We start from the raw sequence: 42606 nt of genomic DNA, 5'->3' as shown, positions 1-42606 counted from the left end.
CATTATCGCTGATATAGGGTAGCCCATCTACTCCCTTTTCAACTACCAAGTCCAAAAAGCCGTTGGCTTGACTCATATAGTAGTGAAGTACGTAGCTGCTTGGCAGCGTGGTACTACCACCACCGCCCCCACTGATTGGCTCGGCTACGATTGTACTCCAAGGAGAAGCAACGCTGTTTTGCCAGCTCCGGGCGCGCGCCTCGATGCGGCCTTGGGTGAAGTAGGCGTTTTGGAGCAGAAACGAAAAGTTTGCTTGTCCATTGGTGGGGCCGCTCAGCAGCGCAGGAGTCGCGGGAGCAGCCAACAAACCCGTGTTAGTGTAGACCCGCCAAGCCTCCGTGCCGACAACTCGGTAATTTATTTCAAACAATCTCAAAGGATTATGAGGCAGTTCCAACGGAATCGTCACATTGATCTGGTTAGCCGCGTTGCGGGCTACTATGATAGGATTAGGAGCTGTAGGAGGCGTATCCCCTTCTGGCTCCGGTGCCACTGTTTCGCTCCACCAGCGACCAGAATAGGCCACCCGCTCGTACTGCGTTTCTTCCACCACGGCCCCTTGACTCCACCAGCGACCCGAAAAGGCCACCCGCTCATAGAGCGTTTCGGTTATTACTGGCGCATTTGAATTGAAGGTAGTTTCGGCCAATTTCCATTCAGAGGGGACATTCTCTTTGTCAAGATAGCGTACCCGAACCCCTACGTGTGTTACCCCCGTAGGAATATAGGTACGTTGCCACAGATGTTCTTTCACCGAAAAGTCCGGTTGATTAAGCAGCACGTATTCAGTCCAATCCCCGGACTGAATACGGTGACGCATTTCCACCTGATAATAACCTGCTTTGCGGGTGATGTCTGTCCAAGTGACGTTAATATCATCTACCTGCTGCACGATAGAAAGACTCGTGATCGGTGCCACTACCCCACTGAGAACCGACGAAAGAGCCGGAAAAAAGGGCGTAAGCAGTTCGCCCAAGGGCATAATCTGTAGGCTGTCGCCATCTTGCCCAATTACTACGACGTGTCCAGGCGTCAGGCTATCACGCGAGAAGTTAGAAGCGAACCATGCAAGGGCTTCTTTTTGCTCTTCAGTAATACTTTTTACATATGCTGGAACTGTCGGGTCGGCTTCTTCGAGAAGAAAATCAGGGAAGCCACTAACAGTATCCCAAGTGATGGTAGTGAGTCCTTGCTGAACTGCATTATCAATCAAGTGATTTATCCAAGTACGTAAATTGCGCCATGTTTTATTCCCGATATAGACATAATCAGTGCTATCATCTCCAGATTGAGGATTGATGATTGGTTCAAAGTCCTGCAATGCTTGATGTACCCCGTTTGAACTTACCGCGTTTCCACTTCCCTGGGTAGGAGCAGCATCAATCACGATAGGTATAGGAGCTTCTTTTCCTAACTCTAGGGGTCCCTCTGGTTGAAAACGAGGAGGTGGAAAAGTGTTGCCGTTAAAATCATTATTCATTGTAACAATGCGTTGGATTTGAATGCGTACCTATAATTGAATGAGACAAAGAGTCGGTTATCTTCGTCCGCATTTTCTGAGTGGCGTTCATCGGTCACAATGACCGGGGCTACCGTTCCGTTGAAAAAACGATATTTGTAAGGGGACAAAACAAAATCACGGAAACGCTTCTGTTCGTCTCGGCTTTGATAGCCTGTATTGCAGGTGAAAGATTGCGTATAATCGCCGTGGTACTGAAATTCTTCAGCATCCCCTGTTACGTTTGGGTAACTTAGGCGTTTCGTAGCTTTGAGTAAATTGTACTCTACTCGTCTTTCTTCGATGCCCTTGGCTACCAACACCTCCCAAGCTCCAAGAGAATTTAGATACACAAAATATTTTCTGCGGTCGCGTAGGTTGGCATCCACAATATACCGGTAGCGTCTACTAATCTCGGTTGCTCCTTCCACGATGTACAGAGTATATTCTTTAACCCTTTTCTGGGTGCTTGTGTAAGAGGGAAGATTCAATTGATTATGGCCAGCGGTGAAAATGACTTTTTGGCCATATTGCCAAACCGCGACAGTTTGTAAAGTGTGGGTAGTGACGCTGTTGTCGTGCCAGGTGATTTCAATACGATATAGCGCATTCGACGCACCCAAAGCACCATAAAAAGTAAGCCACTGAGGTTCATCAGTCATGACAAATCTTATGTCAGGGCCATTTTTCAGGGCAATCATTTTGCTGTTACCATATATTAGGTAGCTCATCTCATGGGGCTTACTATACCCACTTCCTCCCCAAAATACCCTTTTGGTAGGGAGCGTATTAGAGGTCTGTAGTTGTAGGGGAGTGCCGTAAGCTTCAGCTACTTCCACTTGATAGCGCCTTGTACTCTTGCGGCTTACTACTGGATCCCTCTCGCCCCAAATAGGCCGTTCAACAGATAACTGTAAATGACTGTTGAGAATGTCTGCTACATCTATTTCAGCTTTTCCGCTAACAGTAGTGGGCAAATATGTTTCATAGATTTTGTCAAAAGTGCTCCCGTCTTCTTGTTCAAGCTTCAGTTGAAAAAGGATACAGTGATTAGAGCGAAGCGCAAAGTCCGTAGCAGCGGTTTGGACTTGGAGTTTCCCCCAAGCAAAAGTTACCTCCACAAACTCGTAAGCTTTCCCTTTTTGTTTAGCAGTAAATACGACTGATGGAAAATCAAGGTTGTTGGGCGCCGACATCGTAAAGTACTTGCTCAAAAATGTATTGGCATTGAAATAAGGCAAGAGAGATTGTGCATAAGTCAAAGAACCATTTCCGGCAATCAGATTAGTCCCATTACTAGGATTGCCAGCCGACACGACTGTAAAGGTTTGTGTTTGCCCATTGAAGCGAATCTGAATCGTAATATTGGAGGGTACAGCTGCCGTGAAATAAAGTCGATTTACCGCATAGCTTCCAGGAGACTGGATGTAGTCATCCGCCTGAAACCGATAAACTAATCGGTCTTTGCTGAAGCCATTTTCGGGGGGTGAGATTTGTGCCGCTACCATTCCCCAAAAGTGCTTTTACAAGTCACAAAAAAGAAGGAAACTAAGCGAAAGCGTCAGTACCGAAATTGATATTTTCTTCAAACTTCCATTCGAACTCACACTCCCAACCCGTAATGATATTATCAATGACGGGAGTAGCGTTGCCGTTTGAGTTCGATAAATTTTTAATGTGATTTTGAAACAAGCTTCCGGGCTCATTTGCTTCAGGGAAACATACGTTTGATTCCCGTTTCATGCGCATCAAAATAGCCCTTACCTCATTTCTGCACTCTTTTTGTTTCTTAACAATGTTTGAAGGGTTGCCTTGTTCAAAAATATCAACGATAGCGAAGCTTCCTCTAATAACACCACGGGGGTTGTCCATTGAGAGCTGTATTTCATCGTCTGGTACAAATAAAATCATATGTTTCCCTTTGACGATGCGCCGTAAGGCGGCGGTGAATTCACTATAGTTCATATCCTTGGACGCCAGAAAAAAACGAGGCGATGTACTTGCATGACTATACAAAACCGTGGCAAGGTCTTGAAAATAGTCAATATAAAAATCAAGAATAGTATCAGCAATCATATCAGTGTTTTGGGGTGTTTTTGAGCTTCTTTTGAAGTTCCTTCGCTTTGACTATTTTACTTTCAAGCATTTGCAGGGCTACGAGCAGATTTTGTCGCTTCAGGCTTTCAAACTCTAAGGACTTATCTTCGGCCATACCGATAGCAATCTGAAGCCAGGAGCTGGAAGAGTTGCTCTTCTTTTTCTGGGCCTCTGTTTGGGTTTTAAATACGTTAGGAAAAGGAGTACGGAAACTCAATCTACAGCCTTCGTAGTTGAATGCAATCATCTGTTTTTCGAGAGTACTTAAAGACTTTGCAAACTTTTCAGACTGTATTACTCTCTTTTCAGAAAAAGGAGCTCGTATCTTTTTACCATTTGCACAGTACAAAATAGAGACTAGCTCATCGTAGTTGCCAGACTCATAAGCTGCTTCAGTAAACCAAAACTCTTCAAAGTCAAGGTTCGCTAAGCGATCTTGTGGACCCCAAAAGGTAGCTTCTTTGTGTTTAAAGCAGTCTAAAAACCATTTGTCAGGGGCTTGGCTTCGGGCTACATTTTGACAGAGTTCTAATAAACTATTTCCTAGTTGAATCGTAGCATCTTGATCATCCTCCCCAATGATTCCTATGCTTGACATGGCATCCTTGTCAAAAAGATAATTAAGCATAGTAGGCGGAATTTTGAAGAGTATTTCTGGAAGGGCAAACAAAGAATGGGGTTTGTCAGTCAAAACATTACCTACTTTAAAAAGCTTTTCATACTGTTTTTTGCTTAAATCATTCCAGCATCGTGGCCCGGTGTATCGATGTAGATTGTTGTTTATGTTGAGTTCGATGACGTGAGGTTTCATTTTGATTTATTTAAAATCCGACAATCTTATCTGTGCTTACAATCCATACCACGGGAGCAGCTTCGACTACTCCGTTTATTTCATTGAGGAGGGTGGTTATTTGTGTCCAATACATGGCGGCTCGGCGCTGGGCAGCTTGCATCGATACGAGCCGTTGAGCCTCTGAAGGAGGCATAAAGTATTTGGCATTGATGTATTGTGAGCCATAATATACCCTCAAACCATTAGCATTGAGTTGGATACTTTGTTCTAGTTCAATAACCTCCGCCACGGTTTGAAAAGCAATGTAGTATTTAACCGTTTCTCGCAATTTTATTTGAAGCGGCTCCGAAATTTGCCCCTTCAGTGTTTCGTACATATCTCCCAAAAGAGGCATCACCATTTGTGTTTCAATCCGGGAAATAGTGGGTTTAAGAGCGTGAAAGGTGAGAGCATTATCCAAGATTGAATAGTACGCTGAGAACTCTACGGCACTTTTGATGTAAAGCTTATTGTTAGCGATACGCTGAGGAGCGTTTGTGTATTCTGTAAGGGCTGTCAGTGAGTTAGTGGTTTCAAGCCAACTTAAGAGCCGCTCTAGGCTACTGGCCGCTAGTTCCAATAGTGAAAAAGCTATTCTTTCAATTTGCTGATCATAAGCGGCGGTTCTACTTTCGGATTTCCCTACGGTGGTGATACCATCTCTCCCAAACTGTACTTGTCCCATTGGTAGCCATTTGACCGTAGCTAACCTAGACACATATCGACGCATTAAATCAAGGCATTTTTGTTCAATTTCTGAGAGCGAGGGGTTGTCAGATGCAAGTTTATTGTTAATTCTATCGTACAATCCAATCCCCACGAATTGTATAAGTTCGCCTGCCTCCACATCCTCTAAATAAGGCGCAATGTCCGTGAACTCAAAAGAGAGATTAAAGCCCACATGTTTATATACATCATCAATATTTTTGAAGAGAGCCATTAGGATACGATTGATTCGGTTGATTTTCCAGTATTTAAAGTAGTCAGAATGGTATCTTTGAAGATAAACTTCAAATCAGGGTAGCGCCGTAGCCAACCATTATATTTAGCTACAAAATGCAAAGGTTCGAGTAGCGCATCTCGGTAGGGCTTCAAAAGGGCAATGGCAATCAACCATGCTTCACGCTTGTTGCTTCCTCCCGAACTTTGTGAGCCTTTGGTAGTTCCCATAAATCCGGCGGTAGTAGGATCCTCGCCCAAGGCATAAAAGATATTGGCGGCGGCCTCTACATTGTCCTCCAGATATTTGCCATCGAGTTTAGGATCTGGTACAAAATCAAGTTCAATGTATTCTTGGTACTGTCCCTTTACCTCATCCCAAAATTTAGGAGTGGTGATTGAATTACCCGTTTTGGTAATGTTGGCTAGTTTAGTGTCCATTTCCTTCAACCATTCTAAACGAATACTTTGCCGCTCCTCCTTAGATCCTTTCTCCCAGCGGTCGCCGTATCGATGCTCCCAATATCTTTCGTCTACCTTCCAGTGGTACTTGATAGTCATTTGGTTTTCCATTAAGTACTTTTTGAACTTAGGAATGGCCAAATGCACTTCAAGCCATCCACTCGTACGTATACTGTCGTGGTGCGCTAACTGATAGAAGGTTTTGCCCGGAGTGGGATAACTCACTGGATAGATGTAGTTATACCTACTGTCATTGGCGATGACTTCAGGATTATTGAACCAATAAGGGTCAATGGCTTTCAGTTTTTTGGTATAAGGATCCTTAAAATGTACATCGGGCCAATTGGCGTTTAACAACACAAACTCGCAGCGTCCCGATTTTATGTCTTGTTTAGACCATCGGCCATAAGCAGCTTCTTGATGAATAATGGACGTGATACGTTTTCGGTTTTCTGAAAGAATCAATTCGCTCCAACCGTTGAAAAACCAAGATAAATCTACCGCAGTCTCGCGCAGGTACTTGGCAAAACTTGGGTCATTCAAGAAATCTTTAATCTCACGGTCAGCGATAGATTTGTAGACTTCGGTACCGTCAGTATTTGTATTGATTACTTCTACGGCCATTAGCCCATTGCCGATTATTTTGGTCGCCAACCGATCTAAGGTCTTTGGGATGATAGGATCCTTGGAATACAACTCAATAACCCGCTGGGGAAAATCGTTAGCCTCTCCCCAGTGTTCTACATCATCCATAATTCGAGGATAATATGGATCTACAATGGGCATCGTGGGAGTGGTGCCGGGGCGCGTACTAGGAGACGAATTTTTGAAAAATACACTAACCCCACTTTCTTTGAGAATGGCCACATCATAATCTTGCCCAGGGAAATATTCTATATTACTCATGTAGTAGGTGTTTCGTTAAGATATAAGATAAGGTCATAATGAACGGAGGTAATAGCATTTAGGCCGTAAGGAGTGATTTTGATGATACGCTCCTTGGTATAATGACTCACCAATACCGCTCTGTCCATTTTCATCACTCGTCCGGCGGTATCTCGCTGTTTGTCGTAACTGAGCCAAAGAATAGAAAAAGGTTTGGGTCTGCCTGATGCCAATTTTTCTTTGATAAGTTGTTCAACATCTTTGCTTTTTAGCATCATTTTTTTGTTCGCAAAAAGCAAGGATTTTTACCCAGCTGAAAGGAAAACAAGGCATTTTTTGTATCTTTGTATATGGCTTCAATGACTACAGAAGAAGCGTTTCGTTCGCTCGTAAGAAGTAGGTACAGGTGGGTAAAGATGGGAGGAAATGATAGTACGCGTCTTTCTCTCAAAGCACGGTTGGAGAAAGGTACACTGAAGCTAGACACCATGACGAAATATCTCAAGATGGCCGGCTATCGATTGGTAACTAATCCACGATGGCAGCCTCCTAAAAATCTTTAAATTTGTTAAGTAATTTGGAAAAGCCCGTTGGTATTACCTTCGGGCTTTTTTGTTTTTGCGAAGCAGTTCAAAACGTACAAAAGTGCTGGTTTGTACTTTGGCGGAATGAAGACAAGCCAGAGCGAAGCCGGATTGATCGAAATGACAGAAAAGTACAAATGGGCACCCGTGCTGAAGATTTGTTGGTTTTTTCTGCCAACTTATCTCAGCACACCATATTAGCGAGTGGGGCTGTGAGTTGCGCCCTTTCTTTGCTTCTTTCTTTGGGCGACCAAAGAAAGAAGTCGCTACAAAAAAAGCCCTACCATTTACAGCGGGCTGCAAACGGAAGGGCTAAAAGAAAAAGAAGCAGGATTTACCTAGATTTTGGGTAGCTCAAAAGCGGCTATTTCATCTTTAAGATGCTGTATTTTTTGGTTTACGACTTCCCCAATAAAAGTAATGACCTCTTTAATGATTATCGAGTTTGAGGTTTTAAACTCGATAGAACTGTATCCCGAATCCTTAATGGTTAAATGGGGTTGGGCGTGGGTATTGTTTAATTCTTCTAGTTTAAAGCTTTCCAAAAGGGTTTTGGTGATTTCCATGCGGTGCAAGTTATCATGTAATTGCTCGGCCCGTTTGATAGCGTTCAATTTCATAGAAAAATCCATCGGTAATTCAGGCGTAGTTTTGAGGGTGCTTTTTACCTCTTCGTTGTTATGTGGGGTTTTTGGTTGTACTGCCATTGCTTTAAAATTTGTTAAGTGTAAAGAATAATATTTGTTATACTTCCCAAGGGAAAATCACGGCTCTTACTCGGCCTATCCATCCGGGCGGAGCTTGCCATTCTTGCCCAACGCGGATAGAGGTAACTTCTATAATTTGGTAGGAGTATTGGATTCTACTGGTGCGTTCTTGCTCCAGTTCGTAGACTACGGCCATCATATAGTTGCGTTTACGCAGTTCTTTGATGGCCTCTTGTTTTTGGCCTTCGACCGAAAACAAGGGGATTAAATGGATGCTCATTGCTTTAAAATTTGTTAAGTAAATTAATATATGACCACTAAAATTAGTGCGCGGTTAGGTATTCAAAAGCACGTTGGGCTAATACGGCAGCCTCCCAAACAAATTTGGGGTCATCGTGCAATTTGCCAAGCCATCCTTTGATATAGGCTTGAGAGTTGGTTTGGAGTTGTGGGGTATCTATTCCTAGATAGTTACAGGCAAAACAAGTCGTAATTTCGGCGCAAAGCTCCTCTTTACTGTAGGTTTGTGAGCCAAAAGGGGCATATTCTACCAAGGTAGAACGGTTTAAGCGGTCAGGGTGTCCCGTGGAGTGGGCAAGCTCATGAATCAAAATGGAGTAATAAAATTCAGGGCTTTCAAATTGTTGAATAAGGGGGATTTGGATAGTATCTAAAAGCGGTGCATAAAAAGCCCGTGAGTGTAAACTCTCTTTAATGGTAGGAGGTTTAGGGACTCCCTTTATAAACTGTTCGCATTGCGCTATACGTTCATGAGGGGTAAACTCTCCTTCTAAAACAGAAGGTTTGACGGGGATACCTTCGACGCATCCCATATTAAAAACAGGCCATTGGCGGATAAACTTAATCCTTCGACATTCTTCGCGTTGCGTTTTGGTCATTTGTTTAAACGTTTCCTCTTTTACCCTTTTGCCGTTTTTGTCATAGATAAGTAGGTCATTAAAGTAAACGTTAAAGGCTTTACTGCCTTTTTTGATTCGCCCTCCTGCCTTGGTGATTTGTTCAAACGTCCCAAAATAAGGGGTTTGCAAATCTTCCATGTTGAATAAAAGTGAATTAATTCCCCTGTAGACGTGGCCGCTAAAATGGTTCTGGGGCGGAATGCCTGTGAACTTCCAAGTTTTGCGCCAAGGGGCATGACCTTGTTCAAGTGAAGCAATAACCTTTCTGGTTATCTCTTCAAAGATAACTGTGCTTTTCATTGTTCTTTAAATTTGTTAAGTGGTTGATTACCAATACTAAAATAGTGATTTTCTCTATATTTTGCAACCATTTGCACAAAAAAAGATGCAATTTTTTTGTGCAAAAACAGGTCATTTTCAACCATTTATAAAGATTTTTTCATCTTTATAAATGCTCTTTAGGACGAAGTCCCCCCCAACGCACTGAGAAAAAGTGCAATTGCAGGGGGGGGATTGTCGGCGGTATGTGATAGGGGGGGACAAAAAAACAGGTCAGGCGGCCACGTCAAAATCCAAACCTTTACTTTTCCGCTTAAAAAACTTCGTACCTAGTAGTAGGGTGTCGGCGGCGTCGGGAAAGTGGGTAGTTTCTAGCTGGTCAACGTTGGGGTTTCTTTCGTCGGTCTTATCCTTTTGATAATTTTTAGAACCTTCTTTCAAAGACGTCAACCGCATCGCAGTCAATAAATATTCGCAGTTGTCCCTATTAAATAGCACAGGGTAAACGCTTGGGTCAGTCCCTTTAAATGATTTTCCCCAATCTTCATAGCGTGTTTCAGGTGAGGGCGTGTGCCCAATGTAATTCTTGATAACGTTCCAGTGGGCAGCCTTCAGTAGTCCGATTACTTCATCAGCGTATTTAATATCAATCAGTGCATTACTCCCTTGGAATGCGGTGTGGTCATAATGAAAGATAACGGTCTTGGTAGGGTGGAATCGGTAATAGTTGACGAAATTGGTTATTAAATGGGCTAGTCTTTGGGGGTGTTTGACATACATGGCATTGACAAACAAAAGACGGTTCTTTTGAATCTGCCCTACACATAGGGCGTTGAAACTAGAGCCATAATCAAGGGCAATATGAAGGGGTAAGTTAGTATCTAAATCAGCATCCTTGCGACAATCATCTAACTTCATATCCCTGTCTAAGATAGCATCTAAGTTCCTATCAATGTAGCCCTCATCGGTGGCGTCATAACAGTGCAAGCGGTCTTTGAGGTCAGGATAAAAAGCATTTTCAGACAGGTATGGCCTTTTGTTAAGAATAGAAGTTCTAAAGATAAAGGTCGGTAGGGTACGCTTGAGGTCAAGGATTTGTTTCTTGCCAAAACCATCGATGTTGTCATGGCCTTGGGGTTCGTGGTACCAAAACGTATGCGCTCTGATTGCATCCCAATACTTATCCAACTGGGCAATTTTATCAAGAATCCCTTTGCGACGTGAAACATCCGCGAGCATGAGTTTTTCTACAAGTTCATAACGCTCCACCTGTATATCAAGCAGCAATTGCACCCTATCAGGTTGCATTTTCTTTTCTTGCTCCAGTATCCACATACCCTCCCTAGAAGTAGGCATATCGGTTGTCCATAACCAACTGTGGAATTCGGGGAGATGAGAGAACTCAAGGTGGGTGTCGCCACGGTTGGCTTGCCTCAACTCGGTATCGATGCTATTACGGTCGAGAAACTTAAGCTCATCGCCTTGAACCCAATGCAAAGTCATCGAATTGGCACTTCCCTTGCGGTCTTGACTAATCATGCTCATGGCCGCTCCAGTGTAGCAAAATATGCTGTGGCTAGAGTCTAGTGATTCGCCGTAGGGTGCAGGTATTTCGAGGCTTTTAGGGGGCTTTTCTTTTACCCAGTAATGTTCGTTGCGACGCCATCCCAATGCTTTCCAACCCTTGATAAGACCAGGCAAGATATTTTCCATCAGCTTGGCATACGAGCGCCCTACAAACCCGCCCCTTGCTCCTGGCATTCGGGTCATGCACTTAAACGAGCGATAGGCGTGAATGTACTCCGTTTTGCCCGTTCCACGAGGCATGACCAAGGTGGATTCATTGGCATCTACAAAGGCCATTTTGATTTGGGATTCGGTTCTGTGCTGAACTTGGAAATTTACTTCTGAAGGGACGAATACATCATCCGTCAATTGTCCTAAGGTAATGGATGATTGTTTATTCCAGTGAATAATTTCTTCAAAATCCTTGTTTTCAATCCTCATCGTCAATCATTTCAAAGTCGGTAAAATCAGTTTCTTGCTGCTTCTCAATCTTACGGAGTTCTTTGGCAATGTCTTGTAACAAATTAGGCCGTTTTTGTCCTCCTAGTAGGCTTGGGTCGTGATTGATGATGATGACGTGGAGACCAGCGGAATTTTGTTCCGGTTGCTCTTTGTCCAAACCCAACAGTTTGATTAGGTTTTTGTGTTCGGCACTGATTACTTGCCTATCCTTAGCAGTGTTGGCAACTGAGGATTTCATGGCATTGGTTTTGATAGAATCAATCAGCCGGATTTTTTCAAGCTCTTGATTGACGGGGTTTAGAAAAACCAGTAATTGTTTGGCAAACCGAAGTGACTTTCGGGCTTTTTTTTCGTCACATAAACACCGAATCATCATCTCTTTGATGATGCGTTTATCCTGCCAGTACAAAGCTCTTTTTTCTCCCATGATGTTCATGGCGGCACTGACGAGCCGGGCTTCGTCGGCTAATTTACTAGGCAGTTGGTAGCCTTCCTCAAGTTCAGCTCGCTTGAGTTCTTCAAAGGTTTCTTCAAGTTCAAATTTTTCCAGACTCATGCTTCTTCCGTCTTGATTTCATTCAAAAATTTGATGGCCATGCCCTGAGCGGGGCTGCTTCCTTGTTTGGCTAATTTTACAATGGCCTGTCTCAGTTCAGCTTCGCTTTTGTACTTACCTCGGTAATAGTGAATGTAAATGGGGGATTCGGTATCATAGAGTTCTTCCCAAAAGTCTTCACTACTTATGCCGATGATGACGGCAATGGCTTCTGGTTGCATAAACAGCCCCGCAAGCCTTTCAATTTCGTTGAGTGTTTCCTGATTCATCGAAGTAGTCTTGATTGTTTAATACTGCAAGAATCCAATTAATGTGAAGTTCGGCTTTCTGTTGATCAACTACCAATGTCCCTACCTCGATGCGTGGATTGTTCGTGAAATTGGAGGAACCAAGAATCCTAACTGCCCATTTGTCATTGACAATCACGGTTACTTTGGCGTGAGAGTTATCAATGCCGGTTCGTTCGAAGTGTTGTTTGACAAAATCATTGACATCGGGGTATCTGACTTTGATGCGGTAATCAAAAAGGCAAAATATTTTTCGAATTACGCCCTTTTGCTTGGCGTCTATTAGCATACGAGCGGCGTTTTCGGTCATGCTCCAAGTGGCAATGTATAAATCAGCGGGCCCGGTTTGACTCAAGATCCAGAATACCAGCTCGTGCGTACTCCAGTCCCCTTTGCTTACAAAATCGATGTAGATTTTTTGCTCAAGCAAAGGAAACACCTCCTCAATTTTATCTCTCACCCCAGCACGAACGAAATGATCAAAGTAATCTCGGCCACTGATAGAGGCGGATTGAATCGTATGATTCGGTTGCTCCAATTCTGAAACGGTAAAAAGCATTACTCAAGGCTTTTGATTTTGTTTTCAATCTCGAATAATTCGGCTCTCCAAAGCTCCAATTTGGAACTGTTCCCCTTGGTTCGACTGAGGTAAGTCCGCAGCGTATTACGTCTTTTCACCAGACTGGCCACAGTTTGAATGGCGACTTCAGCCGATTGAGGCAAATAGCCATTGGCGTCGTAAAAATCCCGCAAACCAAAGATTTCGTCCAAACGAGGTTTGATCTCCCCCATGATACGTTTAGCGATGCGTTGTAATTCTTGGCTGGCATCGTGTCCCTGCTCTATATATAATCTTGCTCTTTCTTTTAAGGCGGAACGTTCGTCCATGAGGCTTTGAGCTTCTTTGAGCAAGGTCGTGATTTCAGCGGGTCGAGCGTTGACCTTGGCTTTCTCTGCTGCTTCAAAAGCTTGCAATAACTCAGTAAGTTCACTGGTTAGCAACGCCCTTAGCCAACTTTCAGAACTTTCCTGAAATTGTTCTTTGAGATAAGCATTAGTGCCGTGCGTGCAGTAGAGCTGCACGCCCTCCCAATAGGTGGGTTCTTCTAACCAAGCTTTGATATCATCAATGGCGCTCATGTTTTTCAAAAAAAGCCAAGCAACATGCCTGGCTTTTTATTTTTACAACGATATGATTACAAGACTTTTAAAAACGGCATTTGCTCAGGAGGAAATTGGGCCAAAAACTCTAATTCTTTCTGGGATACCGTTTTAGGGTTGTAGTCTTTCCCTTGAAAATTTATGGGGTAAACAAGTTCATACTTATGGGCGACGGTGGGCGTTTCTTGTGCCTCACCTGGCTTATTGTTGTTTGCCATGTTATGTTGCAGGTTTTAGGGGGATTGCTGCGGTATACAAGTACTTATGGGGTACTTTAGCGGTGATTTCACCTTCGTACCCTTTGCCGTGTTCCGCATCTTCAGTATCGGTTTTGTAGCCAAGTTTGAGATGACAGAAATGAGAAGCATCCCCAATCTGGTTGATGGTGGTGCCGTCGTTGTCAGGAATCAGGGCGATAAATACGTCCGATTGTGCTACGTTGGCAATGTAGTTAAGATAGACATCATTGCCAGGAATAAAGATTTTGACGCTAGCATCAAAACCTCCACCGTCACGCCCGCCAATAGCCGGCATAGAGAGCTCTCCCGTGGTAGGGGTTACGTAGGCTTTAAGAAAGCCTTTATCTGTTTTGGGGACGAAAGGAACTGAGTGAACAAACTTGGCCTCACCAGCAGCGTTCACGGCGGGACTCGCCCAAGTTTCGATGTCGCCCACCGGAATCAAATAAATGGTTTGGGCAATGCCCCCCATGCGGCTTTTTTCGTTGCCCCAATCTGGGAATAAATTCTTGTAAGAAGCAGGCATTAGATTAAAGTTTAAAGATCTTCAGTGATTGAACTAGGATTTTTTCACCAACACGCCGGAGCCTTCTTTTACCAAAGCAGCTGCCAATTTTTCGTCTTTTGCTACGTCGGCAGCGGTGTACGTTTCACCGTCATAGCTGAAACGCCCAATGACGATTTCATAAGTATCCTTCCCCACTTTTACGGTCGGTGTGGCACTGGTGGCTTGCTGAGGAGCCTTCGCTTCTTTGAGCTCTACTTTCAACGCCTCAATGATTTTGTCCTTACCCTCAATCTGAGCCTTCAGCGCTTGGTTTTCTTTTTCCAAATCTGCTACTTCCGCAGATTTGGAATCATTTGTAGTTTCTGCCATTATGTATGGATTAAGCTTGGTCGTTGACGATTAAATAACGGAGGTCATCAAACTGGAAGGCCAGTGTAAACTTCATGATTGTTTTGTATCCATGAAGCATCGGTACGCGGTTGCCCCAAACGCCAAGGTTATCCAAGCTATTGGTTCCCATTACTAAGTTATTGTCGAGGGTGACAATCACGCGTTGACTTGCACCCATCCAATTACAAGGGATGATTTGGGCACGGCGGCTCGAATCAATGATGTAATCTTTGTAAAGTGCCAGCTCTGTTTCGGAGTAGGTTGCTCCAGCGTCTTTTTTGGCCCGCATATGCGCCAAACGTTTATCGTACACGTTCCAAGAAACGTAAAACTTAACGCCTTTCTGACGCATCAGCTCGGGTACTGCGGCCCACATTGTGCCATCAATTTTGTCCAAGGCATTCGCATTGGTAATGGCTCCTGTCACGACAGGGGTGATTTTGCTACCCGCGATTTCAGTGGCTAAGACCGTACCCCAACCATCGCAAATGTATTTGTTGCTGGCCCATTTCCATTTGGCAGGGTGGGTAACAGGGGTTTCACCCGCACTGGTGTTGGTGACACACTGATAGTACTGGGCTAGAGTTCCAAAAATGACAACTTGCCCAGCTGTATAGGCAGTGCCAGCGTTGAAATTGACGGCTACAGACTTATCTTTCATCAAGTAAGCATTCACTTCCACTTCCTGAGCGACCTTCTGCATTTGGTTTTGCCAATAGGTCGCCGCAAAAAGTGGAGGGTGCTCCTGAGTTAAGTCTGCCTGCCCTTCATACAAAAAAGTATCTTCAAACTCCTCGGCATTGATTTTGAGGATTTTCATGGCCTTTTTAGGCGTAATACTTCTAATGAGAAGGGTGCCATCCTGACGGTCGGTATCCTCAATTTGAGGATTGTTAGGTTGTAAGCCGTCTTCAGCTGAATAGCCCCACAAAGGTTTTTCAACGGTGAGGTTATTCATTGTCCTAATACCGGGGGTCTTAGGGATAGAGAGGCTATCGTACAACGTCTTCAATATCTTAGGCGTGTAAGCACTTTGATAGTTTTGAATCGCTGCAATATTTGTTACTGCCATTGTTGTGAAATAATTTAAGGTGGGTTAAAAACTTTAATTAGGTTTTTGCTGCTTTAAGAGCTGCCGATATTTGATGTCAGCTTCGCTCAAGAACTGATCTTCCTCTTCGCTACCCGTATCTTCAATTTTCTCGGCCTTTTTAGATAAGCGAGTTGGCTCCCCTCCAGGTTGCTTGTAGCCCGCTAGCTCCGTAGTCAGGTTTTGTAGATTGTTATTGGCCGTAGCAAGTTGTGCCTCCAATGCCTTGTATTCGGCGCTGAGTTTTACATCGATAGGAGGTGGGGTGGTGGTATTGTCTTTGGCGAGCGATTGCAGCAATTCAACAAACCCACTTAAATTGGCATTCTGAAGTTCGGTCAGCGCCTCATTGAGCTGGTCTTCGGTGATATCTGCTGCCAATACTCCTTTCAAAGCCTTGAGCTTTGGCGCGTTTAAATATCCGAACATATCTATATTGGTTTGATTGGAAAAAGATTGATTTGCGAGCTTAATGGTCTTTTTCATGGCACCTTCAAACGGAGCAATGAAATCAATAAGACCTAAAGAGAGGGCTTCAGAGGCGTCAAATTCGCCCCCATCCAAAGGAACATCCGAAGTAAGTTTGGCACCTCTGGCCTTAATCACCCGCTCCTGAAACTGAAGCGCGATGGTTTCGGCTTGTTCTTCGAGCAGTTTAAAATTACCCTCCTTGGCTTCTCTGGTAGCCTTGTTTTTGTCGGGGGAAGATTTGGCGTAAATGTCTTTACGAACTACGCCCCATTTGGCTTCTTCTGAAGAATAATCAACGTAACTAATATAGGCACCGATGCCACCCACACTATCGGTCGGGTTGGAACATATGATGAGGTCGCAGGAGCAGACTACCAAGTAATGCCCCGAATAAGCGCACCCATACTCAATATAGGCAGAGACGGGTTTGTTGCGGCGGCTTATGGTATCGGCCAACATGTAGCTGGCTTTACGTTCGCCGCCCATTCCATTGCCCAGACGTAGTATTACCCCTTTGCATTGAGGATCCTTATAAGCCCGCTCAAGGGTATCAGCGTAGAAGCTCACCCCATAGTTACGGGTGTAGCTGCTCCGCCACATATAGGACTCAATATCGATTATCCAAATAGAATCACCTTCCGTGAGCTGTAGCGTAGAATCATCGTCGTCATCGTCCAGCCAGCGATCTTTGCCAAGCCCTAATTTTTCAATCGTTTTAGGCTCAGGTTCTTTTTGAAGGGAGATGATATACTCCCCAAGGGCAGGTTCAAGGTGTTTGGGAACCAGCCAATTTGAGTTAAGAAGTTCGGTTACATGCGTAGTCAGTGTTTCCATTAAAAGAAGTATCCCAGATTAGAGATACAAGGATACACCACCCCCCGCGAAAAGGTTAGGAAAACAAGCAAAATGTGGGTTGTCAAAAAAAATAAATAAGTAATTTGAGCCTATTTCTCTATACTAGAAGCCCCTTGACTCAAGCATAATGTATATAAAACATTGAAAAACGTATGAACGACTATCTATCAATTTGCTCAATCAGGACAGGGTGGAAATAGCCTCTGAATATGTGGGAGTTAGAAGATGTCGATTCCTATTTAGGTTTATGCTGAATCTCAAAGGTAAGAAAACGGCTATATCTCTAATGGGGGATGATTCATGTTTGTACGATAAGATTTTTTGTAAGATGTTCGCCTATGTTGTATCTTTCAAGCCTTATAATAATAGCCTTGATTGTCAAGGCATATCCATTTCAACCCAACAAAATTGTACTTTCTCATGAAATCTTTTTTTAAAATTACCACACTCATTTTAATAGTATTATGTAATGTTACAGCTATCTGTCAGACTAAAAAGCCAGTAGCCCCAATCAATTCCAAAAGCAAAATAGGCCCTTTGCGAACCAAGGATTATCCCTATTATATTTTGGTGAAAAGAGGTGCAGCAGGACCAGAGTATAAAAGTTTTTATACTTTACCAAGCTATAATAGCGGGAAACAAGGGGATTTTGCGGGAGGTCCTATCGTTTTGGACGTGAGAACAGGAAAAGAGGTGAGTTGGTGGACGTTGGGAGGTGAAAACTATTATTTTTCATCGTATAATATGCTAGTAAATCACGTAGATGCTAATTTTAAAAGAATCATCAAATTTGATACCACAGGTCTATATAAAGGAGAGTTTTTTATAGAATCTAGTGAAGAAACCCCTGTGCTAGGTAGACAAAAGTTGACTTTATCGACTGACTGGAAAAAGGCCATCGCCCAATTCAATAATGATTTATGGATGTGGGATTTTGACTTGGAAAGAGGAATATTTTCAAACCCTAGCCAAGTTACAAGTAATGGAGTTATGGGTACTGGGGATATTTATTTGAAAGGCAATAATGCTGTTGTTAATGCTGGTCCTTTTACTAAGAGCAAAAGCCATATCGTAAATCTTTCAACAGGCAAATATACAAATATTGGAAATGGAGTATGGGATATTTATAATAACGAATATATTGATGATGTTTTTTTTGTTGATCATAGGGAAGCGCTCTCTTCTAGAGAGATTAGAGGATATTGGAGTATCTCTTCACAAAAATTTGCGCAGTCTGATGAGAATTCACGTCATCACATGTGGATGGATAGAAAGAATACAGTAGCACTCGCTATTACAACTCTTAATAATGGATTTGCTAAATTGACCAGAATGGATATTTCAAATAACATGAATAATACAGCTGACACTCCTTTTTTTAGTAAACATTATAAATTAAGTGCAGCTAATAAGGGTCATATTCCAACTCTTCCAGGACTCAATTACTTTCCAGTATCACCAAGTACAAAAAAGATATACTACAATTACGAGGAATTTCCTACTCGCACATCGGGGAACACAGAACGGGCTAGAAAACTTGGAGTAGTTGATTTTGATAAAGGTATTGAAAAAATATATGATATTTCTCTTGCTACTTCTAAGGGAAGTATATTAGGTTATAAATTTGCTTGGACTGACGATGACCATCTTTTGTTTAATGCTGCTCTTGGAAGTAAGATAAATGGCCTGGAGATAACAGAAGCCAATCAAGGTACCTACATACTTGATCTTCAAACAGGAGAATCTAAAAGGCTAACCCCTTATCTAATAGAGCCATTTAAGGAACTGGGTAAATTTAAACCTAATCAGGACTTGAAGGTCTTTCCACTTAAAAACACTGAATTTATTATATTCGTTGCTAACAACTATTTATTCAGATGTAAAAAAGACGGGTCTGAATTAGTCCAAATGATCAAATTCCCAGGCGTTTATACATTTGAAAAAACTTTTTTGTCTGAGCATATGGAAATACCTTGAGTTTGATATTTAATCAGATATAAGTTATCCCGAATTTTGACAAGTACTTTGGGGAGTTTATAGTGACTCCAAAAGTTAAAAACGAAGTTTTTTACTTTCCAAAATTCGGGATTGCTTATAATTCAAAAATCATAAACTCCTCCCATACTGGTAGTTTCTCCTTCAAAGCTTACTGTGAATCCCCGTTGACCTGCCATCATCCGATCACTGTCGTAATCTACCATCAGGCTCAGGCCCTCCCAGGGTTTTCCATAGAGTTTCCAATCGCCTTGATGCTCACGGACCCGCACAATGAATTTACGTTCGTCAGCCCATTCCCATACGTCTCTGTACTCTTTAGAGTCGCCGGGTACAAAGCATTTCACAGCCGTGTTGAAATACCTTCCAGCAGCATCCTTCTTTTGGTTTTCGGAAGCCTGTATCATTTCGGGCGTAGAGTAGATTTTAAACCACCTCCACCCCTCAAAAAACTCTAAGGGAGATTGATAGCGTCCGGCGGTTTGTACACTCCATACCTTGATTGAGTTCACGGGAGCAAACTCCACTAGCATTCCCCCTGCGGGGTTAGGTTCTTCAAATCTTATGATGTCTCTCATTTGTTAAATCTTAAATTGTTGCCATTTGAGGAGCTCGCCACTACGTCGGTGATTGTTGTAGGTTCTTACTTCACGTTCGTAATCAACTTCATCCTCATACTGATACGTTTCTATAAAATCATGGTAGCCCTTGGTGATACCTTCGCGTGCCATCCTGCCGTACAGGTCTTGCCTGATGAGGGTTTCTACGAATATCATCCAAAGCCTGGTCTCGGTATAGTTGAAAAGCTTGAGGTCATTTTTGACCGAAAATTTGTTCCACCTTGAGCCATGAAATGCCTCAAGCTCTAAGCTCATGGATTGGGTATATTTCATATGAGGTCGTCGGTCTGATACCGACATCGAAAGTTTCTCACACTGTGCCATCCAATACAGCTTCTCAGTTACTAGGTCGTTGGGAGTAAGGAGCAATTTATCCTGATACCGCGCCATGAGCCACGGTTTTGAGAAGGCACTAACATCAATTTTCAACTCCAAATACCCCGGGTTTTTCATAGTCAAATCTCTAATGCCAAAGCTAAAAATACGTTTAATTGATTGTCGTTGTTGAGGGGCATTCTTTGGGCTCCCAATTTTCCATAGTACCTAGTTGTGCCCTTGTGTTCAAGGGTTTCCACGCAGATTTCGAGATTAGAACTAAGAAAACTGCTATGCTCAGGCAAACAATACCGGCCCGACCAAATTGTTTTGCCCTGTTGTTGTCGAGTGTATATCTCTGCGGGGCGTTTGTAATGCTTTACAAATCCTGCCTCCAAGATTTTGTCTTCGTTCATTTTTCACCTCCTTTCGATTTGATGCCGATTTTTTTCTCTTCCGCTGCGGTCAAAGGCTCGCCTTTGTTGATTTTTTCTACAATCCCCATCAGGTAGTTTGATTTGGGAGAAGAGCGTTTCAGTATCCAGTGGGTTGTAACTAGGCACTGTTGGCCTTTGTGGGCTTGCAAAAGTGCCAACAAATCCACCTTAAATTCTTCGGTAAACCCGTAGGGAGACACTCTCATTGCTTCAGTAAGCTTCATGAAATCATCATCAATATGCTGTACACTGTTGATTTTGTCGGTGCCTCCAGCTTCTATGAAAGAAGCCAGGCCATTGGCTCCGAGGGTAATGAAATTATCTTGAATAATTATCGAAAGCCTTATCATACCTCACCTCCTTCCTGACTTACACACATGATTTGGGCAAGCACTGTGATACGCTCCTTATTGTCCCAAATCAGATTGACAAATCTTCGATTGGGCGTGGTTGGGTGAGCTTGGGGAGCTGTGACAGATAGCTGCTTCTTTAGGTCGTTCTCTGAGAGCAATATTCTTACGGTGGCTTTTACTTCGTCTTGTATTTGCTCCACGGTTTCAAACCCTCCCGCAGGAGCGTTACAAATATGTGCCATAGATTCCATGATAGCATGGAATATCAGATTAGGCGCTTTGCTTAAAGCTTCATAGGTCGTTATTATTTTTGTCATGGTTTAAATCCCTCGTTTTTTAGAGCTTGATCGATTACACCCAATGCCGATTGGGTAGCAGCTGTTATCTGATTGGCTTGGGCTTCTTGCCAAAAGGCAACCGTCACAGTATAAGGCAAGTATTCTTTGTAGGTTTTGGAGCCATTGCGTTTTTGCCATTTCCAAAGAGTGTTTGGCCGGATGCCATTGACCCACTCAGCCAATACAAGTTGATTGATATGGGAGTTGACAGTAGCCAACTCATAGCCTTGGCAAAACAAGTACATCGCGCCCCACTGCATGGGTGTAATCTCAACAAGCAGTTTCATAGTTTAGAAATTTCGATCTTCGTCCTCTTCTTCTAAAGCTTCGTCAATGAGCATTGAAGCCGCCGTATTTGCCTCCAGAGCCACTCTATTGGCTTGGGTGTGCTTCTCTATCATCTTGTCCATTTCCCACGCCGTGATAGGCGCTTTGTTGAGATTCTCGGCTCGGCGTTTGGCGGTGGTTTCGTCTACGGGGTTGATGGCATAGACTGCCGTCGGATTGATCAGCTTCGTGTAGGTGGGTTGTTGGCGGGTTTCGGGGACATTGACCGACAAAAACGTAACGGCACCGTAATTGATCTCGGTTACTTGCCCGGCAATGGTTGTGTGGCCAAATAGCTCTAGAATAGCCCAGTAGGTACTTTTTTGTTCTTCTTGCATCGTCAATCGTTGTTTATAGTTTGAGAAAAATTAAACTCTGCTTGGATTTGCTTCGCCATCTTCTTCAGGAGGCGTTTGCCTAGTTTGGGGGCAGGCTCTACGCCTTGGAGTATTTCTACGTATTTGCAGTGGAAGTACTGCCCGCCACGGCTGCCGTTGATGAGGTGGCCACGGAGCTTGACGGTCGCTCCCTGACGCATGGTGCTCCACCGAAGCCCCGCCCGTACTCGGTACCGACACGGTAGTGATTTGCGCTCAGAATCGGTAATGTAGGGCAACAGAATGCTATGGACGGGCACCGCAAAGCGGATTCCCCTTTGTTTTTTTTCAGCATCTAGGTACGTGGCCTTGGCATCGTAGCTGATGGTAGTCTCAAATTCAAATGTTTGTTCCATCTGGTTTCAGGTGTTTGGGGATTAAGTCAGCCACTGGTTTGGGGTCAATACGCTTGCGCTTGGGAGCAGGGGCGGGGGGTGGTGGACTAGGAGGGTCGATGGCAGTACTGAAAACTGGCTGTGGGAAGTAGCGTTTTTTGACCTCAAAGAAAAACTTCTCTACTTGCCCTCTTGGATAAAACTCCAATAAACTCCGGCATTTTTCTTTGAGATCTTCGAGGGTCTTGCCTTGGGGATCAAACGAAAAATCGTGGACGGCTCCTACTCCCTTCTTGATTGCCTGGAGCGCGGCGGGGCCATTGCCCGACGCATAAAATTCCTTCAGGAAATGATTGATGATTGTGTCTTTTTGATAAGCTCCGTAGAGCTCCCAGTCGGCCCCCCAAAATCTCCCTACCATTTCCTCATTGTAAAATGCCCTGCTGCCGGTTTGTGGTTTTACGCGCCGATATACCTCCACTTGCCATACTTCTTTCTGAAAATACAGGGGGAGTAGCCTCGATAGCGAACTACAGAGCAGCCTTCGCTTGTCGCCCGTCTCGTTCATGTTTACTTTTTTCGACCACCCATGTTCTTGCCTTCCATTCAGATAGTAGGCTATGTGATGATAAGTGGCATTGTCTCGGTCGGGAGGTAGCTTTGAAAAATTTTGCATTTTTTGTAAGTGATTGATAATCAATGATTTTTGATTTTTTGCAGTACTGAATAAAGTACTATTAAATCTTTTAGAGACGTACAGAAGTACGAAAGTTCTAAAGTACTGATTTCAGTACTGACAGTACCATTAGTACTTAACAGTACTAAAGTACTGCAAAATCGGCCAAAAAAATGCATAAAAACCCCTACCCACACTCGGTGGGGATTAAAATGCAAATGTATCGAAATGATTTATATCTTTCAACACACTTTTATGACCAATTTACCTAGGCAATATTAGTAACGATATACTATGTACGTCATAACCCTAAGGGCATTTGCCCAGGACTGAATAGGCAGTCCTCACCCGTTCATTTTACCCTTTTATGAAAAACTCAACTCTTTGGCCATTTTTCTACGGCGTCTTTGGCTTCCAAAAGCGTCTTAAACGAACCAATGGGTAGCTGTTGTAAGATTCTTTTGTCGTGAAAAATATAGGCTTCAAATGCAAAAAATGACTGCAACACATACCCAATCAGCTCTGGAGGCTCCTTGTGGGGAAGGCCGTCAGCGTATTCGATTTCCACAGCCTCGGTATAGACCAAGACCTTGGGGTTGAATATGGATTGTACCCATTTTTTCATGGCTTCTTGTTGTAATTGTCGTACTTCCTGTGTGATTCGCGCATGAGCCAAAAGGCCATGATGGTAAGCCCTCCTGTGAGGACCAGGGTCAGTATCTCAATGGCCTCCCTCATGGCTTGCTTCAGCTTTCATTTCAGCTACAAAATCTCCGTCACTGAGCAAATCCATAGTTTCAGTAAGTGCCGTAGCAAAAAACTCATGCTTAATGCTCAAAGCAAAGAGCGCCTTTACAAGCGCATTTTTACTTCCTTCTATCTTATAGGAAGTAATATGTATGTTGCTCGAAACCGAAAACTCTAGATGTAAATCATCCTGCTCGTCGAGTACATGTGTACCAAGTATTTCAGTGCTTGCCATTTGTTAGGTATTTTTAAGGTGTTTGAGTAGTCCAAAGTGCGTTTCGCTCCCGAAGCGTTTTTTGTAGGCGTATAGCAAAGCCTCCTTTTCAAACTTGATAAGTTTGCCTTCGCAGAAATAGGGGAGCCAATTGGCCTTGCGCCAATTGCGTAGGGTAGGGACACTCACCTTGAGGAGCTTGGCGGCTTCTTCTTCGGTAAGTATCTCCTGGTGATTGAGAGTTGCCCTCATTTGCTCTACAGCCGTGATGACCTGCTGCATAAGATCCACCTGCTCGGCGGGTATGGTGAGTTGAGCGCTAATCTGAGTCATGGCATTTCGACAGAAACTTGTTTTACAAACCATTCTGGTTTTTCGTCTTGGATTCGGGGAATCCACTCCTCCAGTGCCGCGAGCAAGTCGGGGTCATCGGTGGAGCCATTGGTAGCACGACTTAAAAGGTAGGCACCCTGAGCAGTATCAAAATCAGGATAAGCCTGTAAAAAAGCTTTGCGCCATCCAGTATTGCCTACCACTGTTCTGATGAGGCTGTGAATACGCTGACGACGGTAAGTCCGGGCTTCTCTTCCTGCCCTAGGTGGGCGCTCAATAGCTCCCTGCCGTTCGCTCAATTCTTCTTGGTTCATATCGCTGTAGGTTTTATATTTGCTTATCAAACTTGATTAATGAGTTTGTTAATTACATATACAGTGCAAATATTTCATATGTGGTGAATAAAAGCAAGTTTTTTCACACCAAATGTGAAATATTTTTTCTATTTATAAAAACGCGTAAATATAAATGTCTGTAGGTCAAAGACTTAGATGGTTAAGGGGTACAAAAACTTTACAGGAATTTGCAGAACCCTTGGGGATTGTACTTTCGGGAATTTCTAATATAGAGAGTGGTAGATCAAAGATGTCACTTGATCTAGCAGAAAAAATATCTGAAGTATATGGGTGTACACTGGATTGGTTGATAAAGGGAGTAGGTACATGGAATGGGCAGCCAGAGAACGATGCTCCCGCAAAACAAAGCATTGACGTAGTCACCATTCCCAAAGATGAGCTTTTGGATTTGTACCGGAGGCTTGATAGGAAAAACACTGAGGAGATTCAGAAGAAAGAGGCCAAGATAGAAGAGCTGGAACAAAACCTAGAGAAAGCAAAAAATGTGTGAGTGGTATCAACAGAGCACAAATTGGCGTCAACTCTATAAAGTCATAAATAATAATTGTATAATCCTATAAATTTATCAAACGGTAAGTTTTCTTAAACGTTATGAAAAAAATATACTATAAAGAATATGTAGATAGGAAATATTGTAATTCCTGATAGGAAATACCCTCAACTACTTTGAAATTTTTAGATTAACTCATAATCCGTGTAATGTTTAATTTCTTCAACAAATCAAAGGGAACCTCCAGTGGTATATTTATTCCAGACGGCTCAAAATTTAAAGAGGTAGTAGGAGATAATATTGATAATGAGTCATTTAATGGCGTTGCTAAATATTTAGGATTGAACCCTGATATATTACATGGATATTTTACAGAAGGAGACAATGGTATTTACAGTGTTGCTTTTGAAATTTTTACAAAAAATGTAAAGTTTATACAAACGTCTAAGGATGTAGTAGAAGTTTCAGAAAGCCTTGTAAAGAAGCATATTAAGGGTTATGATTTAGATTATGATATGCTGCTATCAACTGCTCACGATGTTTTACAAGAGGCTATTGAGAATGAATCCTTTGATATTAATTTTTTGCAAAGAGCTTTAAATCTAAATGATAATAGCCCCAACGGTATTTTGTACTCCGATAAACTGGGTCTTTATTTATACTTCAGTGAAGGTATCTTGTATGACTTTCAACCAGCTGATGGATTGAATCAGTGGGCAAAAGATTGGAAAAAATTGAACCCAAAAATGCTTGAAAATTACCAAAAAGAAGCTTTACACTATTGGGGAAAATCACAGATACAAAAAGTCCAATATGAAATAAACAAGCAAGCAGATGCATGGGCAAGTATGAAAAATCCTATTGGAAGTCCCTTTATACATTTACATAAGACTCCTTTTGGCAATATCAATTATTTCAATTTACTGATAGCTCATCAAGGTGAAAAAGCAACTTTAGATGAGTTTGTAACAGTTAATCATGGGCGGTTCATATCAATTGATACTGGAGATAAAACCATAAAGCTTCAGGTAGGTAATTTTGTTTACCACTTTGATGAAACAGGGGAAATTTTAGGAGTTAGGGGAATTGGATAGACTATCTTGGTAAGCTTTTTCAGCTACTATAAGTCTTTGTTTAATCTCCTGAAGTTTGTGAAATTGATGTGTATATTCTTCAGAAGATACAGGAATAGTTTGAAGATGTTTGTTTTGATTGTTGTATTCAGTTCTTATGTCTACGAGCTTATTCTTAATATCCTTTGCCGTCATCGCCTCTTTAGTGGTTAGTATTTCAGTGAACAAAATAATATAAATGAAACATATTGCACCGGTATTTAAAAAAAAATCATTTCATTGTCCTAATTGCGGCGTTTTATCTGAGCAAACTTGGTCAAAAGAGATAAGGACTTATTATCAGTATGTGAAACCGAATGGAGACCTTGTAGGAGGTAACTACGATTTAACAAATTACCAATCTGCAAAATGTAGCCATTGTGAGGAGATTTCAATTTGGTTAGGAGGTAAAATGGTTTACCCATTATCTGGGTTGGTTGAAATGCCAAATCCAGACTTGCCGGATGATATAAAGAACGATTATAATGAAGCAAAGGACATTGTAAGTATTTCCCCTCGTGGAGCAGCTGCACTCTTACGTCTTGCGGTTCAAAAACTATGTATTCATTTAGGTGAAAAAGGAGCAAACATAAATGATGATATAAAAAGTTTGGTCAAGAAAGGCTTACCACCAACAATGCAACAAGCTCTTGATAGTGTTCGTGTTATAGGTAATAACGCAGTTCATCCAGGGAAAATAGATTTGAATGATAATGCTGAAATCGCCTATGCTTTATTTGGGTTTGTAAATATCATTTGTGAAATGCTTATTAGTCAACCTAAAAAAGTTAAAGAATATTATGAAAAATATATCCCTGAAAATATTAGGAGTGGTATTGAAAAACGAGATAGTTAACCTTTCCATTCCTTAAATATCTTTTCAATTGGCAAATTACTCTTTGACATACATAGCTTACCAAACGCGATTAAATCTTCAACAGAATAATTGCCCTGGCTATCATGTTGAGCTAATAAAGTACCTTCTTTGGTGTAAACTTCAAAGAGAGACCTTACTGGACTTAACTCATGCAGACCAGTGCCTTTCTTTGACAAATCGGTTACGATCAGCTCCATTGTCTTAATCATAGGTGGGGTAGTTTTAAGTGTACAAAAAAAATAAAGTTTCAGTAAAGTATCAGTTAACAGGGTTTAAATATATAGTATTTGCTTGATATACAAGAGTTTGAGGGAGTATGGGCGGAATTCCAGCGGGATCACAAAAAGTTAAAAACCCTCAAAACACGCTGTTTTGAGGGTTTTTTTGTTGTGGAATTAGAAATTTCAGCGGAGGAACAATATTCATTTTAATAAATTTCTTTATATTACATCTACAACTTTGATTAAAAACTCTTGATTTATGGCTTTGTAGATAAGCACTTTAAATTTTTGTGCGATGCCGAAAGATATTAGTACGGTCTGGGTTTATAGAATGATTCATTACCAAAACTTGGATTATATCCTTCGAAATGGTATTTACTATAGAAATTCTGCCAATTTCGACCCTAATTATGTAAATATTGGAAGTACTGAGATTATAACTCATAGAGACACAGTACAGGTAAAGTGTTATCCAGATACAATAGTAAATGATTATGTCCCATTCTATTTTGGCACAAGGACTCCGATGCTATATAAAATAAAAACTGGTAACGGAGTTCTTAGAAGACCACAAGAGGAAATCATATATCTGGCATGTAATCTTAAAGAACTTATTGAGGCTGGGTTGCAATGGTGCTTCACAGATGGTAACGCTGCAAGAACTATAACTGAATTCTATAATAGCATTGATGACCTTGATAAGCTTGATTGGCATTCAATTCAATCTAACGAATGGACAGACAATAATTCGGATGGGGACCATGATAGAATGAGAAAAAAACACTCCGAATTTCTTGTTAAATACTATGTTCCTGTAGAGCTTATAAAATGGATTATAGTATTAACAAACGAAAGAAAACAATATATAGAAGCTCTTGTGCGACAATATGGATTGAGTATTAGGGTTTATATTGATAACAGTTTTAAATTTTACTACCGATGATAAAATACATAAAAGGTAATTTGTTGCAGGCTAAGACTCACGCCTTAGTGAATACTGTAAACACAGTCGGTGTAATGGGAAAAGGGATTGCTTTACAATTTAAGGAGCAATTCCCGGCGAATTTTAAAGCATATTCATATGCTTGTAAAAATGGGAAGATAGGAATTGGCAAGTTGTTTGTGTTTGAAGAGAATACTTTGGAAGGGAAAAAAATCATTATTAATTTTCCAACAAAAACCGAATGGTATAAAAAGTCTCAATATTCTTATATAGAAGAAGGTCTCAAGGATTTAGTCAAAATAATTGAAGAATATAAGCTTGAAAGCATTGCGCTACCTCCTTTAGGATGTGGAAATGGTGGCCTGGACTGGGGCAAAGTGAAAGCTTTAATTGAAAATTATTTAGCAAATCTTTCAATTGAAATTATTGTTTATGAGCCTAATGACGCCGTTAAAGAAGCTCTTCAAAAGGAAGGACAAAAAAAGGAAATAAACCTTACACCAGCTAGGGCTATGCTATTATATGCTTTGGCTAAATATGAAGAACGAGGTGAAAATCCTAGTGTCTTTGCAGCAAATAAATTAGCTTATTTCCTCCAGGAAAGCGGAGAACCTTTAAAATTACAATTTGTAGCCTATACTTTTGGCCCTTATGCACAAGCTGTAGAGAAGGTTTTATATGCTCTAAATGGTAAGTATCTAACTGGACTTGAACAAATGAATGCAAAACCTTTTGAGCCTTTAAATTTAGAATATAGCAAATTTAATGAAGTTGAAGACTTTGTAAAACAAAAACTAACAACTGCTCAGAAAGAAAGGCTTAAAAGTGTTTTAAGTATAATTGAAGGATTCGAGTCAACTTTATCTTTAGAAATACTTTCTTCTATTCATTTTCTTCTTAAGCAGGACAAAACTTTGACTCAAACTGATTTGCTTGAGAAAATTCATTCTTGGAATGATAGAAAACGAGATATTATTAAGGAAAAATATATTAATCTGGCATTTGATCATCTGCAGAATTATGCAAAGAAACTAAGTTTTACTTAGAGCAACAAAAAACCCTCAAAGCACGCTGTTTTGAGGGTTTTTTGTTTTCAATTCTTCGGTAAAATTGTAGAACGGAAAAAAGAGGAACAAACCCAAAAGTTGTGGAGAGCGTTAGATTTTTTGTAACTGTTTAGGTACTCTTTTTGCTTAAAAAGTACAATTTAAAGGCTATTTTTCGATTAAAATAGTACAATTTATGGTCTAAGGAAACTTCAAAAATTCAAAAAATGCGACATTTTTCACACAGTTGGTTAACAACAAAAACGATAACTAACTGACTATCAATTATTTGTTTTTTTGTAGGGTACCTAAACAGTTACGATTTTTTTAGGTTTGTGCGTTTAATCAAACCTAATTTGTTTTGGAAGGTTTCTTATCCCTTATCGAGTTAATCTTACCGGATTTCCTGCTTTAGAAATACCTACTGACTCATATAGAAAGGTCAGATGATTGCTATCATGTTTATTTAGAAGAAAAAAACTATTTAGAGCAGGAAAGCAAAAAAAAGGATTTACTTTCCAGCGTTTTTTTCCTCCATTACGCTACAGGACTTTCCCATACGCGGGTATCGTGTTTTTCTTCACATCAAGCGTCGCGGATGATAAGTTAATTCGCGTCTTTTATATCGCCCACATCTAAAGGCAGAAGCGAAAAGTGCGTTAAAGCCTTCAATACAGTGGCGTGCTCCATCCAGAACCACTATGAGACGATTCTTAACCGTGGCGGCGGCCCGCTACTTTGACAATAGAAGTGCGAACGCTTCAGCGGAATCCTTCAAACGTGCGACGGATCGCGCCAAAATCAAAGCGTTCAGAAGTCAATTCAGAGGGGTAAAAAATGTAGAATTCTTTCTGTATCGTTTAACCCAATTATATGCTTAATCTAAGTTGCTCCACAACTTTTGGGTTTAATACAAAATAGCTCTTGTTTTTTTTACTGAACGCCAGTTTTTTCCTACCATAGCATGACAGAAGGAAACTGGCGTTCAATCGGAGTGGCAATGCGATAGCTATTGGATTTTGCTTCACACATCGCAATGTTAACTATCAGAATGGACGAGGAATAACCAGTTTGCCAGTTCCACATACATTGATAGTACCAGTGGTTTTCCATGCAAATGTTACTGCCTTAGATGGGTCGGTTACTTTAATAACCCAATTTTGTTGATAATTACCCGAACCTATCGCACCAACCGGTTTACATGATTCGCAAGTACCGTTTGTGATTTCTAAATTTGCCGCAGAAAAAGTAGCTCCACCATTCGGTCCACCCCATTTCATGATAGCATTAAGTTTACCAGTTTCAGTAGTTTTTTGCAAACTAAAGTTGTGTGTGTTTTTCATTTTAGCATTTTTATCACACCATAGTGTATTGTGGTTTTGTGCATTTACAAAATGCCCGGTCAATAAAGCCATTGAGAGGGTGAAAAGTGCTTTTTTCATACTTGTGATTTTTTGGGGGTTCTGTTGCCTACTCTGGATAAGCATTTTCGGCGTCCTACTTTTTGATGAGGCTCCAAAGCTATTTTGCCTCGGTAGCCTCTCAAAATTTCTGGGACAAAAGCTTAGTTTTAGGGATAGAATAAAACTTGTATTCATTGAGTGTGTCAATCGCGACTTTGCCTGACAACTTACATCCAAAATCTACCCATTCGATAGCGAATTCCTACATAAGCATTGACATATGGGCATTGGGTAGGCGAAATTCAATCTTTCTTTCTTGGGTCGTTTTTCATCATCGACTGTGTGCGTAGTAAAGAATATTCTAATTATCAAATCTGCAAAGCCAAATCCTTGGCTAATTAGTACAGCGTGATCTTTCACAATTGATACAGCGAATCAAATCGTGACAGAATTTGCCGATATAAATGAAACAGTTGTAGGACGGCGAAAAGCTGCCATAAGCAGCCTTCCAACACAATCTTGATGTAGCAGGCTATTACCTCTTTTGGATATTTGTAAGCCGAATCTTTCCTCCTGGATAGGGGAGTTCTAACTCAGGATTTGGGCCAAAACAATGCTTTTTAAGATCGCCCGAAATGGTGTAGTTCCAGGTATTTTCATCTTTACTAATTTCCCAAGTAGTATCTACCTCACACGGATATACCTGAATGAATCCAGAATTTATGTCAGGAACTACAAACACACCTTCACCCGTGTATCGGGCTTGTACGTTTTCCAGAATACGGCGCGTTGAACCATTACATCCACAATCTTGATTGTCTTTGGAGCAAGAGGAGGCAAAAGGGAGTAATAAAATGCAGTACAATAGAGTGCTGAGCATAAAACGCATAAAAATCGCTGGTTGGATACTTCAGCAAAGACGTCCGCAAAAAGAAAATAGTTGTAATACTCACCCCAAACTCTCTTCTTTTTTACGAGTGTTTAGCGATTTTCTCCTCCGCTGAGCTACAAACCTTGCGCCTTTCCGAGATAGAGATAAGAATGTTTAAGTAGGTTATTTTTTGTCTTCTTGCTGTATGCGGTTGAGAGTGTAGCTAAAATCAGCATTTCCCGTCATTAAATGTCCATGATTTTCGACAAAAAACAAGATATTTTCGCCTCCTTTTTGTAAGTCCAGTGGACGACTCCAGCGGTCAAAATAAAGCCTGAAAAGCGAGTGCCCGCTTGGGGTGGTTATTATTTCCCATTTCCCTTTTGCCATATTGTTTTTTCGGTAACCCATGCCTGCCATAAGGAAGTAAGAGGGCTGATGCGAAACAGAATCGGTATAAAAATGAAGATACCATTTCATTTTTATGCAAGCCTCGTTTTTATTTAATCCTAGGTAAGCGGATAGTTCTTGGCAGGGAGTTCTTCCTTCAAAAATCAGTGGAGTGGAGGCGGGGCTAAGTTCAGAATGAGCGTTGAATTCATCGGTTTCAGTAGGCTGAACGTTGTTTAAAGCATAGCTATATCCACCATTTCCGCTAAGCATACGACGGTGGTCATCCAGAAAATGGAGGACATTGGTGTTTAATTCTAGTATTGAGAGGTACTTATCGTTGTGGTCTAAATCATAAAAATGATTGGATAAGGTAAATGCTCCTTCAAAAACGACACGTTTTTCATCCAAAAAACCTGAGGTATTGGGCTTCGATATACCATACTGACACTGGAGTTTGTACTTGCCCGAATCCACCTCCAGTTTCCAACGAATGAAATCAATCGAATCGGTTGAAGAAACCCCTAAGAAATCTCTTATAATGCTATGGGCTGGAGTACTACCTACATATGTTCGCATCTTTGCCTCTACTGTAAAGCAGACTAATACTGAAAATAGAAAAATGAAAAAAGCTCTCATGTCTTTTTATTTTAAATGAAATTTTCAGTTAAGGTATAAACTGTTTTTGTACTATTGTCATAAATTACGCCACAGGTCGTTTTTTCTTGACCAAATACCTATATGCTATAAATAATGACTCGATCTTTATAATGGTTTTATTACAAGCCCACGTGGTTTGCTTTAGTAAGGAATAGAAGTTAACTAATATAGAATTTATACCACTGAAATTATGAAAAAACTACTTGTTACGTTGGTGTATTTAGGGTATTCGTTTCTGTGTCAATCTCAGATAGGAGTAATTAAAGAAGTACAATTTAGCTCTATTAATGGTTTTATTGCCAAAGAAATAGTAAAGTTTGTCGAGATTCAAGAGTCTAAAAATGAGCTGTTTAAGTCAGATTTTGGTTTTATTTTTGTAGATAATATTGTAAATTATCCCCGTTCGCCATTTAACCCCTTAGAAGGCAATAGCAAGCCTTCGCTTTCATTCAGAATTGTCCTTGGTAGTTATTATATTACTCCTAATACTTTACATGCTGCTCACTATTGCGAAAACTGTTATCCTACTTTTTATACAAAATATAAGGGGCGAGTGGTTTTAATTTATGATGAAAAATACACTTTCATTGTCAACAATAAGTATAGTATTAGAAGTCAAAAAAAGCTTGAAAAGGAATTGATTCCTCATTTCCAACAAGCATTGGATGAAAATTTTGAATTTTGGAATCCTTTTGAAAAAAAACGATATAAAATTTCTTCTGAAGAAAGGAAAAAAAAGTCAAAAAAAGAAATATACAAGGAGGCAAGTTACGTGTATGATGAAGCTATAAAGGTAATCATTTATAACGATGGTAAAGTGAGATATGAATAAATGGTATTGATTATGAGGTATTTTCTTATCAAAAACTAATTAAATTAGGCAAGTTTTGAAGAAAAATAGAAAACCCGTTACAAAAAGATTTTCGGCTTTTTTAACGGGTTTTTGGCTGAAAAATAAGGGAAATTAAGCCTTTCCTTTAAGTATCATATTCCAGTACATGCGTGGGAGTATTTCTTTTTTGAGCATATACATACTCCAACGTTCTTTACTTTGATCAAAAGGGAAGGTTTCTTGCGGTTGATTATTGTAGTCAAATTCGGCCAAGACGAGTTTGCCATAGCCTGTCACCAAAGGGCATGAGGTGTAGCCATTGTAGGAGGCATTGAGTGGATGGTGAGCAATCATAGAAAGGAGATTTTCCACTACTACCGGCGCTTGTTTACGAATCGCGGCACCTGTCTTGGAAGTGGGTAGTCCTGAAGCGTCGCCGAGCGAAAATATATTGGGGTATTTGGGATGTTGTAAAGTGTTTTTATCAACGTCTACCCACCCTCCGGCATTGGCCAAAGGACTATTACGGATAAAATCGGGTGCTGATTGGGGAGGAGTGACGTGTATCATGTCAAAGTCCACCCAAGTTTCTACGTCTTTGTTGTGGTCGCCAAAGCCTACAAAACGAGCGCGTTTGTTAGGGCCATCTATTTCTTCTAAGCGTTGAAAAAAATGAAGCTGAATATTGGCTTTTTCACACACGCCCAGCAGCGTCTTTTCATATTTCGGAACAGCAAAAAGCTTGGTGCCACCACTCCAATACTGAATGTCGATATGGTCCAAAACATTGTTTTTACGGAAGTAATCAGCCGCCATGTACATTATCTTATGCGGGGCTCCGCCGCACTTTACGGGTGTATGTGGATTGTGAAATATCGCCTTTCCCTTTTTGAGGTTTTTGATGCATTCAAAAGTGTAAGGGGCATGTTGAAAACTGTAGTTGCTGCATACGTTATTTTTGCCGAGGGTCTCGGTAAGGCCCTTTACCGCCGACCAGTTGAGTTGAATACCCGGACAAACTACCAAATAATCGTAGGTATAGGTACCGCCCGTGGTACGAACAGCGTTGTTGTGGGGTTCAAAACTTTGGGCTGCTACTTGGAGCCATTTTACGCCTTGGGGCATCACCGATGCTTCGTTACGTACGGTCTTGTTGATGTCGAATATTCCACTTCCTACGAGTGTCCAAGCAGGTTGGTAGTAATGTTTATCGGCAGGGTCAACGATTGCAATGTCAAGCTTGTGATTTTTGAGAAGGAGCTGAGCAGCGAGAGATATTCCAGCATTGCCGCCACCTATGATAAGGATTTGATGATGATTGTCCATCGGATTAAGAAGTTTAAGTTATATTTTTTCTCTAAAAAATATAAAAACTCCTTTTGAGTCAGTGATAAAAGTTACACAAGGGCATTTTTATGAAAATAGGCTCTCTTCTCCCCATTAAATAGTATGGTGGAGAGTGAGGCGCAAGATATGACGCTCATAATAAAGACCTGCTTGGCGCGCTGCTTGAAAAATATTGAGATAACCTACCTCGACTGCCAAAGAAGGGCTGAAACGTTTTTCGGCGGCAAAATAAATTCGATTTTGATCAAATTTAGCCCATTCTCGTCTGTTTTGTACATTGTACATGAGTTCATCATTGAGGCGCAGGGTAAGGTTGGCTTTTTTGAAAAAATGACTAATCTGCAAGCGATACCGATGCCTAAAAGTGAACGAGGAAGGAGACTGAGCAGTGGCCAAGAAGAAACGTTGGTCGAAGCGGGTGCGGAGGCTCAATGAGGTATTAGGAAGGATATTTTGATGGTAGTTTATTTCTTGTGCTGGGCGAAGTTCAGGCTTCAGAGTAGTGTTAGGGATGTCGGGTTGCTGACTTCCTTGTAAAGAATAGGTAAATCCTGCGGCAAGGTTGATTTTTGGGCCAATTCGGTAATGGATTCGACTGTGTTGAATCCATTGAAGGCGTTGACTATTGTCAAAAAAATGCCTCGTATCGAGTTCATTATGCCATTCTACTAAACGGCTGATTTTCCAGATGTTATAATATCTCAGCCAGTACAATTGCTGGATTGAAGTTTGCTTATTTTGACTTAGTACATTGGAATAAGAAAGGAGAAGAACACTTCCAAAAATCGTAAAATATCTGAGAAGGAGGATCACTACTTTCTTGTGGTTGAAGGATAGATTATGTAAATTGATAATTTACGCCATGTACTTGGCTCAGTAGCGTTTGGGGAGCATCGAGGATTTTGGCATCTTGACGCAAGATAGGCGTTACGGGCGAAAACTCTTTCAAATATTCCTTCATCATACTATGAAGGGTAAAAGAGGTGTTTTGGGCGTTTTTGACACCTTTCATACGGCATAGCATATCTTCGGGGTCACCATCGCGCTCGCAAGCACAGAGGGTATATGATTGGTTGGGGTCGAGAGGTTGCCCAGCGATGATTACTTTCTGGACGCGATGCCCCATTCTTTCAAAGGCTTTAAACTCTACTTGCATTCCTTTAAAACGAATCAGCCAGCCTCCGAAGCGTTTGGAGGCATCTTGAGCAAATACATTTTGGAGTTCTTTTTCAAGCCACTCTACCAACTGCGCCCCTGTAGCAGTGCCTGTACGGATTGTGGCATCTACGGGAAGCATATCAAACAGATACCCTTCTGTAATAGGTACTTTACCGCTGTGGTCGGCAGTACGAGGGGGGCAAAAACGAAAGCCATTGGAGAGCACCACATCGGCCTGTACTTTCCACTTGAGGGCATCTACGATGAGGGTATCAATGGTATTTTCAACTACAAAATTTCGATAAAGTGGAAGTGTACTATAGCCAATCACTTTGTCAATTTCGTTTTTGTAAGGTTTTTCGATTTGGCGAATCAGCGCTTCCACTTCTTTGTTTGCGGGGTATTTTTGAGGATTTACTTCGATGAGTTGGTACTTTTCGTGCGCAATTTTACCATTCTCTATTTTCAAATCCAAACGTCCAATAAAAGACCCAAAGGCACCGGGTTCAACTATTTTGGTATATTCGGCTTGAAGGGGTGTTCGGACGCGCTCGTGGGTATCAGCCCCAAATATATAATCTACTCCTTTGCAAGCAGGATGATTGCCAAGGGCGATTTGTTGAGAAAGTCCCAGATGCGATAAGATAATCACGAAATCACACTTCTCTTGTTCTCTTAGTAAGGCTACATATTCTTTTAGATTTTCTTCGGGTTTGGCATAAATGATGCCTTTGCTGTAATAAGGAGATTGTCGTAGAGGAACCAAAGGGTCTGTATAGCCCAAAAAACCAATTTTAATACCTAAGCGATTGATGATTTGATAAGGTTGGAAAATAAATCCACCTCGTTTGCCATCGCCAAGGTCGTGATACATATTGGTACATACTTTAGGTGCGAGGAGGCTCCCCATCAGGTGCTGCATATTTTGTTTATAATACACCACCTCCCAGTTGCCAGGCAAATAGAGATCATAGCCAAGTGCATTGAGAAGAGGTACAAATGCTTGCCCTTGGGTTTTGACCGATAGCATACTTCCCTGAAACATATCACCCGTATCTACCGTAATGGTATTGGCGGGGTTTTCGCGGCGCATACTCTCCAAAGCCGTGGCGAGATGAGCGTAGCCTCCTGCTTTGCGAAAAGTAAGTTTATCATTTTCCCAAAAAAGCTCATCGTGTGCATGAATTTGGCAGTGCACATCGGTAGTCTGTAAAAAAGTAATCGTACCACTTTGGGGCGCTAAAGGGCTGGATGAAAATGGTACATTGCTCGCCTGTGCGGTGTTACTAGTAGCAGCCGCAGTAGCTAGCAGTCCCGACTGGATAAAATCTCTTCTTGTAGGCATAAGGGCAAGGTTTGGGGCTTAGAATCCGGCTTTGATGTAGGCCCAGCCGTCTTCTTGTTTGAGGACGAGTTCGGCAATTCCGACAGGTACAAAGCGAGCTTGTGGTAAAATCTGATCTTTGGAAAGTTTCTGTTGCTTGAGGGTATTTTCACAAACTGCAAACTCCACTCCTTTGTCTTTTAGAGATTGTATTTCGGGTTGGAAAGTGCTTTGGTCTTTACGCATAAAACTCACCCCTTTATTGTGAACCACTACTTCGATTTGGGCGGTAGGCCAATAGTTCAAAACATTAGAAATTTGGCGAGTGAGGGCGCGATATACGGCTGTATCAGGGCTAGAAAGCTGAAATACAAGGTGGTGGATAGGTTCTTTTTTATTTTTCTTGTTTTGGGCAAAACTGTTTCCAATCAAGACAAAAACGAAAAGGAATGAAAGTAATAATTTGATTTTCATGATAAGAAAGATGTTTAAAGCTTGGCCAATTTAGAATGAGGTACTTTCAATCCTTTGTGCTTTTCTTTCCACGCTTTGATAGGTTGATAAGGACCATATTTATGTTGTTTTTCGGAAAATGAATCAGCATAAGGGCCAAAGGGATGGTCAAAAGGTTTTCCTGCCAAATTGGGCCAATCTTGGCTAAGGTCTTTGGTGGGGCGCGGCATAGAATTGACAAAAGCTGCTACGTCCCAGGCTTCTTCGTCGGAGAGTTGAGGGTTTTGGTAAGTAGCACCCAAAGGCATATTGTATTTTACATAACCTGCAAAATTGGAAATACGGTAAAGTCCAGCACCAGTGTTATAACTGTTTTTGCCCCACAAAGGTGGAAATGAGTAGCTCTTACCATCGGCAGCCAATACTCCTTCTCCTTGCGCTTGGTGACAACTTTGGCATTTTTGCTCATATACTATTTTGCCTTTATCGGGGTCGGCGGCGCGGCTGAGGAGTTTTAACTTGAAGATACCCGAGCCTTTGGGAGCGGTTTTGGGGGCGACTCCCGTACCCAGCCATTCGATATAGGTGATGATCGCTTGCATTTCGCGAGAGGTGGAATCTAGTGCTTTTCCGTTGAGACTTCTTTCAAAACAGTCGTTTACTCGTTTGATTTTATTTTCAATTCCACCTGAGCGTTCTCTAAACTTTGGATAAGTACTTTCAACGGCAAAATAATTGTTGCCCCAAGGTTGCGTGCCTGCATTGAGGTGGCAGTTTTGGCAATTCATCCCGTTTGATAAATGCCTCACACTACCTTTGGGACCCAAGTAAGTAGAGGTATGGGCGATGAGCTCTTTGCCATATTTGACCAACTGTTGTTTTTCTGTACTCAGCTGAGACATTCGCCAATCGGCCGGGGCTATCCATAGACCTGTAAAATTTGAATCTGGCTTGGTATAGGTTTTTTGGACTACGGCAGGCTCTTCAGTAGGCAGGCTAGGCGTGCCGAAAAAAAGAACCGAAACCAATAAAAAAAAGATGGCTACAGCTCCTAGAAGAAGCCCTATGAGCAGGCGTAGGGCCGTAAAAAGTTTTTTTTCGGTCGAGTCGTTAGGTTCTTGCTGAATCATATCGTTGATGAAAACGAATGGGTGGTGGTGATGTAGCAACAAAAGTAAATCTCAGGAATTACCGAGATTGTGATAATTGTTACATAGGTGCGAAAAAATTGTATAAATCAAATAAAAGAAGTGGCTTTGGGCTTATTGGTAGATTTTGTTGCCTTTGGTGAGCCATACACCCCATGTTTTGTTGTAGGCATGAACATCGTCGGTTTTGCCTTTTTCATTGACTACTTCACCGCCTTGATTTTTCCATTCAAAAATCCCTCCGTAGAGATTTTTGACATTGGTAAATCCTTGTTTGATAAGCTTTTCAGTTACTTTTTCGCTTCGGTAGCCTACGGAGCAGTACACTACTATTGGCTGATTTTTGGGTATATGAGTCAGAGGTGATAAATCTAGCTGATCATAGCCTACCCAAACTGAATTGGGCAGATGACTCACTTCATATTCGCGTTTTTCGCGGGCATCTACCCACACAATTTTTTCTTTGGTATGAGCCAATTGCTGCACATCTACCTCGGGCACAGAGTGTGACAACAACGTCCGCAGAAGAAGATTATAGGGCCCACTACTTACTTTGGGAGATTGGGCGGAAGTTTTACCAAATAGCATGATACAGAATGAAAAAATCAAGATGAGAGATTTCATTTTTTGAGAGAAGTAATGGGATATCCTGCTCTTTGCCAAGCATTGATACCCCCGTCGAGATTATAGATTTTTTTGAATCCTTTTTTTTGCATCAATTGAACAGCCGAACCACTACGACCTCCTATGGCACAATATACAAAGATAGGCTTTGATTTGTCTAATTGCTCAAGTTGATGCTCAAAATGAGGATTACTATAATCGATTTGGGTGGCTCCCGCAATCACTCCTTGTGCAACTTCTCCATTTGTACGAACATCAAGAACGATTTTGTTGGGGGTTTGGGCCATTGTTTCTTTAAATGCGCTGGCATTTAGGTTTTGTGTGGTTTGTGCTTGAGAACAAGCCCAGCCACTGACAACAACTGCAAATAAAATAATAAGATTTTTCATGACATAAATGAGAAATATGCGTGAATCGATAGCTTAATTAATCAGTTTTGGTGGCTATCATTCGTACTACGTGAGCTTTGCCTTGGTGGTAAGGGCCTTCGTCGAGTTCGACGATGCGGTCTTCGAGCATCAAAATGGTGAGGTCTTTAAATGCCATTTCCAAATCTTCAAGAGTCAACAGCATCTCTTTTTCTTTGGGGCCACCCGATTAATAATACAGCTGATTTGAATGAAAAGCCTCCAACAACACATAGCCCGATTTTTTGAGCATGGTCGGAAGTTTTTGATGAAATGTTTTTCTAAGAGGCGGGGGAAAATGGGCAAAAAACAATCCTATTGCATCATAAGCGACTCCGTTAGATTCAAACTTGGCTACGTCTTGAACTGTATAATTGAGCGTGACGTCGTAGCGTTCGGCCAATTGGAAAGTTTTTAGCATAGCTTGCATACTAAAATCAAAGGCCGTGACTTCCCAACCTTTTCGGGCAGCGTATACCGCATTACGGCCTTCTCCTTCGGCGGGGAGAAGGATTTTGCCAGGGGGAATTTTATTAATATGCTCTTGGAAAAATTCGTTGGGGCGTGTTCCGTACGCAAAAGCAGACTCTTTATAGCGGGTTTCCCAAAATTCTTTCATGAGAAGTGAGGTATTTGAAAAGGTGTTTTGAAATTTTGAATAAGAGGTGTTTTATTAAAAACCAAACTCCCCAAGTAAAATGAACTGGGGAGTTTTTGTTCTTAATCATCTTAACTAACAAGCTGCCTCTTCTACCATTTCTGTCACGAGTAGATTGCCTTTGCTGACCCATTCATTGATACCAGCCGAATAATTTTTGATGTTTTTGAAGCCATTTTTCCGAAGCAGCGAGTACCCAATCGCCGCACGGTCGCCGCCCTGACAATGAATCACGAGCTGTTTGTCGCGGCTTATTTTGTCGAGGTTGGCGGGGAGGGTTCCTACAAAAACGTTGTCGGCACCTTCTATGTGTCCGCTGTTATACTCAGCCACACCCCGTAAATCTACAATTTGGACATCTTCGCGGCCTATATAGGATTTGAACTCTTCTATATCTATCCACTCGTTTTTTTCTAATTCTATGCCTAGTAAATTGACATCCGTAATATACCCCAGCACGTTGTCTAGGCCGATACGCATGAGTTTGCGAGTGAGGTCTTCGATTTGTGAATCACTAGCTACCAGCATAAAAGGCTCTTCATAATCGATAAGCCACCCCATCCAAGTAGCAAAGGCGTTGTTGCCTTGGATGTTGAGGCTATTCGGTACAAAACCTTTTACAAACTCGGCCTTATTGCGAGTATCAATTAGTTTAATACCTTGAGTCATTGCCTCTTTGACTGCCTCAGGTGTGAGTTTTTGCTGCTGCGGCACCGACGTAAGCAACGGGCGTGCTGTTTTGTTGAGTTTTTTCATCATTGCAAAATACTTGGGAGGCTCGGGCTGGTCGGCCAACAAATATTTTACAAAACCTTCTTGGTCTTCGTCATATTGGAAAGCCCAGTTGCGTATTTTCTCATAGCCTACTGTGGTGCTTGGTACGGCTCCTAGTGCTTTACCACAAGCCGAGCCAGCACCGTGTCCAGGCCAAACCTGAACGTAATCGGGGAGGTTCGCAAAAAGCGCTAGTGATTGGTACATTTGTAAAGCTCCTTTGTCTTGGGTGCCTTTGAGACCAGCGGCTTTTTCGAGCAAATCAGGCCGCCCAATATCACCTACAAACACGAAGTCGCCCGTAAACAACATAACAGGTTTTAAGGAAGCGGGCTTATCAGTGAGCAGAAAGCTGATACTTTCGGGGGTATGTCCGGGAGTGTGAAGTACTTCAAGCGTTAGGTTCCCGACTTTAATGATACTGCCGTGTTTAAGCCCAATGTGCTCAAACTCATATCTCCAATCTTCTCCACCTTCGTCAGAAAGGTACATTTGAGCACCAGTAAGGGCGGCCAATTCTCTCGCACCCGACAAAAAATCGGCATGAATGTGCGTTTCGGTGATATGGGTGATTCTTAGTCCGTTTTGTTTTGCTATTTCAAGGTAAGTATCTACATCTCTTTTGGGGTCAATTACGATGGCTTCGCCGGTTTTTTGGCAGCCTACCAAATAGCTGGCTTGGGCCAAAGTTTTGTCATATATGTGTTGAAAGAACATGGTTGTTTGGATGTTTAGTTACTAATTTGATGAAACAAAGCTAGGTACTGTATGCTGCTCAGTCTGTAACATTTATTACAGAGGAGGGATTTTAGGCGGTTATTTGAAGAAAATTTCTTTGGTGATGATATACACTCCCATCAGAAGCACAAACCAGCCAAAAGATTTTTTGAGTTTATCGCCAGCGATAAATTTAGATAGGTAACTTCCTACAAAAATCCCTACTACTGACAATGCCGTAAACTCCATCAGAAATGGCCAATCCACGGCAACATTGGAAAGATCACCGATAAATCCGATGAGTGATTTGGCCGCAATGATAAGTAAAGAAGTACCTACGGCCATTTTCATAGGGAGACGAGCCAAGAGTACTAAAGCAGGGATAATCAAAAATCCACCTCCTGCTCCTACGATACCTGTGAGTACCCCTACCACCGCTCCTTCGAGGGCAATCAGGGGATAGTTGAATTTGAGCTCGCCAGTGCCTTCGTTATTATTGGCTTTTTTGTCTTTTATCATCGAATAAGAAGCCGCTAACATCACAAGCGCAAAAAATATCATGATACCGATATTTTTGGTGATTTCGAAGCCTGCTATGCTAAACAATGAATCCGGAATGGCAGGTACGAGATATTTGCGCGTTAAAAACACGGTGGTGAAAGAAGGCAGCGCAAATACCAACGCAGCTTTATAATTGACGAGTCCTTTGCGCATAAAATTGAAAGAGCCTACCAAGGAAGTAGTACCGACCACAAAAAGAGAATAGGCGGTGGACAAGACGGGATTGATACCCAAAAGATAGACGAGCACAGGCAAGGTAAGAATACTGCCTCCTCCGCCAATTAGCCCTAAACTGACACCGATAAGGATGGATGCCGAAAAACCGAAAATTTCGATAGAACTCATACTTGCGAGCGTTATTTTAAATGTTGTTGTTGAA

The 42606-nt window shown here is 41.7% G+C and carries 57 protein-coding genes; 9 read left to right on the top strand and 48 right to left on the bottom strand.

Annotated elements, in window-relative coordinates:
- The 7 genes from G563_RS0114470 to G563_RS0114440 form a co-directional block, all read right to left on the bottom strand.
- Positions 1-1480: hypothetical protein (locus G563_RS0114470; protein WP_028665947.1), on the bottom strand; the 1480-nt coding region annotated here is incomplete at its 3' end.
- Complete coding sequence (locus tag G563_RS0114465) at positions 1477-3006, bottom strand: hypothetical protein (protein WP_028665946.1); 1530 nt, start codon at positions 3004-3006, stop codon at positions 1477-1479. The genes G563_RS0114465 and G563_RS0114470, both read right to left, overlap by 4 nt.
- A 40-nt stretch (positions 3007-3046) precedes the next feature.
- The gene (locus G563_RS0114460) at positions 3047-3574 is read right to left on the bottom strand and encodes a hypothetical protein (protein WP_028665945.1); all 528 of its coding nucleotides are present in this window, start codon (positions 3572-3574) and stop codon (positions 3047-3049) included.
- 1 nt (position 3575) lies between these two features.
- Positions 3576-4406: a hypothetical protein gene (locus G563_RS0114455; protein ID WP_028665944.1), complete on the bottom strand. Its 831-nt coding sequence runs from the start codon at positions 4404-4406 to the stop codon at positions 3576-3578.
- A 10-nt stretch (positions 4407-4416) separates the two neighbouring features.
- A complete protein-coding gene (locus tag G563_RS0114450; protein ID WP_028665943.1) occupies positions 4417-5367 on the bottom strand; it encodes a DUF6712 family protein in 951 nt (316 codons plus the stop codon).
- Positions 5367-6734 carry a hypothetical protein gene (locus G563_RS0114445; protein ID WP_028665942.1) on the bottom strand — a complete coding sequence of 456 codons (1368 nt, stop codon included), beginning with the start codon at positions 6732-6734 and terminating at the stop codon, positions 5367-5369. The genes G563_RS0114450 and G563_RS0114445 overlap by 1 nt, the downstream gene beginning before the upstream one ends.
- Positions 6731-6991 carry a hypothetical protein gene (locus tag G563_RS0114440; protein ID WP_028665941.1) on the bottom strand — a complete coding sequence of 87 codons (261 nt, stop codon included), beginning with the start codon at positions 6989-6991 and terminating at the stop codon, positions 6731-6733. The genes G563_RS0114445 and G563_RS0114440 overlap by 4 nt, the downstream gene beginning before the upstream one ends.
- Positions 6992-7072: 81 nt before the next feature.
- Here G563_RS0114440 and G563_RS38070 point away from each other — a divergent pair, with 81 nt between their 5' ends.
- Entirely contained in the window at positions 7073-7276 is a 204-nt protein-coding gene (locus G563_RS38070; protein WP_157585333.1) for a hypothetical protein, read from the top strand.
- 359 nt (positions 7277-7635) lie between these two features.
- Here G563_RS38070 and G563_RS0114425 read toward each other — a convergent pair whose 3' ends face one another.
- From G563_RS0114425 to G563_RS0114360, 13 genes are all read right to left on the bottom strand, one after another.
- Positions 7636-8004: a hypothetical protein gene (locus G563_RS0114425; protein ID WP_028665938.1), complete on the bottom strand. Its 369-nt coding sequence runs from the start codon at positions 8002-8004 to the stop codon at positions 7636-7638.
- Positions 8005-8041: 37 nt separating this feature from the next.
- Positions 8042-8284 (bottom strand): hypothetical protein, encoded by a 243-nt coding sequence (locus G563_RS0114420; RefSeq protein WP_028665937.1) that lies wholly within the window; start codon positions 8282-8284, stop codon positions 8042-8044.
- A 43-nt stretch (positions 8285-8327) separates the two neighbouring features.
- Positions 8328-9224 (bottom strand): ArdC family protein, encoded by an 897-nt coding sequence (locus tag G563_RS0114415; RefSeq protein ID WP_028665936.1) that lies wholly within the window; start codon positions 9222-9224, stop codon positions 8328-8330.
- A gap of 252 nt (positions 9225-9476) precedes the next feature.
- The gene (locus G563_RS0114405; protein ID WP_028665935.1) at positions 9477-11210 is read right to left on the bottom strand and encodes a hypothetical protein; all 1734 of its coding nucleotides are present in this window, start codon (positions 11208-11210) and stop codon (positions 9477-9479) included.
- Complete coding sequence (locus G563_RS0114400) at positions 11200-11787, bottom strand: hypothetical protein (protein WP_028665934.1); 588 nt, start codon at positions 11785-11787, stop codon at positions 11200-11202. Before G563_RS0114400 ends, G563_RS0114405 begins: the two co-directional genes overlap by 11 nt.
- Positions 11784-12056 (bottom strand): hypothetical protein, encoded by a 273-nt coding sequence (locus G563_RS0114395; RefSeq protein WP_028665933.1) that lies wholly within the window; start codon positions 12054-12056, stop codon positions 11784-11786. The genes G563_RS0114400 and G563_RS0114395 overlap by 4 nt, the downstream gene beginning before the upstream one ends.
- Positions 12028-12633, bottom strand: coding sequence for a hypothetical protein (locus tag G563_RS0114390; protein ID WP_028665932.1), 606 nt, complete (start codon positions 12631-12633; stop codon positions 12028-12030). The genes G563_RS0114395 and G563_RS0114390 overlap by 29 nt, the downstream gene beginning before the upstream one ends.
- On the bottom strand, positions 12633-13214 hold the full coding sequence (locus G563_RS0114385) for a hypothetical protein (protein ID WP_028665931.1): 582 nt from the start codon (positions 13212-13214) through the stop codon (positions 12633-12635). The genes G563_RS0114390 and G563_RS0114385 overlap by 1 nt, the downstream gene beginning before the upstream one ends.
- A gap of 56 nt (positions 13215-13270) precedes the next feature.
- The gene (locus G563_RS0114380) at positions 13271-13453 is read right to left on the bottom strand and encodes a hypothetical protein (protein WP_028665930.1); all 183 of its coding nucleotides are present in this window, start codon (positions 13451-13453) and stop codon (positions 13271-13273) included.
- 1 nt (position 13454) lies between these two features.
- Positions 13455-14000: a hypothetical protein gene (locus G563_RS0114375; RefSeq protein WP_028665929.1), complete on the bottom strand. Its 546-nt coding sequence runs from the start codon at positions 13998-14000 to the stop codon at positions 13455-13457.
- A 33-nt stretch (positions 14001-14033) separates the two neighbouring features.
- Complete coding sequence (locus tag G563_RS0114370; RefSeq protein WP_028665928.1) at positions 14034-14351, bottom strand: hypothetical protein; 318 nt, start codon at positions 14349-14351, stop codon at positions 14034-14036.
- A gap of 10 nt (positions 14352-14361) precedes the next feature.
- Positions 14362-15444, bottom strand: coding sequence for a hypothetical protein (locus G563_RS0114365; protein ID WP_028665927.1), 1083 nt, complete (start codon positions 15442-15444; stop codon positions 14362-14364).
- Between the two features lie 33 nt (positions 15445-15477).
- Positions 15478-16767: a S49 family peptidase gene (locus tag G563_RS0114360; RefSeq protein WP_028665926.1), complete on the bottom strand. Its 1290-nt coding sequence runs from the start codon at positions 16765-16767 to the stop codon at positions 15478-15480.
- A 441-nt stretch (positions 16768-17208) separates the two neighbouring features.
- On the opposite strand from G563_RS0114360, the gene G563_RS0114355 reads away from it, so the two are divergent.
- Positions 17209-18765 carry a hypothetical protein gene (locus G563_RS0114355; RefSeq protein ID WP_028665925.1) on the top strand — a complete coding sequence of 519 codons (1557 nt, stop codon included), beginning with the start codon at positions 17209-17211 and terminating at the stop codon, positions 18763-18765.
- A gap of 122 nt (positions 18766-18887) precedes the next feature.
- Here the strand turns inward: G563_RS0114355 and G563_RS0114350 are convergent, their stop codons facing one another.
- From G563_RS0114350 to G563_RS38065, 13 genes are all read right to left on the bottom strand, one after another.
- Positions 18888-19361 (bottom strand): hypothetical protein, encoded by a 474-nt coding sequence (locus tag G563_RS0114350; protein ID WP_028665924.1) that lies wholly within the window; start codon positions 19359-19361, stop codon positions 18888-18890.
- Between the two features lie 3 nt (positions 19362-19364).
- Positions 19365-19838 (bottom strand): hypothetical protein, encoded by a 474-nt coding sequence (locus G563_RS0114345; RefSeq protein WP_169579762.1) that lies wholly within the window; start codon positions 19836-19838, stop codon positions 19365-19367.
- Positions 19839-19858: 20 nt separating this feature from the next.
- Positions 19859-20134, bottom strand: coding sequence for a hypothetical protein (locus tag G563_RS0114340; RefSeq protein ID WP_028665922.1), 276 nt, complete (start codon positions 20132-20134; stop codon positions 19859-19861).
- Entirely contained in the window at positions 20131-20505 is a 375-nt protein-coding gene (locus tag G563_RS0114335; protein ID WP_028665921.1) for a hypothetical protein, read from the bottom strand. Before G563_RS0114335 ends, G563_RS0114340 begins: the two co-directional genes overlap by 4 nt.
- Positions 20502-20825 (bottom strand): hypothetical protein, encoded by a 324-nt coding sequence (locus G563_RS0114330; protein WP_028665920.1) that lies wholly within the window; start codon positions 20823-20825, stop codon positions 20502-20504. The genes G563_RS0114335 and G563_RS0114330 overlap by 4 nt, the downstream gene beginning before the upstream one ends.
- A complete protein-coding gene (locus tag G563_RS0114325) occupies positions 20822-21133 on the bottom strand; it encodes a hypothetical protein (RefSeq protein ID WP_028665919.1) in 312 nt (103 codons plus the stop codon). Before G563_RS0114325 ends, G563_RS0114330 begins: the two co-directional genes overlap by 4 nt.
- A 3-nt stretch (positions 21134-21136) precedes the next feature.
- Positions 21137-21511: a hypothetical protein gene (locus G563_RS0114320; RefSeq protein ID WP_028665918.1), complete on the bottom strand. Its 375-nt coding sequence runs from the start codon at positions 21509-21511 to the stop codon at positions 21137-21139.
- 2 nt (positions 21512-21513) lie between these two features.
- Positions 21514-21906, bottom strand: a complete 393-nt coding sequence (locus G563_RS0114315) for a hypothetical protein (protein WP_028665917.1) — start codon at positions 21904-21906, stop codon at positions 21514-21516.
- Positions 21890-22561: a hypothetical protein gene (locus tag G563_RS0114310; RefSeq protein WP_157585331.1), complete on the bottom strand. Its 672-nt coding sequence runs from the start codon at positions 22559-22561 to the stop codon at positions 21890-21892. Before G563_RS0114310 ends, G563_RS0114315 begins: the two co-directional genes overlap by 17 nt.
- 376 nt (positions 22562-22937) lie before the next feature.
- Positions 22938-23186 (bottom strand): hypothetical protein, encoded by a 249-nt coding sequence (locus G563_RS0114305; RefSeq protein ID WP_037326900.1) that lies wholly within the window; start codon positions 23184-23186, stop codon positions 22938-22940.
- Positions 23187-23282: 96 nt separating this feature from the next.
- A complete protein-coding gene (locus G563_RS0114300) occupies positions 23283-23543 on the bottom strand; it encodes a hypothetical protein (protein ID WP_028665914.1) in 261 nt (86 codons plus the stop codon).
- A gap of 3 nt (positions 23544-23546) precedes the next feature.
- On the bottom strand, positions 23547-23855 hold the full coding sequence (locus G563_RS0114295; RefSeq protein WP_028665913.1) for a helix-turn-helix domain-containing protein: 309 nt from the start codon (positions 23853-23855) through the stop codon (positions 23547-23549).
- Positions 23852-24169 (bottom strand): hypothetical protein, encoded by a 318-nt coding sequence (locus G563_RS38065; protein ID WP_028665912.1) that lies wholly within the window; start codon positions 24167-24169, stop codon positions 23852-23854. Before G563_RS38065 ends, G563_RS0114295 begins: the two co-directional genes overlap by 4 nt.
- Positions 24170-24323: 154 nt before the next feature.
- Between G563_RS38065 and G563_RS34765 the strand changes: the two genes are divergently transcribed.
- From G563_RS34765 to G563_RS0114270, 3 genes are all read left to right on the top strand, one after another.
- Entirely contained in the window at positions 24324-24701 is a 378-nt protein-coding gene (locus G563_RS34765) for a helix-turn-helix domain-containing protein (RefSeq protein WP_037326897.1), read from the top strand.
- A gap of 209 nt (positions 24702-24910) precedes the next feature.
- Positions 24911-25795: a hypothetical protein gene (locus tag G563_RS0114280; RefSeq protein ID WP_028665911.1), complete on the top strand. Its 885-nt coding sequence runs from the start codon at positions 24911-24913 to the stop codon at positions 25793-25795.
- A gap of 217 nt (positions 25796-26012) precedes the next feature.
- Entirely contained in the window at positions 26013-26669 is a 657-nt protein-coding gene (locus G563_RS0114270; protein WP_028665909.1) for a DUF4145 domain-containing protein, read from the top strand.
- Here G563_RS0114270 and G563_RS0114265 read toward each other — a convergent pair.
- Positions 26666-26899 (bottom strand): hypothetical protein, encoded by a 234-nt coding sequence (locus tag G563_RS0114265; RefSeq protein ID WP_028665908.1) that lies wholly within the window; start codon positions 26897-26899, stop codon positions 26666-26668. The two genes, G563_RS0114270 and G563_RS0114265, sit on opposite strands and share 4 nt — an antisense overlap.
- A gap of 307 nt (positions 26900-27206) precedes the next feature.
- Between G563_RS0114265 and darT the strand changes: the two genes are divergently transcribed.
- From darT to G563_RS37690, 3 genes are all read left to right on the top strand, one after another.
- The gene (gene darT, locus G563_RS0114260) at positions 27207-27854 is read left to right on the top strand and encodes a type II toxin-antitoxin system toxin DNA ADP-ribosyl transferase DarT (protein ID WP_028665907.1); all 648 of its coding nucleotides are present in this window, start codon (positions 27207-27209) and stop codon (positions 27852-27854) included.
- Positions 27851-28900 carry a type II toxin-antitoxin system antitoxin DNA ADP-ribosyl glycohydrolase DarG gene (darG, locus tag G563_RS0114255; RefSeq protein WP_028665906.1) on the top strand — a complete coding sequence of 350 codons (1050 nt, stop codon included), beginning with the start codon at positions 27851-27853 and terminating at the stop codon, positions 28898-28900. Before darT ends, darG begins: the two co-directional genes overlap by 4 nt.
- A gap of 701 nt (positions 28901-29601) precedes the next feature.
- On the top strand, positions 29602-29781 hold the full coding sequence (locus tag G563_RS37690) for a hypothetical protein (protein ID WP_422662566.1): 180 nt from the start codon (positions 29602-29604) through the stop codon (positions 29779-29781).
- Positions 29782-29946: 165 nt separating this feature from the next.
- Here the strand turns inward: G563_RS37690 and G563_RS0114250 are convergent, their stop codons facing one another.
- The 3 genes from G563_RS0114250 to G563_RS0114240 all read right to left on the bottom strand — a co-directional run bounded on the left by G563_RS0114250 (position 29947) and on the right by G563_RS0114240 (position 32143).
- On the bottom strand, positions 29947-30342 hold the full coding sequence (locus G563_RS0114250) for a hypothetical protein (RefSeq protein ID WP_157585329.1): 396 nt from the start codon (positions 30340-30342) through the stop codon (positions 29947-29949).
- A gap of 496 nt (positions 30343-30838) precedes the next feature.
- Complete coding sequence (locus G563_RS0114245) at positions 30839-31192, bottom strand: hypothetical protein (RefSeq protein WP_028665904.1); 354 nt, start codon at positions 31190-31192, stop codon at positions 30839-30841.
- A gap of 165 nt (positions 31193-31357) precedes the next feature.
- A complete protein-coding gene (locus tag G563_RS0114240) occupies positions 31358-32143 on the bottom strand; it encodes a hypothetical protein (protein ID WP_028665903.1) in 786 nt (261 codons plus the stop codon).
- Between the two features lie 271 nt (positions 32144-32414).
- Here G563_RS0114240 and G563_RS0114235 point away from each other — a divergent pair, with 271 nt between their 5' ends.
- A complete protein-coding gene (locus G563_RS0114235) occupies positions 32415-33056 on the top strand; it encodes a hypothetical protein (RefSeq protein ID WP_028665902.1) in 642 nt (213 codons plus the stop codon).
- A 132-nt stretch (positions 33057-33188) separates the two neighbouring features.
- Here G563_RS0114235 and G563_RS0114230 read toward each other — a convergent pair whose 3' ends face one another.
- The 11 genes from G563_RS0114230 to G563_RS0114185 form a co-directional block, all read right to left on the bottom strand.
- Positions 33189-34382 (bottom strand): NAD(P)/FAD-dependent oxidoreductase, encoded by a 1194-nt coding sequence (locus G563_RS0114230; RefSeq protein ID WP_028665901.1) that lies wholly within the window; start codon positions 34380-34382, stop codon positions 33189-33191.
- Positions 34383-34496: 114 nt separating this feature from the next.
- Entirely contained in the window at positions 34497-35216 is a 720-nt protein-coding gene (locus G563_RS0114225; RefSeq protein ID WP_028665900.1) for a DUF2490 domain-containing protein, read from the bottom strand.
- 25 nt (positions 35217-35241) lie between these two features.
- Complete coding sequence (locus tag G563_RS0114220) at positions 35242-36906, bottom strand: bifunctional metallophosphatase/5'-nucleotidase (RefSeq protein WP_028665899.1); 1665 nt, start codon at positions 36904-36906, stop codon at positions 35242-35244.
- 18 nt (positions 36907-36924) lie between these two features.
- Complete coding sequence (locus tag G563_RS0114215) at positions 36925-37359, bottom strand: DsrE family protein (RefSeq protein ID WP_028665898.1); 435 nt, start codon at positions 37357-37359, stop codon at positions 36925-36927.
- A 14-nt stretch (positions 37360-37373) separates the two neighbouring features.
- Complete coding sequence (locus tag G563_RS34760) at positions 37374-38468, bottom strand: c-type cytochrome (protein ID WP_037326893.1); 1095 nt, start codon at positions 38466-38468, stop codon at positions 37374-37376.
- Positions 38469-38600: 132 nt separating this feature from the next.
- Positions 38601-39110 (bottom strand): rhodanese-like domain-containing protein, encoded by a 510-nt coding sequence (locus G563_RS0114205; protein ID WP_028665897.1) that lies wholly within the window; start codon positions 39108-39110, stop codon positions 38601-38603.
- Positions 39107-39499 carry a rhodanese-like domain-containing protein gene (locus G563_RS34755; protein ID WP_051210981.1) on the bottom strand — a complete coding sequence of 131 codons (393 nt, stop codon included), beginning with the start codon at positions 39497-39499 and terminating at the stop codon, positions 39107-39109. Before G563_RS34755 ends, G563_RS0114205 begins: the two co-directional genes overlap by 4 nt.
- A 37-nt stretch (positions 39500-39536) precedes the next feature.
- The gene (locus G563_RS38935; protein ID WP_229598510.1) at positions 39537-39683 is read right to left on the bottom strand and encodes a hypothetical protein; all 147 of its coding nucleotides are present in this window, start codon (positions 39681-39683) and stop codon (positions 39537-39539) included.
- Positions 39684-39707: 24 nt separating this feature from the next.
- Entirely contained in the window at positions 39708-40136 is a 429-nt protein-coding gene (locus tag G563_RS34750; RefSeq protein ID WP_229598509.1) for a class I SAM-dependent methyltransferase, read from the bottom strand.
- Between the two features lie 114 nt (positions 40137-40250).
- Positions 40251-41666, bottom strand: coding sequence for an MBL fold metallo-hydrolase (locus G563_RS0114190; protein ID WP_028665896.1), 1416 nt, complete (start codon positions 41664-41666; stop codon positions 40251-40253).
- 99 nt (positions 41667-41765) lie between these two features.
- Positions 41766-42572 carry a sulfite exporter TauE/SafE family protein gene (locus G563_RS0114185; protein WP_028665895.1) on the bottom strand — a complete coding sequence of 269 codons (807 nt, stop codon included), beginning with the start codon at positions 42570-42572 and terminating at the stop codon, positions 41766-41768.
- Between the last annotated feature and the right edge of the window lie 34 nt (positions 42573-42606).

Source organism: Runella zeae DSM 19591, from assembly GCF_000423565.1.
Taxonomy (GTDB): Bacteria; Bacteroidota; Bacteroidia; order Cytophagales; family Spirosomataceae; genus Runella; species Runella zeae.
The sequence above is the reverse complement of the archived record's forward strand: the minus strand, read 5'-3'. Positions and strand labels throughout refer to the sequence as shown.

What these genes read in the sequence shown, in the direction of transcription:
- G563_RS0114465 (WP_028665946.1), bottom strand. Translation starts at nt 3,006, where the DNA reads ATGGTAGCGGCACAAATCTCACCCCCCGAAAATGGCTTCAGCAAAGAC.
- G563_RS0114460 (WP_028665945.1), bottom strand. Translation starts at nt 3,574, where the DNA reads ATGATTGCTGATACTATTCTTGATTTTTATATTGACTATTTTCAAGAC.
- G563_RS0114455 (WP_028665944.1), bottom strand. Translation starts at nt 4,406, where the DNA reads ATGAAACCTCACGTCATCGAACTCAACATAAACAACAATCTACATCGA.
- G563_RS0114450 (WP_028665943.1), bottom strand. Translation starts at nt 5,367, where the DNA reads ATGGCTCTCTTCAAAAATATTGATGATGTATATAAACATGTGGGCTTT.
- G563_RS0114445 (WP_028665942.1), bottom strand. Translation starts at nt 6,734, where the DNA reads ATGAGTAATATAGAATATTTCCCTGGGCAAGATTATGATGTGGCCATT.
- G563_RS0114440 (WP_028665941.1), bottom strand. Translation starts at nt 6,991, where the DNA reads ATGATGCTAAAAAGCAAAGATGTTGAACAACTTATCAAAGAAAAATTG.
- G563_RS38070 (WP_157585333.1), top strand. Translation starts at nt 7,073, where the DNA reads ATGACTACAGAAGAAGCGTTTCGTTCGCTCGTAAGAAGTAGGTACAGG.
- G563_RS0114425 (WP_028665938.1), bottom strand. Translation starts at nt 8,004, where the DNA reads ATGGCAGTACAACCAAAAACCCCACATAACAACGAAGAGGTAAAAAGC.
- G563_RS0114420 (WP_028665937.1), bottom strand. Translation starts at nt 8,284, where the DNA reads ATGAGCATCCATTTAATCCCCTTGTTTTCGGTCGAAGGCCAAAAACAA.
- G563_RS0114415 (WP_028665936.1), bottom strand. Translation starts at nt 9,224, where the DNA reads ATGAAAAGCACAGTTATCTTTGAAGAGATAACCAGAAAGGTTATTGCT.
- G563_RS0114405 (WP_028665935.1), bottom strand. Translation starts at nt 11,210, where the DNA reads ATGAGGATTGAAAACAAGGATTTTGAAGAAATTATTCACTGGAATAAA.
- G563_RS0114400 (WP_028665934.1), bottom strand. Translation starts at nt 11,787, where the DNA reads ATGAGTCTGGAAAAATTTGAACTTGAAGAAACCTTTGAAGAACTCAAG.
- G563_RS0114395 (WP_028665933.1), bottom strand. Translation starts at nt 12,056, where the DNA reads ATGAATCAGGAAACACTCAACGAAATTGAAAGGCTTGCGGGGCTGTTT.
- G563_RS0114390 (WP_028665932.1), bottom strand. Translation starts at nt 12,633, where the DNA reads ATGCTTTTTACCGTTTCAGAATTGGAGCAACCGAATCATACGATTCAA.
- G563_RS0114385 (WP_028665931.1), bottom strand. Translation starts at nt 13,214, where the DNA reads ATGAGCGCCATTGATGATATCAAAGCTTGGTTAGAAGAACCCACCTAT.
- G563_RS0114380 (WP_028665930.1), bottom strand. Translation starts at nt 13,453, where the DNA reads ATGGCAAACAACAATAAGCCAGGTGAGGCACAAGAAACGCCCACCGTC.
- G563_RS0114375 (WP_028665929.1), bottom strand. Translation starts at nt 14,000, where the DNA reads ATGCCTGCTTCTTACAAGAATTTATTCCCAGATTGGGGCAACGAAAAA.
- G563_RS0114370 (WP_028665928.1), bottom strand. Translation starts at nt 14,351, where the DNA reads ATGGCAGAAACTACAAATGATTCCAAATCTGCGGAAGTAGCAGATTTG.
- G563_RS0114365 (WP_028665927.1), bottom strand. Translation starts at nt 15,444, where the DNA reads ATGGCAGTAACAAATATTGCAGCGATTCAAAACTATCAAAGTGCTTAC.
- G563_RS0114360 (WP_028665926.1), bottom strand. Translation starts at nt 16,767, where the DNA reads ATGGAAACACTGACTACGCATGTAACCGAACTTCTTAACTCAAATTGG.
- G563_RS0114355 (WP_028665925.1), top strand. Translation starts at nt 17,209, where the DNA reads ATGAAATCTTTTTTTAAAATTACCACACTCATTTTAATAGTATTATGT.
- G563_RS0114350 (WP_028665924.1), bottom strand. Translation starts at nt 19,361, where the DNA reads ATGAGAGACATCATAAGATTTGAAGAACCTAACCCCGCAGGGGGAATG.
- G563_RS0114340 (WP_028665922.1), bottom strand. Translation starts at nt 20,134, where the DNA reads ATGAACGAAGACAAAATCTTGGAGGCAGGATTTGTAAAGCATTACAAA.
- G563_RS0114335 (WP_028665921.1), bottom strand. Translation starts at nt 20,505, where the DNA reads ATGATAAGGCTTTCGATAATTATTCAAGATAATTTCATTACCCTCGGA.
- G563_RS0114330 (WP_028665920.1), bottom strand. Translation starts at nt 20,825, where the DNA reads ATGACAAAAATAATAACGACCTATGAAGCTTTAAGCAAAGCGCCTAAT.
- G563_RS0114325 (WP_028665919.1), bottom strand. Translation starts at nt 21,133, where the DNA reads ATGAAACTGCTTGTTGAGATTACACCCATGCAGTGGGGCGCGATGTAC.
- G563_RS0114320 (WP_028665918.1), bottom strand. Translation starts at nt 21,511, where the DNA reads ATGCAAGAAGAACAAAAAAGTACCTACTGGGCTATTCTAGAGCTATTT.
- G563_RS0114315 (WP_028665917.1), bottom strand. Translation starts at nt 21,906, where the DNA reads ATGGAACAAACATTTGAATTTGAGACTACCATCAGCTACGATGCCAAG.
- G563_RS0114310 (WP_157585331.1), bottom strand. Translation starts at nt 22,561, where the DNA reads ATGCAAAATTTTTCAAAGCTACCTCCCGACCGAGACAATGCCACTTAT.
- G563_RS0114305 (WP_037326900.1), bottom strand. Translation starts at nt 23,186, where the DNA reads ATGAAAAAATGGGTACAATCCATATTCAACCCCAAGGTCTTGGTCTAT.
- G563_RS0114300 (WP_028665914.1), bottom strand. Translation starts at nt 23,543, where the DNA reads ATGGCAAGCACTGAAATACTTGGTACACATGTACTCGACGAGCAGGAT.
- G563_RS0114295 (WP_028665913.1), bottom strand. Translation starts at nt 23,855, where the DNA reads ATGACTCAGATTAGCGCTCAACTCACCATACCCGCCGAGCAGGTGGAT.
- G563_RS38065 (WP_028665912.1), bottom strand. Translation starts at nt 24,169, where the DNA reads ATGAACCAAGAAGAATTGAGCGAACGGCAGGGAGCTATTGAGCGCCCA.
- G563_RS34765 (WP_037326897.1), top strand. Translation starts at nt 24,324, where the DNA reads ATGTCTGTAGGTCAAAGACTTAGATGGTTAAGGGGTACAAAAACTTTA.
- G563_RS0114280 (WP_028665911.1), top strand. Translation starts at nt 24,911, where the DNA reads ATGTTTAATTTCTTCAACAAATCAAAGGGAACCTCCAGTGGTATATTT.
- G563_RS0114270 (WP_028665909.1), top strand. Translation starts at nt 26,013, where the DNA reads ATGAAACATATTGCACCGGTATTTAAAAAAAAATCATTTCATTGTCCT.
- G563_RS0114265 (WP_028665908.1), bottom strand. Translation starts at nt 26,899, where the DNA reads ATGATTAAGACAATGGAGCTGATCGTAACCGATTTGTCAAAGAAAGGC.
- darT (WP_028665907.1), top strand. Translation starts at nt 27,207, where the DNA reads ATGCCGAAAGATATTAGTACGGTCTGGGTTTATAGAATGATTCATTAC.
- darG (WP_028665906.1), top strand. Translation starts at nt 27,851, where the DNA reads ATGATAAAATACATAAAAGGTAATTTGTTGCAGGCTAAGACTCACGCC.
- G563_RS37690 (WP_422662566.1), top strand. Translation starts at nt 29,602, where the DNA reads ATGAGACGATTCTTAACCGTGGCGGCGGCCCGCTACTTTGACAATAGA.
- G563_RS0114250 (WP_157585329.1), bottom strand. Translation starts at nt 30,342, where the DNA reads ATGAAAAAAGCACTTTTCACCCTCTCAATGGCTTTATTGACCGGGCAT.
- G563_RS0114245 (WP_028665904.1), bottom strand. Translation starts at nt 31,192, where the DNA reads ATGCGTTTTATGCTCAGCACTCTATTGTACTGCATTTTATTACTCCCT.
- G563_RS0114240 (WP_028665903.1), bottom strand. Translation starts at nt 32,143, where the DNA reads ATGCGAACATATGTAGGTAGTACTCCAGCCCATAGCATTATAAGAGAT.
- G563_RS0114235 (WP_028665902.1), top strand. Translation starts at nt 32,415, where the DNA reads ATGAAAAAACTACTTGTTACGTTGGTGTATTTAGGGTATTCGTTTCTG.
- G563_RS0114230 (WP_028665901.1), bottom strand. Translation starts at nt 34,382, where the DNA reads ATGGACAATCATCATCAAATCCTTATCATAGGTGGCGGCAATGCTGGA.
- G563_RS0114220 (WP_028665899.1), bottom strand. Translation starts at nt 36,906, where the DNA reads ATGCCTACAAGAAGAGATTTTATCCAGTCGGGACTGCTAGCTACTGCG.
- G563_RS0114215 (WP_028665898.1), bottom strand. Translation starts at nt 37,359, where the DNA reads ATGAAAATCAAATTATTACTTTCATTCCTTTTCGTTTTTGTCTTGATT.
- G563_RS34760 (WP_037326893.1), bottom strand. Translation starts at nt 38,468, where the DNA reads ATGATTCAGCAAGAACCTAACGACTCGACCGAAAAAAAACTTTTTACG.
- G563_RS0114205 (WP_028665897.1), bottom strand. Translation starts at nt 39,110, where the DNA reads ATGAAATCTCTCATCTTGATTTTTTCATTCTGTATCATGCTATTTGGT.
- G563_RS34755 (WP_051210981.1), bottom strand. Translation starts at nt 39,499, where the DNA reads ATGAAAAATCTTATTATTTTATTTGCAGTTGTTGTCAGTGGCTGGGCT.
- G563_RS38935 (WP_229598510.1), bottom strand. Translation starts at nt 39,683, where the DNA reads ATGCTGTTGACTCTTGAAGATTTGGAAATGGCATTTAAAGACCTCACC.
- G563_RS34750 (WP_229598509.1), bottom strand. Translation starts at nt 40,136, where the DNA reads ATGAAAGAATTTTGGGAAACCCGCTATAAAGAGTCTGCTTTTGCGTAC.
- G563_RS0114190 (WP_028665896.1), bottom strand. Translation starts at nt 41,666, where the DNA reads ATGTTCTTTCAACACATATATGACAAAACTTTGGCCCAAGCCAGCTAT.
- G563_RS0114185 (WP_028665895.1), bottom strand. Translation starts at nt 42,572, where the DNA reads ATGAGTTCTATCGAAATTTTCGGTTTTTCGGCATCCATCCTTATCGGT.